The organism is Chryseobacterium sp. AG844, from assembly GCF_003182335.1.
GTDB lineage: Bacteria > Bacteroidota > Bacteroidia > Flavobacteriales > Weeksellaceae > Chryseobacterium > Chryseobacterium cupriresistens.
Window position 1 is genome coordinate 57,672 of the sequence record NZ_QGTV01000007.1, and the last position, 57,671, is coordinate 115,342.

55 protein-coding genes and 3 tRNA genes (1 of these 58 only partly in view) are annotated in these 57,671 nt (G+C 36.3%); 12 read left to right on the forward strand and 46 right to left on the reverse strand.

The features are described 5' to 3' along the window. Positions 1 to 1,432, forward strand: the 3' portion of a protein-coding gene (gene recG, locus DEU40_RS09035; RefSeq protein ID WP_110009544.1) for an ATP-dependent DNA helicase RecG. It extends 656 nt beyond the left edge of the window; only the last 1,432 of its 2,088 coding nucleotides appear in the window; its start codon lies off the left edge, out of view; its stop codon occupies positions 1,430 to 1,432. 612 nt (positions 1,433 to 2,044) lie between these two features. Here the strand turns inward: recG and DEU40_RS09040 are convergent. From DEU40_RS09040 to dapA, 4 genes are all read right to left on the reverse strand, one after another. Then, positions 2,045 to 2,491 carry a response regulator gene (locus DEU40_RS09040; protein WP_110009545.1) on the reverse strand — a complete coding sequence of 149 codons (447 nt, stop codon included), beginning with the start codon at positions 2,489 to 2,491 and terminating at the stop codon, positions 2,045 to 2,047. Then, positions 2,484 to 3,065, reverse strand: a complete 582-nt coding sequence (locus DEU40_RS09045) for a helix-turn-helix domain-containing protein (protein WP_110009546.1) — start codon at positions 3,063 to 3,065, stop codon at positions 2,484 to 2,486. Before DEU40_RS09045 ends, DEU40_RS09040 begins: the two co-directional genes overlap by 8 nt. Before the next feature lie 293 nt (positions 3,066 to 3,358). After that, a complete protein-coding gene (locus DEU40_RS09050; RefSeq protein WP_110009547.1) occupies positions 3,359 to 3,862 on the reverse strand; it encodes a GNAT family N-acetyltransferase in 504 nt (167 codons plus the stop codon). A gap of 119 nt (positions 3,863 to 3,981) precedes the next feature. After that, the gene (dapA, locus tag DEU40_RS09055; RefSeq protein WP_110009548.1) at positions 3,982 to 4,854 is read right to left on the reverse strand and encodes a 4-hydroxy-tetrahydrodipicolinate synthase; all 873 of its coding nucleotides are present in this window, start codon (positions 4,852 to 4,854) and stop codon (positions 3,982 to 3,984) included. 107 nt (positions 4,855 to 4,961) lie between these two features. On the opposite strand from dapA, the gene DEU40_RS09060 reads away from it, so the two are divergent. Genes DEU40_RS09060 through recO form a run of 4 tightly spaced genes read left to right on the forward strand, consistent with a single transcriptional unit; the run spans position 4,962 to position 9,622 of the window. Next, complete coding sequence (locus DEU40_RS09060; protein WP_110009549.1) at positions 4,962 to 5,717, forward strand: 5'-nucleotidase C-terminal domain-containing protein; 756 nt, start codon at positions 4,962 to 4,964, stop codon at positions 5,715 to 5,717. Between the two features lie 2 nt (positions 5,718 to 5,719). After that, positions 5,720 to 6,670: a bifunctional metallophosphatase/5'-nucleotidase gene (locus tag DEU40_RS09065; protein ID WP_110009550.1), complete on the forward strand. Its 951-nt coding sequence runs from the start codon at positions 5,720 to 5,722 to the stop codon at positions 6,668 to 6,670. A gap of 1 nt (position 6,671) precedes the next feature. After that, complete coding sequence (locus tag DEU40_RS09070) at positions 6,672 to 8,936, forward strand: T9SS type A sorting domain-containing protein (protein WP_110009551.1); 2,265 nt, start codon at positions 6,672 to 6,674, stop codon at positions 8,934 to 8,936. Beyond that, positions 8,936 to 9,622 carry a DNA repair protein RecO gene (gene recO / locus DEU40_RS09075; protein ID WP_110009552.1) on the forward strand — a complete coding sequence of 229 codons (687 nt, stop codon included), beginning with the start codon at positions 8,936 to 8,938 and terminating at the stop codon, positions 9,620 to 9,622. The genes DEU40_RS09070 and recO overlap by 1 nt, the downstream gene beginning before the upstream one ends. A 6-nt stretch (positions 9,623 to 9,628) precedes the next feature. Here recO and DEU40_RS09080 read toward each other — a convergent pair whose 3' ends face one another. From DEU40_RS09080 to DEU40_RS09110, 7 genes are all read right to left on the reverse strand, one after another. Beyond that, positions 9,629 to 12,289 carry an MGH1-like glycoside hydrolase domain-containing protein gene (locus DEU40_RS09080; protein WP_110009553.1) on the reverse strand — a complete coding sequence of 887 codons (2,661 nt, stop codon included), beginning with the start codon at positions 12,287 to 12,289 and terminating at the stop codon, positions 9,629 to 9,631. A gap of 107 nt (positions 12,290 to 12,396) precedes the next feature. After that, positions 12,397 to 13,206, reverse strand: a complete 810-nt coding sequence (locus tag DEU40_RS09085; protein ID WP_110009554.1) for a glucose 1-dehydrogenase — start codon at positions 13,204 to 13,206, stop codon at positions 12,397 to 12,399. Between the two features lie 73 nt (positions 13,207 to 13,279). Beyond that, the gene (locus DEU40_RS09090; RefSeq protein WP_228406477.1) at positions 13,280 to 13,753 is read right to left on the reverse strand and encodes a GNAT family N-acetyltransferase; all 474 of its coding nucleotides are present in this window, start codon (positions 13,751 to 13,753) and stop codon (positions 13,280 to 13,282) included. Positions 13,754 to 13,757: 4 nt separating this feature from the next. After that, a complete protein-coding gene (locus DEU40_RS09095; RefSeq protein WP_110009556.1) occupies positions 13,758 to 14,375 on the reverse strand; it encodes a DUF1684 domain-containing protein in 618 nt (205 codons plus the stop codon). Between the two features lie 58 nt (positions 14,376 to 14,433). Next, on the reverse strand, positions 14,434 to 14,835 hold the full coding sequence (locus DEU40_RS09100) for a hypothetical protein (RefSeq protein ID WP_110009557.1): 402 nt from the start codon (positions 14,833 to 14,835) through the stop codon (positions 14,434 to 14,436). Between the two features lie 67 nt (positions 14,836 to 14,902). Continuing rightward, positions 14,903 to 15,703 carry a GLPGLI family protein gene (locus tag DEU40_RS09105; protein ID WP_110009558.1) on the reverse strand — a complete coding sequence of 267 codons (801 nt, stop codon included), beginning with the start codon at positions 15,701 to 15,703 and terminating at the stop codon, positions 14,903 to 14,905. Positions 15,704 to 15,724: 21 nt separating this feature from the next. Further along, positions 15,725 to 15,925, reverse strand: coding sequence for a hypothetical protein (locus tag DEU40_RS09110; RefSeq protein WP_110009559.1), 201 nt, complete (start codon positions 15,923 to 15,925; stop codon positions 15,725 to 15,727). A gap of 447 nt (positions 15,926 to 16,372) precedes the next feature. Here DEU40_RS09110 and DEU40_RS09115 point away from each other — a divergent pair, with 447 nt between their 5' ends. Continuing rightward, on the forward strand, positions 16,373 to 17,953 hold the full coding sequence (locus DEU40_RS09115; protein WP_110009560.1) for a GMC family oxidoreductase N-terminal domain-containing protein: 1,581 nt from the start codon (positions 16,373 to 16,375) through the stop codon (positions 17,951 to 17,953). Between the two features lie 2 nt (positions 17,954 to 17,955). Here the strand turns inward: DEU40_RS09115 and DEU40_RS09120 are convergent, their stop codons facing one another. The 4 genes from DEU40_RS09120 to DEU40_RS09135 all read right to left on the reverse strand — a co-directional run bounded on the left by DEU40_RS09120 (position 17,956) and on the right by DEU40_RS09135 (position 22,098). Next, the gene (locus DEU40_RS09120) at positions 17,956 to 18,822 is read right to left on the reverse strand and encodes an AadS family aminoglycoside 6-adenylyltransferase (protein ID WP_110009561.1); all 867 of its coding nucleotides are present in this window, start codon (positions 18,820 to 18,822) and stop codon (positions 17,956 to 17,958) included. 8 nt (positions 18,823 to 18,830) lie between these two features. Beyond that, the gene (locus DEU40_RS09125) at positions 18,831 to 19,232 is read right to left on the reverse strand and encodes a hypothetical protein (protein ID WP_110009562.1); all 402 of its coding nucleotides are present in this window, start codon (positions 19,230 to 19,232) and stop codon (positions 18,831 to 18,833) included. 63 nt (positions 19,233 to 19,295) lie between these two features. Beyond that, on the reverse strand, positions 19,296 to 20,801 hold the full coding sequence (gene mqo, locus DEU40_RS09130; RefSeq protein WP_110009563.1) for a malate dehydrogenase (quinone): 1,506 nt from the start codon (positions 20,799 to 20,801) through the stop codon (positions 19,296 to 19,298). Positions 20,802 to 21,057: 256 nt separating this feature from the next. Further along, positions 21,058 to 22,098 carry an NAD(P)H-dependent glycerol-3-phosphate dehydrogenase gene (locus DEU40_RS09135; RefSeq protein ID WP_110009564.1) on the reverse strand — a complete coding sequence of 347 codons (1,041 nt, stop codon included), beginning with the start codon at positions 22,096 to 22,098 and terminating at the stop codon, positions 21,058 to 21,060. Between the two features lie 225 nt (positions 22,099 to 22,323). Between DEU40_RS09135 and DEU40_RS09140 the strand changes: the two genes are divergently transcribed. Further along, positions 22,324 to 23,355, forward strand: a complete 1,032-nt coding sequence (locus DEU40_RS09140) for a M23 family metallopeptidase (RefSeq protein ID WP_110009565.1) — start codon at positions 22,324 to 22,326, stop codon at positions 23,353 to 23,355. Between the two features lie 312 nt (positions 23,356 to 23,667). Here the strand turns inward: DEU40_RS09140 and DEU40_RS09145 are convergent, their stop codons facing one another. The 5 genes from DEU40_RS09145 to DEU40_RS09165 all read right to left on the reverse strand — a co-directional run bounded on the left by DEU40_RS09145 (position 23,668) and on the right by DEU40_RS09165 (position 27,566). After that, positions 23,668 to 24,840, reverse strand: a complete 1,173-nt coding sequence (locus DEU40_RS09145) for an MBL fold metallo-hydrolase (protein ID WP_110009566.1) — start codon at positions 24,838 to 24,840, stop codon at positions 23,668 to 23,670. Between the two features lie 17 nt (positions 24,841 to 24,857). Beyond that, positions 24,858 to 25,511, reverse strand: a complete 654-nt coding sequence (locus DEU40_RS09150; protein WP_110009567.1) for an NAD(P)-dependent oxidoreductase — start codon at positions 25,509 to 25,511, stop codon at positions 24,858 to 24,860. A 59-nt stretch (positions 25,512 to 25,570) separates the two neighbouring features. Further along, on the reverse strand, positions 25,571 to 25,981 hold the full coding sequence (locus DEU40_RS09155; protein ID WP_110009568.1) for an Rrf2 family transcriptional regulator: 411 nt from the start codon (positions 25,979 to 25,981) through the stop codon (positions 25,571 to 25,573). A gap of 65 nt (positions 25,982 to 26,046) precedes the next feature. Continuing rightward, a complete protein-coding gene (locus tag DEU40_RS09160; RefSeq protein ID WP_110009569.1) occupies positions 26,047 to 26,997 on the reverse strand; it encodes a hypothetical protein in 951 nt (316 codons plus the stop codon). A gap of 134 nt (positions 26,998 to 27,131) precedes the next feature. Beyond that, a complete protein-coding gene (locus DEU40_RS09165) occupies positions 27,132 to 27,566 on the reverse strand; it encodes an FKBP-type peptidyl-prolyl cis-trans isomerase (protein WP_052198510.1) in 435 nt (144 codons plus the stop codon). A gap of 296 nt (positions 27,567 to 27,862) precedes the next feature. On the opposite strand from DEU40_RS09165, the gene DEU40_RS09170 reads away from it, so the two are divergent. Continuing rightward, entirely contained in the window at positions 27,863 to 28,870 is a 1,008-nt protein-coding gene (locus DEU40_RS09170; RefSeq protein ID WP_110009570.1) for a catalase, read from the forward strand. A gap of 105 nt (positions 28,871 to 28,975) precedes the next feature. Here the strand turns inward: DEU40_RS09170 and DEU40_RS09175 are convergent, their stop codons facing one another. From DEU40_RS09175 to DEU40_RS09215, 9 genes are all read right to left on the reverse strand, one after another. Further along, complete coding sequence (locus DEU40_RS09175) at positions 28,976 to 29,389, reverse strand: DUF1348 family protein (RefSeq protein WP_110009571.1); 414 nt, start codon at positions 29,387 to 29,389, stop codon at positions 28,976 to 28,978. A gap of 3 nt (positions 29,390 to 29,392) precedes the next feature. Beyond that, the gene (locus DEU40_RS09180) at positions 29,393 to 29,920 is read right to left on the reverse strand and encodes a TetR/AcrR family transcriptional regulator (RefSeq protein ID WP_110009572.1); all 528 of its coding nucleotides are present in this window, start codon (positions 29,918 to 29,920) and stop codon (positions 29,393 to 29,395) included. 363 nt (positions 29,921 to 30,283) lie between these two features. Next, entirely contained in the window at positions 30,284 to 31,324 is a 1,041-nt protein-coding gene (locus DEU40_RS09185) for a TerC/Alx family metal homeostasis membrane protein (protein WP_110009573.1), read from the reverse strand. A gap of 85 nt (positions 31,325 to 31,409) precedes the next feature. Further along, on the reverse strand, positions 31,410 to 32,018 hold the full coding sequence (locus DEU40_RS09190; RefSeq protein ID WP_110009574.1) for a TerD family protein: 609 nt from the start codon (positions 32,016 to 32,018) through the stop codon (positions 31,410 to 31,412). Positions 32,019 to 32,087: 69 nt separating this feature from the next. Then, positions 32,088 to 33,035, reverse strand: coding sequence for a hypothetical protein (locus DEU40_RS09195; RefSeq protein ID WP_110009575.1), 948 nt, complete (start codon positions 33,033 to 33,035; stop codon positions 32,088 to 32,090). Between the two features lie 16 nt (positions 33,036 to 33,051). Continuing rightward, positions 33,052 to 34,227, reverse strand: coding sequence for a toxic anion resistance protein (locus tag DEU40_RS09200; RefSeq protein WP_171006279.1), 1,176 nt, complete (start codon positions 34,225 to 34,227; stop codon positions 33,052 to 33,054). Between the two features lie 2 nt (positions 34,228 to 34,229). Beyond that, entirely contained in the window at positions 34,230 to 34,787 is a 558-nt protein-coding gene (locus DEU40_RS09205; RefSeq protein ID WP_047428250.1) for a TerD family protein, read from the reverse strand. Continuing rightward, on the reverse strand, positions 34,777 to 35,601 hold the full coding sequence (locus tag DEU40_RS09210; RefSeq protein WP_110009576.1) for a phosphoribosyltransferase family protein: 825 nt from the start codon (positions 35,599 to 35,601) through the stop codon (positions 34,777 to 34,779). Before DEU40_RS09210 ends, DEU40_RS09205 begins: the two co-directional genes overlap by 11 nt. An 8-nt stretch (positions 35,602 to 35,609) precedes the next feature. Then, positions 35,610 to 36,278, reverse strand: coding sequence for an HAD family hydrolase (locus DEU40_RS09215; protein ID WP_110009577.1), 669 nt, complete (start codon positions 36,276 to 36,278; stop codon positions 35,610 to 35,612). 629 nt (positions 36,279 to 36,907) lie between these two features. Between DEU40_RS09215 and fusA the strand changes: the two genes are divergently transcribed. Further along, positions 36,908 to 38,968 (forward strand): elongation factor G, encoded by a 2,061-nt coding sequence (gene fusA / locus DEU40_RS09220; RefSeq protein ID WP_110009653.1) that lies wholly within the window; start codon positions 36,908 to 36,910, stop codon positions 38,966 to 38,968. 450 nt (positions 38,969 to 39,418) lie between these two features. On the opposite strand, the gene DEU40_RS09225 is transcribed toward fusA, so the two are convergent. Further along, positions 39,419 to 40,957 carry a SulP family inorganic anion transporter gene (locus tag DEU40_RS09225; protein ID WP_110009578.1) on the reverse strand — a complete coding sequence of 513 codons (1,539 nt, stop codon included), beginning with the start codon at positions 40,955 to 40,957 and terminating at the stop codon, positions 39,419 to 39,421. Positions 40,958 to 41,576: 619 nt separating this feature from the next. Between DEU40_RS09225 and DEU40_RS09230 the strand changes: the two genes are divergently transcribed. Then, entirely contained in the window at positions 41,577 to 42,002 is a 426-nt protein-coding gene (locus DEU40_RS09230) for a transposase (RefSeq protein WP_110009579.1), read from the forward strand. Between the two features lie 14 nt (positions 42,003 to 42,016). Next, entirely contained in the window at positions 42,017 to 42,355 is a 339-nt protein-coding gene (locus DEU40_RS09235; RefSeq protein WP_110009580.1) for a hypothetical protein, read from the forward strand. 428 nt (positions 42,356 to 42,783) lie between these two features. Here DEU40_RS09235 and DEU40_RS09240 read toward each other — a convergent pair whose 3' ends face one another. From DEU40_RS09240 to DEU40_RS09250, 3 genes are all read right to left on the reverse strand, one after another. Next, positions 42,784 to 43,623, reverse strand: coding sequence for a hypothetical protein (locus DEU40_RS09240; RefSeq protein ID WP_110009581.1), 840 nt, complete (start codon positions 43,621 to 43,623; stop codon positions 42,784 to 42,786). Between the two features lie 895 nt (positions 43,624 to 44,518). Further along, positions 44,519 to 44,707 carry a phosphate ABC transporter substrate-binding protein gene (locus DEU40_RS09245; protein WP_110009582.1) on the reverse strand — a complete coding sequence of 63 codons (189 nt, stop codon included), beginning with the start codon at positions 44,705 to 44,707 and terminating at the stop codon, positions 44,519 to 44,521. 592 nt (positions 44,708 to 45,299) lie between these two features. Then, positions 45,300 to 46,817 (reverse strand): TROVE domain-containing protein, encoded by a 1,518-nt coding sequence (locus tag DEU40_RS09250; protein WP_110009654.1) that lies wholly within the window; start codon positions 46,815 to 46,817, stop codon positions 45,300 to 45,302. Positions 46,818 to 47,231: 414 nt separating this feature from the next. Between DEU40_RS09250 and DEU40_RS09255 the strand changes: the two genes are divergently transcribed. After that, positions 47,232 to 47,684, forward strand: a complete 453-nt coding sequence (locus DEU40_RS09255) for a VOC family protein (RefSeq protein WP_110009583.1) — start codon at positions 47,232 to 47,234, stop codon at positions 47,682 to 47,684. 79 nt (positions 47,685 to 47,763) lie between these two features. On the opposite strand, the gene DEU40_RS09260 is transcribed toward DEU40_RS09255, so the two are convergent. From DEU40_RS09260 to DEU40_RS09320, 13 genes are all read right to left on the reverse strand, one after another. Further along, a complete protein-coding gene (locus DEU40_RS09260) occupies positions 47,764 to 49,107 on the reverse strand; it encodes an SWIM zinc finger family protein (RefSeq protein WP_110009584.1) in 1,344 nt (447 codons plus the stop codon). A gap of 3 nt (positions 49,108 to 49,110) precedes the next feature. Further along, on the reverse strand, positions 49,111 to 51,807 hold the full coding sequence (locus DEU40_RS09265) for a DUF6493 family protein (RefSeq protein ID WP_110009585.1): 2,697 nt from the start codon (positions 51,805 to 51,807) through the stop codon (positions 49,111 to 49,113). 5 nt (positions 51,808 to 51,812) lie between these two features. Then, complete coding sequence (locus DEU40_RS09270; protein WP_110009586.1) at positions 51,813 to 52,133, reverse strand: hypothetical protein; 321 nt, start codon at positions 52,131 to 52,133, stop codon at positions 51,813 to 51,815. A gap of 802 nt (positions 52,134 to 52,935) precedes the next feature. Continuing rightward, complete coding sequence (locus DEU40_RS09275) at positions 52,936 to 53,487, reverse strand: 3'-5' exonuclease (RefSeq protein ID WP_110009587.1); 552 nt, start codon at positions 53,485 to 53,487, stop codon at positions 52,936 to 52,938. A 112-nt stretch (positions 53,488 to 53,599) separates the two neighbouring features. Then, positions 53,600 to 53,824 (reverse strand): hypothetical protein, encoded by a 225-nt coding sequence (locus DEU40_RS09280; RefSeq protein WP_110009588.1) that lies wholly within the window; start codon positions 53,822 to 53,824, stop codon positions 53,600 to 53,602. Between the two features lie 29 nt (positions 53,825 to 53,853). Further along, positions 53,854 to 54,870 carry an RNA ligase, Rnl2 family gene (locus tag DEU40_RS09285; protein WP_110009589.1) on the reverse strand — a complete coding sequence of 339 codons (1,017 nt, stop codon included), beginning with the start codon at positions 54,868 to 54,870 and terminating at the stop codon, positions 53,854 to 53,856. 5 nt (positions 54,871 to 54,875) lie between these two features. Further along, complete coding sequence (locus DEU40_RS09290) at positions 54,876 to 55,439, reverse strand: DinB family protein (protein ID WP_110009590.1); 564 nt, start codon at positions 55,437 to 55,439, stop codon at positions 54,876 to 54,878. Continuing rightward, positions 55,439 to 55,810 carry a cyclic-phosphate processing receiver domain-containing protein gene (locus tag DEU40_RS09295; RefSeq protein ID WP_110009591.1) on the reverse strand — a complete coding sequence of 124 codons (372 nt, stop codon included), beginning with the start codon at positions 55,808 to 55,810 and terminating at the stop codon, positions 55,439 to 55,441. Before DEU40_RS09295 ends, DEU40_RS09290 begins: the two co-directional genes overlap by 1 nt. 11 nt (positions 55,811 to 55,821) lie before the next feature. Further along, complete coding sequence (locus tag DEU40_RS09300; protein ID WP_110009592.1) at positions 55,822 to 56,598, reverse strand: ATP-grasp domain-containing protein; 777 nt, start codon at positions 56,596 to 56,598, stop codon at positions 55,822 to 55,824. A 108-nt stretch (positions 56,599 to 56,706) separates the two neighbouring features. Continuing rightward, positions 56,707 to 57,192 carry a ribonuclease H-like YkuK family protein gene (locus tag DEU40_RS09305; RefSeq protein WP_110009655.1) on the reverse strand — a complete coding sequence of 162 codons (486 nt, stop codon included), beginning with the start codon at positions 57,190 to 57,192 and terminating at the stop codon, positions 56,707 to 56,709. A gap of 124 nt (positions 57,193 to 57,316) precedes the next feature. After that, a tRNA-Trp gene (locus tag DEU40_RS09310) sits at positions 57,317 to 57,387 on the reverse strand. Between the two features lie 7 nt (positions 57,388 to 57,394). Next, a tRNA-Gln gene (locus DEU40_RS09315) sits at positions 57,395 to 57,465 on the reverse strand. A gap of 97 nt (positions 57,466 to 57,562) precedes the next feature. After that, a tRNA-Phe gene (locus DEU40_RS09320) sits at positions 57,563 to 57,635 on the reverse strand. Between the last annotated feature and the right edge of the window lie 36 nt (positions 57,636 to 57,671).

The window sequence follows — 57,671 nt, forward strand, 5'->3', positions numbered from 1 at the left end:
GCTGAAATTTGAAGAATCGTTTTTCTTTCAGTTAGGATATGGTTTAAAGAAGCTTCATCATAAAACACAATCCCACGGTAATCCTTTCCCGATTATTGGAGACCATTTCAATGATTTTTATGAAAAACATCTTCCTTTTGAGCTTACCAATGCACAAAAAAGAGTTTTAAAGGAAATTCGTATGGATATGAAAAGGCCGATTCAGATGAACAGGCTTTTACAGGGAGATGTAGGATCAGGAAAAACAATGGTTGCTCTTCTTACCATGCTAATCGCCATGGACAATGGATTTCAGAGCTGCCTGATGGCTCCAACGGAGATTCTTGCCCAGCAGCATTACAATGGTATCAAAGAGCTCTTGGAAAAAACAGGGATCAATATCCGTCTCCTCACAGGTTCTACCAAAGCAGCAGAACGAAGAATTATCCATGAAGAACTGGAAAGTGGTACACTTTCTATTTTAGTGGGAACCCATGCTGTTTTGGAAGATAAAGTTAAATTTAAAAATCTGGGATTAGCCATTATTGACGAGCAGCATAGATTCGGAGTTGCTCAAAGGGCTAAACTCTGGGCTAAAAATAAGATTCCGCCTCATATTCTGGTGATGACAGCCACACCAATTCCAAGGACTCTGGCCATGAGTTTTTATTCTGATCTGGATGTTTCGGTGATTGATGAAATGCCGGTGGGAAGAAAGCCTATTATTACAGCCCACCGCCGGGAAAAAGACAGATTGTATGTCTATAACTTCTGTAAAGATGAAATTAAAAACGGAAGGCAGATTTATTTTGTATATCCTTTGATTGAAGAATCTGAAACCCTTGATTATAAAAACCTTATGGAAGGTTTGGAGCATGTGATGGATTATTTTTCAGAATATAATGTCACTATGCTTCACGGGAAAATGAAACCGGATGAAAAAGATGCTGCGATGGCTTATTTTGCATCGGGAAAGGCTGAAATAATGGTTGCAACAACGGTCATTGAAGTGGGAGTAAACGTTCCGAATGCTTCTGTTATGGTTATTGAGAGTTCTGAAAGGTTCGGGCTATCACAGCTTCACCAGCTCAGAGGACGTGTGGGAAGAGGAGCAGAACAGAGTTACTGTATCCTCATGACTTCCGATAAATTATCAAAAGAAAGCAGAACACGTATCAAAACAATGACTGAAACCAATGATGGTTTTAAAATTTCTGAGGTAGATATGCAGCTTCGCGGGCCCGGAGATATACTGGGTACCCAGCAAAGTGGTGTGGTAGATTTTAAAAGACTGGATCTTATTAATGACTCGGCGATCATCAAAACAACAAAAAATACGGTAGAAAGAATACTGGAAGCTGATCCCATGCTTTCAAGACCCGACAATCTGATCATCAAAAATTATTATATCAGATACTACAAAGGAAAAAACAAGTGGAGTAAAATATCATAAAAAAACCGCAGAAAAAATTTCCTGCGGCCCCCTTATAAAACTGTTATTTAGAAGAAATTACTTTTTGGTATGTCCAAAAAAATTTATTTTAATAGTTCAGGTTTAATATTTTGTGATGTGGTGTGAAAATATTTATATAACAATATAATAATGAGCTAAAACCATTACTATTAAAATAAATTATAAAAAAACAAAATGAATTATTTTTTCCAACTTGCTTATTATAAAAACTAACTGTGTTTCGATGGAGATGAGGGAATGAAACGAATAAAAATATCTCCAACTACTTATTGAGTTTTCATGATTGTACCGTTTTGTTTAAAGATCTTCTGTGCTTTATAATTGGAAAATTAGTATAATCCATTTTGTTTAACTAACATCGTGATTTATATAAATTTTGTTCTTTAGAAACAATTACTTCTCATTCATCTGTATCTTGTACTATATAATAAATTTGTGTCTGAGTTTACTTTTACAAATGTCCGTATATTAATTCAGATGCCTTTTATATTATTTTAATGATTAGTTATAAAATTTTCACCTATTTGTGAATAGTATGCAATAAATACGATTTTTAAATTATTAACATTAAATTAATAAATCCTTTATTCATCATACTTTCAGGATTAAATTATCTTTATTCAAACCCGACGTGTGATACTGCCAGTTGATGGTAATAACTTCTGTAAGAACCTTTCTGAGCTTCTCAAAACAGTCCGGTTTTTTCATAAAAATGTGAGCACCTTTCACAAAAATTTCTTCTACTTCATTTTCCGGAATCGGATCAGAAAAAATGGCTGTCACCATGTTGTTGAATTTTGCATTCGAACTGATATCTTCCAGACATTCCATGCTCTCTTTTCCGGGAATCATATAATTTATAAAAACAAGTTCCGGAACTACGGCATCATCATTATTCAGGTATTCCATCAGGCTGTTTCCGTTACTGAAACATTGAACTTTTATAGAGATTTTCAACTCTTTCAAAATTTTTTTAAAAAAAATCAAAATGTTTTCATCGTTATCTGCTACTATTACGTTCAGAAATTCTTTATTCATACTGCATTTTAGGGTTTATTACCGTGCTTTGTACTCTTCTTCGCCTGCCTATAATTTTTTGAAACTGGGATGGGGTAATTCCTGTTGTATTTTTAAATTGGGTACTTAAATGCGCCACACTGGAATAGTTCAGCTTATGGGCAATTTCTGTAAGGCTTTGTTTGTTTCTTATGATAAGAGCCTTCGCATGCTCTATCTTCTGCAGAATAATAAAATTCTCAATAGAGGTAAAAGCAACTTCTGAAAACAGATTGGAAAGGTATCCATAGCTGTGATTAAGTTTTTCAGAAATATAGATAGATGCTTTTACAGGTATAATTTCATCAGAAAAGACAAGCTCTACAATAGCATCTTTGATTTTCTGGACCAACGCGTTTTTTTGGCTTTCTATGATCTCGATACCATAATCTTCAAGATTTTTCTTAAAAAGATTGTGCTGTTCCTGCGTAAGGGGCTCATAGAATTCCACCTCACCGAAGTTCAGTAACCTGTACTTCAGCCCGTGTTCTTTAAGTTTCTCGTCCAATACCTTTTTACAAAGAGCATTGAAATCAAATTTAACATACATTTTCATCCTAGTATATATAAGCCAATTTATGGAGTAAATATAATAATTTATTTCAAGTAAATGTGAAATAGGTGTATATTTTTAATATTTTACTATAAATACGAAAAAACTCCTGTATTTTAGAATACAGGAATTTAAACACTAAGGATGAAAAAAATATACTGATAAAAAGCTTTTCAGCTCAAAACCAAGCATATGAATGTATTGTATAAGTGATTTGGTTCTGAAGCAAAGATGAATCAAAAAAAGAAATCACTTGTTATAGAATTACAGGATAAAGTTACAAAATTTTAAGTCATTTATCTGTGAATTAGATATTCCATAAGAAAATCATCCATCACAAAACCGTTACCAATATCAAAAACACCTTCGTCATACACTCTATATCCCTGGGATTCGTAGAAGTTTCTGGCTGAATTGTATTTATTGACATTCAGGATAATTCTGTTGTTTCCGTTTTCAGAAACTTTCTCATTCAGAAACTGAAGTGCTCCTTTCCCAAATCCTTTTCCTTTACTCTCAGGAACCAGATAAATCCTGTGTAACTTTGTGGTTTCCTCTTCATAGTTGTGCTCATATCCGATAAAGCCTTCACAAGTATTATTATTTTCATCCTGAATAAGATAATAATGATAATTCGGATTTTGGAAATGATGTAAAATTTCATTTTCAGAATACATTTCTGAGAGCATAAACTCCATTTGTTCTTTCGAAAGAATGTCTGCATAAGCATTTTCCCATGATCGTCTTGCAAGATCCTGAATCAACGGGATGTCTGCAGCTGTTGCCTGTTGTAATTTCATGATTGATTATATTATGATGATTAAAAAAAGTGAAAAGCCTAAACTTTTCACTCTTTTTATATTGTTCAATGATACTGATGAGTTTTAACATGATTAAAATTCATTTTGTCAGATCATTATTAAATCTTAGCCATTTCAGCTTTAATTTTTGCATGAAGACCTTCAGAAGCTTTTACCAAAGGAAGTCTGAGATAATTTTTGATGATTCCTTTTTCGGTCAGGATTACTTTAATACCACAAGGATTACCTTCAGCAAAAATCAAACGGGTAATATCTACCAGTTTGTTATGAATTTCATAAGCTTCTTTTACTTTACCTTCGAAAGCAAGCTGTACCATAGTAGAGAATTCTTTGGGATACGCCTGTCCGATTACGGAAATTACACCATCTCCACCGGCTAATGTTACAGGTAATGTATATTCATCATCTCCTGAAACTAAAGAAAATCCTTCAGGTTTCTTTCTCAGAATATCAAAATACTGAAGAATGTTAGGAGAAGCTTCTTTAATCAAAAACAAATTCGGGAATTCCTTTGCAAGACGAAGCGTAGTCTCTGCTTCTACATTTTGCCCTGTTCTTGACGGAACGTTATAAATAATAATATTTTTTCCTGTGGAAGCTAATGCCTTATAATGCTGATAAAGCCCTTCCTGGTTCGGTTTATTATAATATGGAGATACTGAAAGTACTGCTTCAAATGCAGAAAGATCAGCTTCTTCAATCTGTTTCTTGACTTCAAGAGTATTGTTGCCGCCAATTCCCAAAACCAATGGAAGACGTTTATTATTCACCTTAATGATATGCTCAATTACCTGTTTCTTCTCCTCTGCAGAAAGCGTTGCGGCTTCTGCCGTTGTTCCCAATACTACCAAATAATTGGTTCCGTTTTCGATATTGTACTCCACCAGTTTTGTTAAACTGTCGAAGTCTACGGATAAATCTTCATTAAAGGGCGTTACCAATGCAACACCTACTCCTTTTAAAATGCTCATCTGTTAGAATTATTTTTGCCAAATTTAATCATTTACGGTAAGAATTTGTAATAAATAATAATGTTTTATTATACATATAGTTATATTTGCATATACTAAAAGAGATTATGAAAAATAAATTCTTGTTATTAGGAATTGCTCTGGTGTCGCTTACTGCATGCAAAACGGCTTCTGTGCCGCAGCTTGTGAATGTAAAGACCCAGAAAAATATTTCTATTAATAATGAGCTAAAGAATGATGAGGAGTTTGTAAAATTGATCGAACCTTATAAGCAGAAACTGGATCAAGAAATGAACCAGAAGATTTCACATACCAACGTGGATCTTACCAAACAGGGCGATAACAGCAATCTGGGTAATCTTTTAGCTGACTATACGTTTGAAGGAGGTAATGAATGGATCAAAACTCATCTAAAGCAAAATGTAGACGCTGCACTGATCAATATCGGAGGGATCCGTACCACTATCGGAAAGGGAGATATTTTACTTAAAAATGTATTTGAAGTAATGCCTTTCGAAAATGAAGTGGTGATTGTGAAAATGAAGGGAGCAGATTTACAGGGTCTTTTTGAGTATTATGCAAAAACGCAGGTCAACAATCCTGTTTCACATTTATATATTGAAACAAAAAACGGACAGGTAACCAAATCCTTAATCAACGGCAACACAGTAGATCCGGCTAAAGATTATTATATTGCCACTTCAGACTATCTTGCCCTGGGCGGAGACAATATGAAATTCTTTGCTAAAGGAGAAACCATTGCAACAGGGATTAAAATGAGAGATATGTTTATCGATTATTTTAAAAAATCACCTGAAGTGGTGGTTAATTCGGATGTTCGTTTACATTTTATCGGGAAGTAATAATGGATAGAAAAAGTTTTTTAAAAGCAATAGGAGGCGGATCTTTAGCAATGGCTTTAGCTCCCAATATGATGATGGCGGAGGAATTAAAAATTCTTAATTTAAAATCTGCAAATAAACTGACTATTCTTCATACCAATGACCAACATAGCAGAATAGAGCCTTTTGACGCGAGCTATACCAAAAATCCTAATCAGGGAGGTTTTGCAAGAAGGGCAAGCTTAATTCAACAGATCAGAAGCCAGGAAAGCAATGTTCTTCTTCTTGATTCAGGGGATATTTTTCAGGGAACTCCTTATTTTAACTTCTTTGGAGGTGAGCTGGAATTCAAATTAATGTCTATGATGAAATATGACGCCTCTACCATGGGAAATCATGATTTCGACAATGGGCTTGATGGATTTTTAAAGGTGCTTCCTAATGCGAAGTTTCCATTTATCTGTTCCAATTATGATTTTAAAAATACTGTTCTTGACGGGAAAACTTCTCCCTACCAGATATTCAACAAAAATGGAATCAAAGTAGGGATTTTCGGGGTAGGAATCCAGCTGGATGGTCTTGTAGGTAAAAAACAGTACGGGGAAACTGTTTATTCTAACCCGATTGATGTAGCACAGCATTATTCAAATTTCCTGAAAAAAGATCAGAAATGTGATCTGGTGATTTGTCTTTCGCACATCGGATACGACTACAGAGACGAACCGGATAAAATAAGTGATAAAATTTTAGCGGCCAATACAGAAAATATTGATATTATCTTAGGAGGCCATACTCATACATTCTTACCGGAACCACAATCCTTTACCAACAGACAAGGCAAAAATGTTCTTGTCAATCAGGTGGGATGGGCTGGTCTTCTTTTAGGTAGGATAGATTTTTATTTTGATACAAACAAAAACGTACAGCATATTTCCTGGAACAATCAGGTGATAGATAGCAGCATAACCGCATAATATGAAAAAACTTTCTCTAATTTCCCTTGGTATTTTAGCATCCCTGCAGCTGACAAAAGCTCAGGTTATTTCATCCAAAAAGTGGGCAGATCTGTTTTCCTACAATAATGTCTTAGCCATGAAAGAAGACAATGGAAAAATCATTGCAGCCACCCAAAACGGAATATTCTATTATACAATATCGACCGGAGAAATTACGAAGTTATCTAAAGCCAACGGGCTGCATAATATCGGAATTACAGCTTTCGACTATAATCCACAGACTAAAACCGGACTTATCGGTTATGAAAACGGATCTATGGATGTTATTACACCTCAGGAAATCAAATATATTGTTGATATTCCCATTGCTACAGGATATAATGGAGACAAAAAGATCAACCACATTTCCATAACCGGAGATCAGGCTGTCATTTCTGTTGGATATGGAGTTTCCATCTTTAATCTTCAGAATAAAGAATTTGGTGATTCTGCATTTTTCCTGACCGGCGGGGTTTATCAGGCAAGTAATGAAGCCACCATATTCGATAATAAAGTATATTCTGTAACGGATACAGGTTTGAAAAGCCATCAAATGAATACTACATTTCCTGTATTTTCTACATGGACAACGGAAGCTCCCGGAGCTTTCAAACATATAGATTCAGAATCAGAACTGGTTTTCTCAACGGCTACAGCAGCTTATATTTATAATAACGGTACCCCGACACAACTTCCTACTACTTTTGAAAAAATCAGGGATGTTGTTATTACTTCAAATAGTATTGTGGTTACAGATAACAGAGTATACACCTATGGAATCAATGGAGTATCACAAAATGCGGTAAGTCTTGGTGAAGAATGCAATACTGCATTAACAGCTGGCGGAAAGATTTTAGGAGGAACGGTATTATCGGGAATTAAGGATGAAGGTAACAATACTTTTAAACCTTCCGGTCCTTATTTCAATTTTGCCTATAATATCAATCTTTTTGACAACGGTCAGCTCCTGGTTTCCTCTGGTGCCAGAGCCAATAACTACAACCATCCGTTTATTCAGCCACAAGAACCAGGATTTTATTATTTCAATGGTACGGAATGGATTTATCCTTCATTTTTCAATAAAAGTAATCCCAATCGTCCAACCTTTATCAACGTACTGGATGCTATTATAAGTCCTTATAACAATAATGAAGTACTCTTTACCAATTATACCATGTTGGATAATGGAGTTTACAAAATGAAGTACAATGCTACCAGTAAAGATTTTGAACTGGTAAAATATTATAATCTGGGAGCACAGCCTTACTACAGACGCCCAGTAGGTTTTGCTACAGACGCTCAGAGCAATCTTTTTGTATCATTTGGTTTTAATGATGGAAACCCATCTATGGGAATTTATGATAAAGCAGCTGATGATTTTGTTATCAAAAAATTAGTTCTGGCCAGTGATGGTACTCAAAAACCGGTTTTCCACGAAAATATGTTGTGGACTCCGCTGCCGAGATCCAATAACTTCTGGGTATATGATTATAAAAATGCTCTTAACCTTTCCGATGATTCAGATTATATCCTGGGAACATCTAATGGATTTAACAGTTCAGGAGGAATTTTATCTGTAGCCTTTGATAAGGCTGGTGATGCATGGATTGGTACGGACGGAGGTCTGAGGATCATGTCAAACGCAGCATCAGAAATTAAAAGTGCCCAGCCTAAAGTGGAACCTATAGTGATAGAGCAGAATGGTTTGGGTGAAGAGCTTTTCAGAGAATCAGCAATTCTTCAGATTGCAGTAGATGCAGGTGATTATAAATGGGTATCTGTTGACGGTGGAGGTGTTTACTACCTCTCTTCAGACGGTCAGAGAACCATAAAACATTTTACAAAGGAAAATTCACCACTACCTACCAATAGTGTTACCGATATAAAAGTTGATAAAAAAACAGGTAAAGTATATTTTGTAACATATAATGGTATTGTGACTTATCAGGGCGATGTTGCTGATGTGACATCCAATTTCGGTGATGTTGTAGTATATCCTAATCCTGTTGTGTATTCAAACTTCAAAGGAAAAGTAACGATAAAAGGTCTTGCAGAAAAAACCAATATAAGAATCGTGGATGCTGCAGGAAATGTAGTACACTCTGCCGTTGCACGAGGAGGTTATTATGAATGGGATCTCAATAATCAGAAAGGAACAAGAGTAGCTTCAGGGATTTATTTTGTCCTGATGACGAATGAAGACGGATCTGATAAAGCTACCGCCAAAATAGGAGTGGTTAATTAATGAATTCACAAAACGGTTTTTTACTTTCATTTATCAAATACGGGGAAAATGATGCTGTATTGCATTGTTTTACAGAAGAAGAGGGTTTTCAGAGCTATTTTCTGAAAGGAATTTATTCCAAAAAGAACAAAAAGAAAGCCCTGCTTCAGCCGCTGAGCCAGCTCAATTTTTCAGTTAATCCAGCACGGGGCAACGGAATTCCGACTGTTTCAAAGTTTGAACTGGTAAAAAATAATGACATCTATACAGATATAAAGGTCAATACTGTCATTTTCTTTATCTCGGATTTTCTGAGTCATATTCTTAAGCATGAGAATAAAAATATTCCCGTCTATTCCGGTATTGATCATCTTATCAGTGAGCTGACCAATAGAAATTATCAGGCACATCTTCTGTTTTTACTGGCTTTTTTAAAAATTCAGGGTGTAGCTCCATTATTGAGCGAAGGAAATTTCTTAGATCCGGAAACCGGCACTTTTTCTTCAGGAATAAGCCATCAGCTTTTCAATGAAGAAATTTCAATGGTATGGAAAGAAGCTCTTTGTGCAGAAGATTTTTATGCCACAAAAATCCGTTCTTCATTAAGAAAAGATTTCCTTGACAGTCTTTTGGTGTACTATCATTATCATATCACGGACTTCAAAACTCCGGCCTCACTTGAAATTATACAGCAGATATTTGAATAAACCAGCTTATTGTTTTTCTGCATTATCCGGCATTTCAGTTTCGGATTCTGCCATTTCTTTTTTGGAAAATCTGGGCTGAAGAATCTTAGCAATAAGTCCCGTCCAGCCTGTCTGATGGGAAGCTCCAACTCCACGGCCGTTGTCTCCATGGAAATATTCATAGAAAAGGATATAATCTCTAAAATCCGGATCGGTCTGAAACCTTTCATACTGCCCATGAACCGGGCGTTTACCATTTTCATCCTTTAAAAATATCTTCGCTAGTCTTTTATTTAAAGCATCTGCAATCTGATCAAGGTCTGAATAATTACCGCTGCCCGTAGGATATTCTACCAAAAAATCCGGACTGTAATAGAAGAAAAAACGCTGAAGACTGTCAATAATAAGAAAATTGATCGGAAACCACACGGGGCCGCGCCAGTTGCTGTTTCCGCCAAACAAACCGCTGTCACTTTCTGCAGGGGTATATTTAACAGTAAAATCCGTTTCATTCAGAGTTAAAGTATAAGGATTTCTTTCATACTCTTTGGATAAGGCTCTTACTCCATAATCACTTAGAAATTCATCCGGATTCAACATCCGGTTTAATAGTCTTTTCAGACGATGTCCCCGAAGCAGGGATAAAAGATGTTTTGAATCCTGTCCCTTCACTTCCCATCTTGAAACCAGAGAAGCGAGTTCAGGTTTATTATCCAGTACCCATTTCATTCTTTTTTTGAAATTGGGAAGGTTTTCAATCATTTCATCATCAATAACCTCAACAGCAAACATCGGGATCAGCCCAACGATGGTTCTTAATTTCAGATACATATGAGTTCCGTCACTGGAAGTAATTGCATCATAGAAAAATTCATCCTGCTCATCCCAAAGACTGAAATTCTCATCCCCCATATTATCCAATGAATGGGCAATCGACAGGAAATGTTCAAAGAATTTCATCGCCATCTCCTCATACACCTTATTGTAAAGAGCCAGTTCCAGGGCAATTCTCATCATATTGAGGGCAAACATAGCCATCCAGCTCGTTCCATCCGACTGTTCCAGCTGTTCTCCGTTGGGTAAAACAGAATTCCTGTCAAAAACACCGATATTATCAAGTCCCAGGAATCCTCCTTCAAAGATATTATTACCGTTAAGGTCTTTTTTGTTAACCCACCAGGTAAAATTCATGAGCAGTTTTTGGAAAGCACTTTCGAGAAATTCCAGGTCCGGTTTGTCTTTTAAATATTCATCAATTTTAAATACTCTGAAAACCGCCCAGGCATGTACAGGAGGATTCACATCACTCAGGTTCCATTCGTAGGCAGGAAGCTGTCCGTTGGGATGCATATACCATTCAAACAGGAAAAGTTTCAGCTGATGTTTTGCAAAGTCCGGATCTATCAAAGAGAAACTGATGGTATGAAATGCCAGATCCCATGTTGCATACCATGGATATTCCCATTTATCAGGCATTGAAATGATATGCTCATTGTTCAGATGCTTCCAGTCGTAATTTCTTATTGTTTCCCGGGATTTTGGCGGCGGCACTTCGGAAGGGTCACCTTTCAGCCATTTTTCTACATTGTAGTGATAAAACATTTTGTTCCAAAGCATTCCGGCAAAAGCCTGCCTTTGAACCAGTTTTTCATCTTCCGAAGCAATTCCTTTCTGGATTTCTGCATAAAACTCATCTGCCTCTTTCTGTCTTTGTTCAAAAAGGATATCAAAATCTTTAAAAGGCTCTCGAATATCCTTATCTGAAAGTCTGAATTCAAATATCTTCGCTTCTCCATCCTGAAAGTCCTCATCAATAAAGAAAGAAGCTTTAGTTCCTGCATTTTGCGGATTTACAGACTGGGAATTTCCCGTCATCACAAAATTATTGATCCCGTCTTTACAGTATTTTGAATCATTAGAACATTGATAAAGCTTTTCATTATTGGTTTCATTATTACAAAACAAGGTCTTTAAGGACTGTTTTGCATATACATTTTTAATCTCAATATCCTGATGATTGACTTTAATATGATCAGCATCTTCCGCAGACAATTGGGGTTTATAATCATCATATCCCCAGTTCCAGGTATTTCTGAACCAAACTGTCGGTAAGATGACCAGACATGCTTCTTTTTCAGATTTATTGATAATTGTTAATCTTACAAGAATATCATTCTGACTTTCTTTTGCATATTCTATAAAAATATCAAAATAGTCATTCTGATCAAAAATTCCTGTGTCAATCAGCTCATATTCCGGATCCTCTTTTCCTCTTTCAGCATTTATTTTTACAAGCTGCTCATAAGGAAATGCATTCTGAGGGTACTTGTACAGCATCTTCATATAAGAATGGGTAGGAGTAGAATCAAGATAATAGAAATATTCCTTTACATCTTCACCATGATTCCCTTGTCCGTTGGTGAGTCCAAAGAACCGCTCTTTCACCATTTTGTCCTTTTTATTCCAGAAACCTACAGAGAATACAAGTTTCTGAAGATCGTCACAGATTCCGCATATCCCTTCTTCACCCCAACGGTATGTTTTGGCTTCTGCGGTATCGTGGCCTGTGTAATTCCAGGCATCTCCGTCTTCACTGTAGTCTTCCCGAACGAGCCCCCATTCACGGTTGCTTACATAAGGGCCCCATTTTTTCCATGAAATATCTGAAATTCTCTGTTTTTCCAACATAAACGATAATTATGAGTAGTGAGTAATATTTAATTCCGTTTCAAGTTCTAAAAAACAACCTCAAAAACTTTAAACCTTGAACATTAAACTTTGAACTTCGAATTCCTTTATCCTCCGGTAGAAAAACTCTCAAACGTAGTCATTCCACCATCCACGAAAATGCTTGTTCCGGTAATATAATCTGCAAGGTCACTGGCAAGAAATGCAGCTAAATTTCCGATATCCTGCGGTTGTCCGATCCTGTTATAAGGAATAAGGTTGAAAAGAGAATTAAGAGCTTCCGGAGTATCCCATGCATTCCGGTTAATCGGCGTCTGAATCGCTCCCGGACAAATGGAATTGACACGGATTTTGTCCGCACCATATTCCTGAGCAAGCGTTTGCATCAACATTCTGATTGCCCCTTTACTGGAAGCGTAATTAGCATGACCCGCCCACGGAATAATTTCATGCACTGAACTGATATGAATAATTTTCCCACAGGCAACAGAGCGGGAAGTGTCGATTCCTCTTCGCAGAAATTCTTTAATGGCTTCTCTGGCGCATAGAAATTGTCCTGTCAGATTAACTCCTATGACAGCATTCCATTGATCAAGAGTCATTTCAGTGAATTTTGCGTCTTTCTGAATCCCTGCATTATTGATCAGAATATCTACAGTCTGGTACTCAGCAATGACATCCTGAAACATTCTGATGACCTGATCTTCTTTGGAAACATCACATTGGTAGGTCATTCCTTTCCCTCCGGCATCCGTTATTTCTTTTAAAACAGCTTTAGCTTCATCCGTAGATCTTTCTGAGGAATGGTTGACAATGACTGTTGCTCCTGCTGCCGCCAATGATTTTGCAATTCCTGAACCGATTCCACTGGAAGCTCCTGTGACTACTGCCACCTGATTCTGAAGTGATATTTCCATGTTTTGTAATTTGATGTTACTCAAAGTTATGGAAAGATATCAGCAGATAAAAAATTATGATTTTAAAATTTTATTAAAGTTTTTTGTACATCAGATATTGAGGTCCGCTTCTTCCGATTCTGGTCTTACCGTCATAAATGTATCCTGCCTTAAGGTAAATATGGTAAGCAGAATCGTTTTTCTGATTGACGGCCAATACAATTTCATCGCAGGTTTTAAAGTAGTTTCTGACAAAATCACTTACTTCAAGCATCGCCGCTTTTCCAATTCCTTTGCCCTGCATCCCGGGATTCACAGATAAGGATCGTAACAACGTTGAGTTTTCATTATTAGTAAGTTCCAGTTTATCTTTCCCGAAATCAAGGACAAAAAAGCCTGCAGGCTGATCGTTGTAAAATATAGTCACGGGAAATGCATCGTTATCATCCCTCTCACTGATGCTTTGCAAAGCCTGTTGAGCAGTCGCTGTAAATCTCATCTGATTTTCATCCAAAGCATAGCTGACCCCGGAAAGATCTTCTGGTTTAAAGAATTCTAAATGTATCATAATATTAGTGATGGTAAATATCTTCATACATTACCCCTGCACGGATTTCCACGGGAAGCTTATTTTCCTCCGGAACAATCGGGCAGTTGTAATCATAAGCATTATAAGCACAGAACGGATGGTAAGATTGATTAAAATCAAGCACAATGGTATTTCCTTTCGGGATTTTAAGATCCATATATTTCCCTCCTCCGTAGGTTTCTTTTTCATTGGTTGCATCACGGAACGGAAGGAAAAGATAGTCTTTGTATTTTTCCTGTTTGATCAGATCCAGGCTTTGGTATAACGTTACAGTATACGGCTTGCCATCTAATATAAAGGTTGCTTTTCCATATTCCTGATACGTTTTTGTTTTCCCTGAAGACGTAGGAAGATCAAAGGGTTTTGTATCTTCTGATTTTACAAATTGCGCAGTAACTCTGTATTTAGCATCAAAAGGGAAGAAAGGATGTCCTTTAAAATTTTTAAAATTATCACCTCTTAATGGAGTTTCCTTTGGGTTAAGATATTCTGCATTGAGTTCTTTCTGAAACTTCTGAACCTCTTTCTCTTCCTTTGACATCTTTTTCTGAGAAAAAACCCATAGAGGAAGCAGTAAAAAGAGTATGATATATTTTTTCATGAATTTAAAATTATAAGTAAAGCTATTGTTTATGAGATTATTTTAATAGTTCATTTTATTATAATGTAAAGTAAAAATCTTTTGATTCGCAATAAGCAACTTCTCCGTTAGATTTCATACGTTCCCAAACTTTGATCCGAGCTTCTTCCCAGTTATTATTTCCTCCTTCAGAAATAATACGTTTCATAAATAAATTTTTACAATGTAAAATCATCGCTCTTGAAATTCCTTTTCCTAAATAATATTTTTTTGAATCTGGAAACAAATCAACGACTTTCAAATCATTGCCATTTTCCATTTCTCGGAGGATAAAACTAAACTTGTCATGCTCTTCTTTCCCTTTCTCCCAAATTTCAAAAATTAATATATTAACATCATGGTCTTCTGAATATACTTGTTGAAAACTATATAAAAAAGAATAATTTATTTCATTTTTTGAAGTGTAGAGAATGCTTGTCATTTAATCGTAAATTAATATTTTTTCAACTCCTTTATCATAGTATGCTTTTCATTAATGTACTCACATATTATTTATAATTGATTTTGTGATTCAACTCTAAAGGATTATTTTCTTCAAGAATGGATTTTTGCGCTTCTCTGATCATTTCATTCATATCTTTTTCATTTCCCTGAGGATCTGTAAATATAACTTTTTTGGCGGTTTTGGTATTCCAGGGGTCATTATAATATGATTTTCCTAGCTGCTCATATTGTGTCCAGTCGATTTTAATTGTTTTTGTCCTTACATCAAACCAATTGCTGCCTTTTTTTACCTGTATTAAATTGAATGAGTAATCATGTTCTGTATCTTCAATGGAAATGATTAAACCAGGTAATCCATTGAAAATATAGGGACCATCATTAAAAGGCAATTCCGTCGTAAACCAAGCAATCCAGTTTCTACCACCATAACTAACTTCTGCTTTTTGCGATTTATATTTTCCAATAGTTTTTTGTTCCGGTATGATTTTCCAATTTAGCTGTTCATCAATCGGTAGAACATAATTTGCCTTTAAGTAAGTAATAATTTTCTCTATTTTTTTATTAAGGATATCTTTTTTAATATAAAATTGATTTTCAACCCCCATTATATAGCCTCCACTTTTATTAATAAGCTTTAGGGAATCAGCATTTCTGGACATGGAATCTCTAAAAATAGAAGTATTATTCTCCAAATCCAAAATCATATTTTCAGTATTAATATTTTCAGGTTTTTCCTTACTTGTTCTATATTTAGCCTCATAAATAAAGCTAAACTTTTGTGAAAAAATAGATGTTGATAGTAGTAAAAAAAATAAAATAAATTTCAATTTGTGTGGTATTTTCATAGAATCTATCGTTATTTGAGATTAATTAGATATTAATATTTTTTTTATTGAATTTATACTTTCAGAAAAAAATTCTAAATATCCTTTTTTTTCAAATGCTCTTCTCAATCCATCATTATAAAACCAAATTTCTGTAATAACATCATTTTTCTTTTCGATATGACTGCCGTCTAACTTGTTAGCAATTTTTGAAATTTCAAAAATTTTATTTTCTGAAAGCACATATTCTTTAGATATTATTTGATATGCTCTATCTATTAAATACCACTTATCATCAATATTTTTAACAGCATAAGGAAAAGTATCTCTAAGTGCTATAAACTTTTAAACTACTACTCATTTTATCGATTTTTAAGACTATTTATGTTTAAGATTCTGTATTCTTAACTTTAAGCAATTTAAGGAATCATGGTCATATTTAAGACTAAATTTCTTTTAAAAAGACAAAAATCCTAACTTTAAAGTTAGGCAATCTAATCTTTTTCTGAGAAAAAACCCATAGAGGAAGCAGTAAAAAGAGTATGATATATTTTTTCATGAATTTAAAATTATAAGTAAAGCTATGAATTTTCATTCCAACAAAAGTTAAAATTGTAATAAAAAATATAATCCTGTTTTAAATAAAATTAACCTCTGATAATCTAGCATACTTTTTGAAAAACAAAGCTCATGGACAGAAAAAGCTTCATAAAGACCAGTGTTCTGGCAATATCAGGATTTTATTTTCTTCAATCCGAATTATTTCATGCAGCGGAAAGAAGAAACAATCAGACCGTTGAAAACAACGATGTTCCGATTGTTATTATTGGCAGTGGATATGGCGGAGCGGTTTCAGCTCTGCGTCTTTGTGAAGCCGGAAAAAAAGTAGTGCTGCTGGAGATGGGTCTTAACTGGGAAAAAGCAGGAATTCCGTTTTCCAATCTGCTGAAACCCGGAAAAAGCTCTGCATGGCTGAAAAACAAAAGCATTGCTCCCTTTATGAATATTTTTTCTCTGACTCCTTTTACCGGAACTCTGGACCGTCTGGATTTTGATCATATTAAAATCTGGGTAGGAAGAGGGGTTGGCGGAGGTTCTCTGGTGAATGGCGGAATGGCTGTCACTCCCAAAGAAAGCTATTTCAGAGAGGTTTTCCCTGATCTTGATGCTGAAAAGTTTTATAATCATTATTTTCCTCTGGTACGGGAAGAACTCAGGGTAAATGTTATTGATGAACAGTTTCTGAAAGACTGTCCTTACTATAAATTCACCCGGGTAGGTGAAGCAGAAGCTCACAAAGCTGGCTTTAAAACCATTCGGGTTCCCAATGTGTATGATTTTAAATATATGGAAAAAGAGTTCAGAAATGAAGTTCCCCGCTCTGCTCTCAATACTGAAGTGATCTATGGAAATAACCACGGAAAAAACAGTTTAGATAAAACCTACCTCAGAAAAGCACTGGAAACAGGAAATTTAGAAATTCTTGACCTTCATCGGGTCCAGACCATTCAATTGAACGATGACAAAAGCTATACATTGAATGTCCAGCAGATTGATACTTCAGGTGCTTTGCTTACTAACAAAGTCTTTACCTGTAAAAAACTGATTCTTTCTGCAGGAACAATGGGCACTTTACAACTTCTGTTACAATCTCATGCAGAGAACGGATTTCCCATCCATGAAAAGATTGGTAAAAACTGGGGAAATAACGGAAATTTTATGACGGGGAGAAACTGGGTGAAGCCTTTGTCTGGTGGCACCGGAGCTAAGCAATCCACCATTCCGGTGGGAGGAATTGACAACTGGGATGATCCAGAACATCCGTTTTTCACAGAAATAGCTCCTCTGCCCATGGGAATGGATGTGGCTACTGCTTTGTATCTGCTCATCAACAGGGTTGATAAAAAGGGAGAAGTTGCTTATCATAAAGCCAGCCAATCCCTGACATTAAACTGGGATGAAAGCAATACCGCTAAAATGAGAGAAAATGCCCAATATTTTATCCGTAAAATGAATAAGGCTAATGGCGGTACAAGAAGCCATTTACTTTTTAATAATGGTTTTGGAGCAGATATCTGTTATCATCCGCTTGGAGGGTGTGTCCTTGGTGAAGCTACCAACGAATATGGAAAGCTAAAAGATCATGAGAATCTATATGTACTGGACGGATCTTTAATTCCGGGAACCATTGGTGTGAATCCGTTTGTAACTATTACGGCTATTGCAGAATATTGTATTGAAAACCTTATTAAACAGAATGAATTTGCCTGAAATTAAGACATTGTCTTCACATTCTTAAGATAGTTCCGAATATCATCCTCCAGCTTTGACGGATAGATAAAATGAAGCTTTTCAGCCAGTGAAGTTCCCAACTCATGAACCAGATCTGCATAGGCAAACAATGCATTCCAGTTTTCTTCAATATCGCTGCCGGAGAAAGTTTTTTCCACTTTATTCCATAAATCAGATGAGAGATATTTTTTGAAGAGTCTTCCATGTTTATTGGTTGTGATCATGTTCCAGTTATAATTTCCAGCAATATACCATTCAATTAAGGGAACAAGATAATCTGTACGAAGAATATTTTCGGACATAAATTTGGCGTAAAAAATATCTCCACGCTTCAGGCACTTTGCCACATAGGTTGTATCCCACCAAAAATCATTCATCAGCTGCTGAAATTCTTTTTCCGTCGGCTGCTGAATCATTATTGACTGATACGTTGGCAGTTTAAGATTTTCAGTCAGATCATCTTTATCTATTAAAACTTTATAGCCAACATCCCAATCTTCGGGAAGGTTTTCCTGATTGATTTCTTCAATAAATTCCGATACCTGATACAGCTTAAAATCCACTTTTACATGATCTTTATATAAGACCATTTTCATAGCATGCTTCCCGTCAAAAACACGATCATCTTCTTCAATCATGGAAATAGGCTCACCAAAAAGGCTGATCCATTCATTTCCCGATTCATAAGATGTTCTGTTTTCAAAAACAAGCTCTATATCAAGATCACTGAAATCATCTACCGGAGCATAAGGGTTTACCAATGAGCTGGTCAGGAGAACAGCCCGGATATCAGGATTGTTTTCAGCCCAATGAATAATCCGTTCCAGCTTTTCTTCCCTTACTTTCATATTAATAATTAATAAGACTCTGATATTTTGACACGATACACATCAGAAGAGTTTCTTTTAATTGATTCTACAAAAAAGCCACCTTCCTCAGGAATAACTTCTTTCAGATCAAAACTTTTGCAGTCTTTTGGCAGCCCGGAAAAGATCAGGGTAAACCAAAAGTCTTTCATAAAGGGAACCGGTGTCCAGTATGGGGAAATTGAAATGTTTTCCGCATGAATCATTTTGCTTCTATGCTCAGACTGATTGTCAAAAAGATAGGTTGAATGCCAGATTCTGATCAGGTTTCCTAAGAATGGAGATGCCGGAAAGCAACAGTGTACAATAACCTGGCTCTCCTCTTCTGTTTTCGCCTGAAGAGATTCAAGGAGTTCCTTGGCAATGACTGGTTTTACAATTACTTCTTCCACCTTTTTATAAGTAATAAGTAATGAGCAATAAATAATAGGATTACTTATTGCTCATTATGGATGTTAATATTCTAATTCTAATTTTTCTTTGGTGTAATTTCTTACTTGCTGAGTCAGTTCAGGGTTATCAGCCAGTTTTTGACCATAGGAAGGAACCATTTCAAGCAGCTTTGCTTTCCATTCTCCATGCAGTTTTTCAGGGAAGCATTTTTCCAGCACATTCAGCATGGCATATACGGCTGTGGATGCACCCGGTGAAGCTCCCAGCAGGGAAGCAATCGTTCCACTCTTGTTTACGACCACCTCAGTTCCGAATTCCAGTTTACCACCTTCTTTTTCATCTTTTTTGATGATCTGAACTCTCTGTCCTGCTACTTTCAGTTCCCAGTCTTCTTCTTTAGCATCTTTGATAAATTCTCTCAAATGCTGCATTCTCTGAGACTTTGTCATCGCAACCTGCTGAATCAGATATTTTGTAAGCGGAATATTATGCCACCATGCTCCAAAAAGTGACCTTAAATTCTTCGTATTTACACTTTCAGGAAGGTCAAGATAACTTCCTTCTCTTAAAAATTTGGTTGAGAATCCTGCAAAAGGTCCGAAAAGAAGCGCTTTTTTTCCATCAATAATCCTAAGATCAAGGTGTGGAACAGACATTGGCGGAGCATCTACCGTAGCCTGAGTATATACTTTAGCATGGTGCTTTTCAACCAGTTCCTGATTATGACTTACCAGCCACTGCCCTGAAACCGGGAAGCCTCCGTATCCTTCACTTTCTTTAATATCTGAGCTGTCCAGTAGGGGAAGCGCGTATCCTCCCGCACCGATAAATACAAAATCTGCTACCACTTCCTGTTTGTGGCTATGGATTCTGTCTTTCACTTTCATTTCCCATGTACCGTTTTCTCTAGGGCTGATATCTTTTACTTCGTGGTATAAGAAAACCTCAACATTAGAATCTTCCAGAAGATGTCTTCCCATTTTTCTCGTCAATGTTCCGAAGTTTACATCTGTTCCCATATCCATCTTCGTTGCTGCCATTACTTCAGACTGATTTCGTTTACTCATTACCAGAGGAATCCATTCTTTCAGTTTTTCGTGATCTGTAGAAAATTCCATTCCTGAAAAAAGAACAGACTCTGCCATTTTATCGTGGCGTTTTTTAAGGTATTCAGCATCTTTTTCTCCGAATACCAGACTCATATGAGCACAGGAATTGATAAATTCTTTAGGTTCACGGATATATCCTTTGGTAATCAGATAGGACCAGAATTGTTTTGAAATTTCAAACTGCTCTGCAATGCTTTCGGCTTTGGTAATATCAATAGATCCGTCCGGTTTTTCAGGGGTATAGTTGAGCTCACAAAAAGCGGAGTGGCCTGTTCCGGCGTTGTTCCATGCAGCTGTACTTTCTTTGGCAAACCTTCCGAGTCTTTCGAAGATAGCAATTTCAAGATTTGGATCAAATTCATGAAGCAGCGTTGCTAAAGTGGCGCTCATGATTCCGCCGCCTATCAGTACAACGTCGTATTTAGGTTTCGGTGTTCTGCTTGTAAGCGATTGTGACATAATTTTAAAATTTTACTTCAAATTTCGGGAAAAGTTTTAAAAATCAGCACGATTTAATCCGTTATTTTTTTGTTCAAAAGACTTCTTGAGTACACAACAAAAAACCATGGAAAATTTCAATAAAGTACCATTGAAATGATTGATAATATAAAATAGCAGTACGGGTCGCTGCCAGGATTAGTCAATAAAAAAACTTAAGCATTTACTGCCTAAGTTTTTCTATGTATGTTTAACGGGCTTTTATTCCAGCTCCATTTTAATTCAATTTTGCGGTCAGTTTTTTAAACTGCTTTTCAGCATTTTTACCTTCATACAAAATAGCATATACCGTATCAATAATCGGGAGTTTAAGGTTTTTCTGTTTCGCTGTCTTATAAATGGAATCTGCTGCGTAATATCCTTCTGCTACCATGTTCATGGACTGAATGGCAGACTTCACGGTATATCCTTTTCCGATCAGGTTTCCAAGGTTTCTGTTTCTTGAGAAAAGTGAATACGCCGTTACCAAAAGGTCACCCAGATAGGCACTTTCGTTCACATCTCTTGGTGCTTCATAAATCGCTTCTAGGAAAGTTTCCATTTCACGGATTGCGTTGGAAACAAATACGGCTGTAAAGTTATCTCCATATCCTAATCCACTGGCAATTCCTGCTCCGATGGCAAAAATGTTCTTAAGGATCGCACTGTATTCATTTCCTAAAATATCTTTGCTTGTATGCACTTTGATAAAATCTGAGCTGAATATTCCTTCAAGTTTTTCAGCAGTTTCATCTTCTACTGCCGCAATCGTAAGATAAGAAAGTCTTTCCATGGCTACCTCTTCGGCATGACAAGGTCCTGCAATAACAGCCTGGTTTCTGAAGCCAATTTTAAATTCATCACGCAGATAATGCGCCACCACATCATTTACTTTTGGGATAATTCCTTTAATCGCAGAGATAAAGATTTTATCTGAATAATCACATGTCATCTTATCCAGAGTATCGGACAGGTAAATAGATGGTGTTGCCAGCACAATAACATCACAGGCAGATACCAGCTCGTTAATATCTGTTGTCAGTTTTAAACTTTTAAGATTAAAATGTGCCGCCGTAAGATAGGTTGGGTTATGCCCGCGCAGCTCGATAGCTCCTTTTACAAATTCATTTCTTACGCACCAGTGTACAACTTTACAGTTTTCAACAAGCATTTTTACGATAGCGGTTGCAAAACTTCCGCTTCCTACAACTCCTACAGAAATATCCTTTTTATTCTTTTTTGGATTCGAAGATTCTGAAATAATTTTCTTTTTAGCCATAATTGGAATGTGAACTGCAAAGATATTAAAACAAAGACGTAACGCGGGCTTTGAAACTATGATAAAAGCCATTTTCTGAAAAAATTAACACTTCAACACAATTAAATAGTTAATTAGCCGTTAAATACAGAAAAAACTGAATTTTAAATAAAAATAACTTACAAAACTTATTTTTATTTAAATTTGCAGCTTCAAAACCGTTTTAAATTGACTAAGAGAAGAAATATGAAAAAATTTCTAAGCAGCAAGAAGAACGTAAACATTCTCCTGGGAGGACTTTTACTAGTAGTTTTTGCACAGGGTGTCTTCATTGCCAAGCTCTTTTCTGAAAGAGATGACAAAACCTACGAAGTGAACCTTGTAAAAATAAACACTGAAAAAGACAGTGTAGATTATCTAAAAATGAAAACTGATCTTACTCTTGTAGATCAGACAGTTGCCCAGCTCAACTCCTTCCTGAAGTCCAAAGACATTACCAACGAAAAGCTGATGATGCTCAGCCAGGACAGTATTTCCAATTCTATTTATCTTTCCAAGCAGGCTAACCGATACAGCCAGTATCTGATGGATCTTCAGAAAAAACTGATGCAGGTTCCTCTAGGAATGCCTACTGACGGCTATATTTCGTCCAATTTCGGGATAAGAAAAAATCCTATCCCGTTCAAAACTGTTTTTGCTTCGGTAAAATCTGGTGCAGCGACTGAGACAAAGCCAGCTGCCGTTGCAGCTGCAAAACCAGAAGTAAAAGCCGAACCCGTTGAGAAAATTGTAGAGCTTACTGACAGCTATGGAAATAAAAGAGAAGTAAAAGTGATGGTTACCCCAAAAGCGGCTCCTGTAGCTGCAACTTCTGCTCCTGCAACGACAACAAAAGCTGCTTCCGGAGCTCCTTCAACTAAAACTGCTGTTGCTGAAAAAAACAACCCACCAGCTGAGGCTGATCAGATGCAGTTTCATAAAGGACTGGATATTGCTGTTGCCTATGGTTCTGATGTAAGAGCTGCCGCTGCCGGAACAGTCATTTTCTCCGGACAAAAAGGAGGCTATGGAAACTGTGTGATTGTTTCTCACGGAAACGGACTGGCCACACTATACGGACATTTATCTGAACTTGTTGCTAAGGTGAACGATAAAGTAAAAGTAGGCCAGGTCATTGCAAAATCCGGAAACTCCGGACGTTCTACAGGACCTCATCTTCATTATGAAGTACACAAAAACAATACTCCGATTAACCCGAAATTGTTTATGAATCTATAAAAAGAAAACTGTCTCATGTGAGGCAGTTTTTTGGTTTTAAAAATTAAAGTATTCATTTAGAGGTCTTTTTTAAACACGAAGAACACGAATAGTTCCACGAATATAACGAATCACGAATATAATTCTCATGATCATCGATCTGCATAATCTGAAAAATCTGTGAGAGGTTATTTTAACGCAAAGTTTTTAATTTGCTTTCTTTTGAGTCTAAGGAGGCAAAGTTGGAATCAGCAAGCTGATTTAACTAAGCGTTGAGGATATTCATTGTTAATTCTTATGATATAAAAAACAGCTGCTAATGCAGCTGTTTTTTTACTTTAAGATTTTAAGCGTTCCTTTCGGATGGGTGAATGTACCGTCCGGACCTGCAATATTCGAGTAGATGATATTTTTATTATAATCCTGAATATGGGTTACATTGAAACCAAGGTGTGGCTCATGCCAGTAGACCATAAAAACATTTTTTGCTACTTCTACGGCAGTATATTCTACAGTATCTGTACTGTTTTTTGAACTTCCGGCTGTTCCTGTGAATGTCATGGTTTTATTATCTTTAAAATCAAGAACGAATTTAACTTCTCCAAAGTCCACTTCCACTTTATGTCCGATTGCCGGATAGGGTGATTTCAGATCCCAGTCCATTTCTTTAAGATAAACCTTTACTCCCATTTCCAATTCTTCTTTTCCAGGCAGATCAGGATATTTTTTTACCATGAAATCTACAATTGCAGCTGTAGTTTTGTTCTCTGTTACTGCCTGCTTGTAATTTTCCAGATAACCTTTCACAAAATCAAGAGACTGTGGTGATGTAGACAATTCTGCAAAATGAGAAGGAATAACTTTTTCCGGTTTCAAACCTTTCATAGCATCAATCTGTCCTATCCATTGATCAATGGCTTTTACATTCTGAGTGTCTGCCATCCAGAGATGTGAGCCAACAGAAACTGAAATCCCGCCTGCAATGGTTTTGATGGACGGAATCCAAAGAAAGCTATGTGCAGGATCTTCAGGATTTTGTCTGATTTCAATTTTATTTCCTTCAAGATCAGGAATTGAAGTAACTGCTTCTGGAATTATAATTTCCGATGGTGCATCTGCCTTCAGTTGTGGTTTCCAGACTCCCATTTTATCATCTTTTGAAGCTGATATAAGATAAGCAGTCTGTGCCGTTGAGATAATTTTAGCATTGGGAAAAGCTTTTTTAATCACATCCAATCCAAAATAAAAATCAGGATCACTGTGAGAAATAAAGACTGTTTTCAGGTTCTTTCCAGTTGCTTTTATTTCTTTTACCAGCTGTTCTGCATACTGTTTCTGAAACTGAGCATCTATCAATATGGCTTCTTTATCTCCATAAATAATGGTAGATGTAATAGGAAAAATAGCTTTGGTTCCCGGATTATAAACTTTCACTTTGAGATTCCCTGCAAATATGCTGATAAATCCCAATAGTGCTAATAACGACCATAATTTTTTTTGTATCATTTCTGTTCTTTTATTGATTAGTAAGCTGCTGTAAAACGTTCACGGATATGGTTGTTCTGCTCCAATTCATCTACCAGAACTACTGCTACATCTTCTACAGAAAGACGGCTTCTTCCGTTTTCATCAAATACCGGAGTTTCCAGTGATGTTCTGTATTTTCCTGTTCTTTCTCCTACATTAGCCTGATTCATTTCGATAGCAGGGCTGAAGAATGTCCAATCCAACGTATTATTCTCTTTGATCTTGTTTAAATAATCTCTTGCCGCTGTTGCCCCTGGTTTATAAGCTTCCGGGAAATCAGGAGTATCTACAATCTGTACGTTATCCGGTGTGTAAAGGCTTCCTGCTCCACCTACTACAATCAGTCTTTTTACTCCCGACTGTTCTACAGCTTTTTCAATGTTCTCGGAACCGTTTAAAAAATCGTTGTAAAGGTTAGGGTTGGTCCATCCTGCATTGAATGTACTGATTACCGCATCACTTCCTTTCAATGCCTCAGCCAGTTCGTTTACATTGTTTACATCAACACTTTTTGCAGTTACATTTTCCTGTGTTTTCACTTTTGATGCATCTCTTACCAATGCTTCTACCACATATCCTCTGTCTGCTAATTCTGATACTACGTGTGCTCCTACAAATCCTGTTGCACCGATTACTGCTACTTTTTTCATAATGTTTTATTTTTATTTAAATTGTAATAAATTTTGTTACATTTAAGGCTAAAAAATCTTTATTCAAACTGGTCAGTGAATTCCTGTAGTGACTTGTCTCCTAAAAAGTTTACAACCAATTGATGTGTTTCTTCAAATAGTGTCTTTAAATGATTGTTGATCTCTTTTCCAACACTGCATGCCGGATTGGGATTCTGATTTTTTTTACCTAATACTTCTGTATTTTTTACTGCTTTATAGATCTCAGAAATAGTGATCGTTTCAGCATTCTTTGCAAGCTGGCTTCCTCCTTCTTTTCCCTGTCTGCTGATAATCAGGCCTGCTTCTCTCAATACGCTGATCTCCTTTCGGATAATCACCGGATTCACATTGATACTACCGGCCATCCAGTCAGAAGTAAGCCACTCCTGAGGACTTTTCGCCAATAATGTCATAATATGTACTGCCGTAGCAAATCTTGTATTGTTCATTGTAATTACAGGGCAAAGATACACATTTTTTAAATGTAACAAAATTTATTACAGTTAAATTTTTCTTAAAGGATTAATTTATCCAGATCCAGTAACAGATAATTGATATTCTGATTAATGGTACGGGTTGCCGACTGCATCTGATTCAGCATGGCTGCACGGTTGTGAAGATCATCTGCTCTATAAAAACCTCCATCACTGAAAATCACAGATTTATCCGCCGCTTCCTTACTATCATCAAACTGGTAATGCAGCCACCTCTGTTTCATATTCCCGATAATGGAATGCTCTTCTTTATTGGAAAACTTTTTCTCTGTGTACATATACCAGATAAAGGGGGGAAAATTGGGCGACTCCAGTTTTTCTCTCCAGATATCTCTCAAAAGATTTCTCTGGTGGATAAATTCTACTTTTTTACCTTTAGGATTAAGGGTAGCTAAACCAAAACCTGCTCCCAGAACCCCTCCGCCTATATCGATGGCATTACTCCAGCCTTGATCATGTACAATTCCTCCTGCTATTGAAGCTGCTGCTCCTGCAACAATTGAATATAAAATAAGCTTATTATTTCTTGATGAATTTAAGTTATCCACATAATTTCCAATCTGGGCTACTCTTTCTCCTTCACAGTCAAACTCTGCGGCTACTGCATCCAGTTCCGTAAGAGCAATCGTTATTTTGCTGTTTATTTTTGTCTTCAATTGTAAAACCTTAACCTGGGAAGCAAGGGATGAATCTTTTTTAAGATCAATAATCTGATGAACTTCATCCAGATTATCCAGTGCGTTTAAGATAAGAATACTCTGGTCAGAAAAAACCTCTTTTAATTCTTTGTTGGCTGCTAAAATAGAATCTGAATTATAAGACGGAAGTTTGTTGCTGTAGTTATATTTGAACGGCGCTTTACAGTAGCTGTCTTTCAATGTGAGAATATTCTGTTGAATAGCCTGATTCTTCCTGGAAACACAGGAAGTAAGAAGCCCGAAAACAATCAATAGGTAAAAAAGTTTTTTCATTCAGTGATTTTTTGTGTTATCAGGTATATTGCAAAATAAATTTCTCCATTTTCACAATTCTCCTATACGAATATAATACAAATAAAAAAATTTACCTGAAATCAGGTAAATTTTTAATCTATTTTTAAGAAGGATTATTTAATATCCAGCAGTTCAACTTCAAAAACGAGCGTACTGTTAGGCCCGATTTCTTTGCTGATTTCCTGATCTCCATACGCTAAGTGCGGAGGAATAATCAGTCTCCATTTGCTGCCAACAGGCATTAGCTGAAGCGCTTCCGTCCATCCGGAAATAACTCTGTTTAAAGGGAAAGATGCAGGTGTACCTCTTTTTACAGAACTGTCGAATACTTTCCCTGAAATAGTAGTTCCATGGTAATGGCATTTTACAGTTGATTTGGGTCCTGGTTTCGGGCCGTCGCCTTCTGTAATGATTTCATACTGCAAGCCGCTTGGTAACTGCACAACGCTTTCTCTTTTACCATACTCTTCCATATATTCTTTACCGTCTTTCAGGTTCTTTTCTGCTAATTCCTTTTTGCGTTTAAATAACATATCTGCTACTCCCATATTATAATTTTTTACAAAGATAAGGCTTTTTGGGTTTGGAAGATGGGAGCAAGATAAGCGAAGTTTAAAAGCCGGAAGTATTTTCCTCTCAAAGAAAATGACTTTAATTCATTCTCATTAAAAATAAATAAACACTAATAATCAACAAGTTAAAAATATTATTTTTCAATATTCATTAATCATATAGTCTTACATTTTTGATTTTCAAAGAGCTTTTCCACAAAATTCAAACAATTGTAATACTTATTTAACACAGATTTCGAAACTTGGCGTTATAATTGGATTTTAAAAACTAAATGCCAAATCCACTAAAATATAATAAGAAGTTTGATGAACTGAATGAAGAGGAAAAAAAGCTTCTGGAAATCAATAAAAAAACAATAGCAGATTTTGTTGAACAATCCTCTTCCATCAGCGATGTCAACTATGCTACCAGAAATGCCCATGCCAAAACGTATGCGGCAGCAAAAGGTACATTCCACATAGAACCTGATATTCCGGAATCACTGCAGCCTTTTTTTGATAAGGAAAAATTTGATCTGACTATACGGTTTTCCAATGCTCAGCTGAAAATTAAGAATGCAAAAAAAGATATTCCGGCTTATGGCTTTGCCGTGCAGATCAAGGATGAAAGCGGTGGGCTTCTTGCCAATTATCCATTGGTGAATTTTCCCCTGTTTCCTATGAATTCTGTTTCAAATTTTTTGAAACTGTTTACTGCGGTCAACAGATTTTACACCAAAAAATGGAGCAGTTTGTTTACACTGCTGCTTCAGATGATTAAAATAACTCCTTCCCTGCTAACAGCTGATATGGTTCGTAATATGATTAAACTCCTTCGTAAAAGAAATGATTTTATTCTTTCATTCGACTATCATTCTATAGGAGCTTACCGGCTTGGAGATCATATCATCAAAATAAAACTGTCTCCTCAATCTGTGGATAAGAACATTGGAAAAAAACAAAAGGTCAAGGATTCTTTAAAAAATTATCTTCAAACCCATGACTTTACTGCAGATGTCCTGATACAGATATGTTATGACCTGAAAGACCAGCCTGTCAACAAACTGAATGTGGAGTGGAAAAATTCTCCTTTTATCAAAATCGGTGAGGTTACAATAAATAAAGGCTCTCTGCTGGATGAGCGGAACTGTACAAATGAGCTGTTATCATTCAATCCTTTTGAAAGTAAGATATTCTTTCAGCCTGTGGGAAAAATACAGAAACTGCGAGATGAAGCGTATAAAGTTTCTGTGCAGACCAGAAGGAAAATTAATAAGTTACTGCATGGGAAAAACAGTTAAAATAATGATGACTGACGAGTTATGAATGATGAATTTTTGCATGTGATGTGAAAAAGATTGATCCAACTGAAAATAAAAGACTGTTGGCATAACAGTCTTTACATTTTATTTAAACTTTCGGTCTTCTTCCCGGATAGCCAGATCATTGATGCTTGCGTATCTTTTCGCCATCAGTCCGTTCTCATCAAACTCCCAGTTTTCGTTTCCGTATGCCCTGAACCAGTTTCCCTCTTTGGTCTGATATTCATATTCAAAGCGAACGGCAATACGATTGTTGGTGTGTGCCCAATATTCTTTTTTAAGATGATAATGAAGTTCTTTTTCCCATTTTTTCTGAAGAAAAGCTACAATTTCTTCTCTTCCATTCACGAATGTATCTCTGTTTCTCCATTCGCTGTCAATGGTATATGCTTTGGAAACCTTTTCGGGATCCTGACTGTTCCAGGCATCTTCTGCCAGTTGAATTTTTTCCAGTGCCGTTTCAAGAGTGAAAGGCGGAAGCGGATGTTTCTGTTCCATAACTTATTGTATTAAATTGGTAACTATTTTTTTTGATTTTTCAATGAGTTCATTGGATTTAAAAAGCTGGCTTTCTATGATACTGCTCTCAAAAAGCATGTAGACATGATCGGAAAGCTCATCATTATTCAGCAATTCTGAAAAGAAGTTTCTGAGATCGGCTTTATGAGACTGAATAACACTCAGAATTTTAGTATTATCCATTGGTATTTCTGAAAGAATATTCAGGAAGCTGCATCCTCTGAAATTTTCCTTTTCGTTCATATACACAAGGAAATCGAAAGCATTGATGATCTTGGATTTTAAGCTTTTTTCTTTTGCTGTAAAGTGATTGAGCTCACCAAACCAATACTCATGTCTCACCTTCAGAAATTCTACACACAGATCTTCTTTGGATTTAAAATGCTGATAAAAGCTTGCTTTGGCAACTTCAGCTTCGGAAATAATCTGATTGATTCCGGTTGAGTTATAACCCTGTCTGGCAAACAATTGAAATGTAGTTTCTATGATTCTTTCTTTTGGAGATTTCATATGCTTTTCTTTTCTGGAACAAATGTATGAAAAAAAACAATATACAGACCAGTCTGTCTATTTTATTTTTAAAATTTTTTTTTGAGAATTTTGGAAAGCGCAAAGGCGCTAAATTTTTATAGGTTTCACATATTTAAGGCACAAAGATTTTATCTCCGATAAAACTTAATAATGCTAAGAAAGGCTTTGAATGAAACCGGTAATTGTCAAGTAATCTTGCTGAAAATCTTTGATTTTCTTGCGTCTTAAAAAGCAGCATAATTTTTATCTTCTTTGCGCCTTTGCGTTGTCCAACTAAGAATATGAATAGAAAAAGCCTCCAGAAATAGATTCCAGAGGCTTGATAGTATATTTTAAATAGGATTACTCTTCCAGTTCTTCTTTCTTCTCATCTTCTTTTTCAGGGAAGATAACGGATAAAAGAACAGAGATCACCAATACACCTCCTACGATTCCTAATGAAACCGGAGACGGAATATGAATCCATGGCGCAATAAGCATCTTAACTCCAATGAAGGAGAGGATAATCGCCAATCCGTATGGAAGTTTGCTGAACATATGAATAAAGTTCGCTAACAGGAAATATAATGATCTTAATCCTAAAATAGCAAAGATATTCGATGTATAAAGGATGAACGGGTCATTTGAGATTGCAAAGATCGCCGGGATGGAATCTACAGCGAAAAGAACGTCCGTAAATTCAATAACTCCTACTACCACTAAAAGAGGAGTTGCCATTTTAATTCCGTTCTGAATGGTAAAGAATTTATCTCCGTCGTAATTATCAGAAACTTTCCAGAAACTTTTGATCAGCTTTGCTCCTGCCGTATTGCTGTAATCTTCATCGTCATCATCGTCACCGTCACCCCAGGATTTGATTCCTGCATAGACAAGGAATAATCCGAATAAGGTCATGACTACGTTGATTTTCACTGCTTCACCGAAGATATTCATTTCAGGAAGATAGGTAAGATTGATCAGTCCTACTCCTGCAAAGATGAATATGGCTCTGAAGATCAGCGCTCCGATAATCCCCCAGAAAAGGACTTTGTGATGAAGATATTTAGGAACTTTAAAGAACCCGAAAACGAGGATAAATACAAATAAATTATCCACAGACAGGGCTTTTTCAATCCAATAAGCAGCCTGATACTGCGTAAATTTTTCTACAGCCAAAGCATGGCTTTCAGGACTTCCATCGGTATTGAATACCCAATATACCACCCCTGAAAAAACCATGGAAAGCGAAATCCATACGATAGACCAGATGGTAGCTTCTTTGGAAGAGACTTCGTGACTTTTTTTATTAAATACCCCTAAGTCCAGGAGCAGCATGATAACCACCGTTACTGCAAATCCCCACACCAGACCTGGGTGCAGTTCTAAAATACTTTGATGTTCCACTTGAGTTATGTTATTATATGATAAAAGCAATAGATGCACAGAGTACAAATATTGCTATTTTATTTATCTTTTGATTGACAATTGATTATAAGTAATTCATCTGCACTGTCTGAATCGTCTGCTCCAGTTTTTTATCCGCTGTAGGATCTCCGATCGCATTGAATTTCCATTCTCCGTTTCTCTTGTAGAAAACACCCATTACCATGGCAACGTGTCCGCTGAAAGAAGCATCATTCGCAATATCATATTTTGCAAAAATTTCTCTCACATTGGTAGGTGATCCTTCATAAATACGGATAGAAGCAAAAGGAATGGTTCCGAAATCCTGACCTCTGTAGCTGTTCAGTACCATTGCCACATGCTCCACATTCGGTTCCAGCTGGCTGAAATCTACCGTGATTACTTCATTATCCAATCCGTCATCTCCGTTTACGTCACCGGTAAGGTCGTCTCCGCTGTGTCTTACAGATCCGTTTCTTGATTTAAGATTTCCGAAATAGATTACTTCAGTAACGTTTTTGTTTGAATCATATAAAATACAGCTTCCGTCTAAGTCTACTGCTTCTTTCTTTGTTCCGAAAAATCCTTTCTTTTCGATTGCTCCCCAGTTGATTCCTACACAAGCCTGGGAAAGCTCAGCTCCATTTTCTTTTTTAAGGTTAATTCTCTGACCTTTTTGTAAGTTGATAGCCATCTTTCTATATTTAGTTGTTATTTACTTTTTGGCAAAAAAGGAAATCTTCTTTGCTTTTCAAATTTCGTTCTAATTATTATTCAAATTCAAATTAAGCATTGCCCGCAGAATATTCGTTTCTTCGTCGAAGTCAAATATCTTACTCATAATATCCATATTTTCCAGGTTTTTAATATAATCTTTCAGAACACCTTCCACTTCAGCTGGCAAAGTACGCTTTCTTTCGTTCATACTATGTTCCAGCTGCTCGTTTTTACTTCTCAGCTGATCAATAATGGAACTCTGATTAGACTGATTTTCGGAAATATCCAGCTTATCCAGTTCTTTGTCGAAAAGATACAATTTCTTTTCGTCTACACTGAAAATAAAATAATCATCAGACTGAAAGATTTTAAAAAGTTCATAATCGTGGGTTCCGATAAGGTAACCACATACGAAACGAACTTTAAATCCCTGTATATTAAGCCTTCCCAACAGTTTCCTTTCAATGGAATATTCTTTATACTGATAGGAAGGAAAAGGATCAGGTTTCAGCAGTGTTTCATCCGCCTCCGATCTGTAAAATTCCTGGGCATATTTTTTATGAAAGTACAGTACATTGTCCCAATTGGCCGTAAAACGATCTTCCGTCAGGTCTTTATACACTGTTTTCAAGTGCTGGGAAAAGACACCGCTGTACATTTTTCTGTCGGTCTCAAAACTATCTACCCTTCTTTCTTCAAAACCTGAAATATATTTACTGTTGATGTTAATTTCATTGATGACCGCCAGCATGTCATTTTCCTTCTGTTTTTTAATTTTAGTCAGAAGTTCTATAAGGCTGTCGGTATACTGCAGGTGAAAAAGTTCCAGTTTATTATAATCTAAAGCCGTATTTTCCTGGAACAGATTGTGAATAATATCCGTTTTGATGTAAATAGATATAATATCAATATGTTCAAAAAAATTAGCTAGAAGCTTAAGCTTTGTTAATCTTCTTTTGCTTTGCGACAATATGGTTGCTGCATCATCCCCCACCTTGGTATCCTATAAATTAACCTCTGACATTTGCTTTTAGTTCGTGCTCCAATGTCTGAAGATCCTGATCCAGTTTTCTTCTGTTGTCAGCTCCCTGTTTCTGGATTTGTTTCACTTCATTCAATGTATTGATCAGCATTGATGTTGTTTCTCTTAATGTTTCCACCGATACGATAGTCTGCTCGTTGGCTCTGGCAACATTCACTGAATTCTGGCCAAGACGTTCCGCATTCTTTCTTAAAATCTCTTCTGTAGTAGAAGATACTTTTTGCTGGATTTCAATATTCTGCTGCTGTCTGTACATCGCTACCGCAAGGGAAAGCTGGTTTTTCCAAACCGGAAGTGTAGTGGTAAGAATCGTCTGTGCTTTTTCAGCAATAGAAACGTTGTTGTTCTGTACCAGTCTGATCTGAGGAAGTGACTGCATCATAATCACACGCACCACTTTAAGATCAGCCATTCTCCTGTCCAGTCTTGCAATGAAATCTCTTTTATCTGCAATCTGATAATCCTGGTAAATCTGCGGATTCGCTTCCATCTGAGCAAGCTCGCCTGCCGCTCTTTCCATTCTGATATTACCTGCAATGACAAGCTCTTCAATCTGCTTGATAGAATTCACATTGCTTTCAAAAATAGTCTGAAGTACAGCGTTATCTTTTGTAGAGGTGATAATTCCCGCATTTACTTTATAAGAAATCTGCTCGATATTGTTGATGATCTTATCGTATTTTGCAAAAAGATTTTCCACCTGAGTCATTACCTTTTTCATGAATGGCAATTTGCTCAGGAAGCTTTTCACTTTATTTCCATTAAGCTCTTCTACATCTACATAGTTAAGCTCTACCAAAAGGTCGTTGATAAGCCCACCAACTTCTCCTGAGTTTGATCTTCTTACATTTCCTAAGAAGCTGTCACTCTGGTTGGTTAATGTTTTCTGAAGCTCTGCCCCGAAATTCACGATAGAACCAGGGTTGGTCTCGTCAATAGAGTTCGCAAGAACTTCATATTTCTGACGTTCTTCTGACTGCAGCTGCGTCAGATTTACATTTCCCTCTCTGTCCACAAGAACTGCCGGTGCCGCATTCTGAGCGGGCTGAGCCGGAGTTGGGGGAACCATTGGAGTAGGTTCAAAGGTTTTAAGGGGTTCTATTGATCCCAGCGGATCTATGGGTTGATTTTCCTGATTGTCCATGATTACTTCTGATAAATTGATACAAATTTCTCAAGGCCGTCTCTCTGTCCTGCACCTACAGCCTCAAATTTCCATTCTCCGTTTCTGTTGTAGATTCTTCCGAATTCTACAGCGGTTTCGATTGAGAAATCTTCGTCCAATTCGTATTTTAAGATCTCTTCATTCGTATCTGTATTGAAAATTCTGATGAAAGAATTTCTTACCTGTCCAAAGTTTTGCTTTCTCGAATCTGCTTCGTGAATTGTTACTACTACAGTAATTTCTTTAATTGCATCGTCAATTTTTGTCAGATCAATTTTGATCTGCTCATCGTCACCTGATCCTTCTCCTGTAAGGTTATCGCCTGTGTGGATTACAGATTTGTCCGGAGACTCAAGGTTGTTATAGAAAATAAAGTGATTATCTGAAACTAATTTTTTGTCGTCCCCAAGCAAAAACAAAGACGCATCAAGGTCGAAAGCTGTTCCTGTAGAAGTATTATTGATATCCCATCCTAAACCTACAGTAAATTTAGGTGCGTTAATGTTTTCTCTTTGTCCTTTTTGTAAGTTAATAGCCATAATATAATTCCGTTTGTGTTAAAGTATTGATGTTATTTTCGTATTCTTTTATTAAATGATAATTGTTACTGATCGCAAGCTCCAAAAGCAGATCCATCTGTTCCTTTTTTACTTGAGACGTAAGATAATCAAAATTACTTGATTCCAGGCCTAAAATATATTTTACAATCCTTGTATTGAACTGAAAACTTTCTTTATTCATCACTTCTGCAACATGATTTACATTTTTTACAGCATAGTAGTTGAAAAAGTTTTCAATTTTCGGGTCAAGGTCAAAATTCATCAGTTCCGCATAATACAGGAACATAAAGTCTGCCTCAACATTATATTCATTAAGGATTCTGTTGACTGTATATTCATGACTTCCCGTGATTTTGATATCGTCTATAAAAATACAAAGTTTTCCTCTCAAAAAATCCTTATCGATATAATAAGTATCATTGGCGATCAGATTTTTGCGGTCTTCAAAATTAAGATTCCCGTAATCTGTGATATATGTATGATTACGATTGATTTTCGACAGAATACTTGACTTTTTTCCTTTTTGAAACAGATAAAAATCAAGATGCTTCTTAAAGTAAAAACATAAGAAATTAGAGGCCGTAGGAATCGCCATATAAGGACTTGGAAGCACTACAATCTCTTTATCCGTCTCTAAAAGTGCTTCGTTGCCGGAAATAAATCCGTCGAATAATTCTCTTGCAAATTTTTCAGCATACGACTTATCGCCATACTTGAAATAACTGTATTCCGCAGGTGAGAACGTAAACTCGTCTGCCGAATGAATGTGGTGTAAGCTGTATCTTTTATTCATGTTTATTTTTAGTGTTTAAGTAAATGGGCACTGAAGCCAAAGTTTTTTGCTCCCTGAAAATCTGCCACCGGATTATCTCCGATATGCAGGATTTGATTCATCGCCAAATCCTGATCTTTAATATTATTCTTCACTTCCTGAAAAATAAGCGGATTCGGTTTGGAACAGTTGATTTCATCAGAATAAATATGGAAATCTATGTACTGATCCAGGTTTTCGTGAATCAGGAATTTCCTCATTGTTTTTCCTTTGATAAATCCAGTGTTGCTTAGAATATTTATGGTCTTTCCCTGATTTTTAATATCCTTAAAAAAATCGTGAATATTTTCAAAAATCACCACTGGCTTGTATTCCAGAAACAATTCTTCACTTTTGTTGTAAAATTCATTGAGTTTTTCTTTATTCAATTGTTTTACATCAATATCCAGCGAACCAAGAATCATCAGATAGATCTCAAAAGTATCGATATTACCACCTGTTACTTCATTGATGGTATTGCAAAGATCATCATAATACTTTACGGTTTTCGCAACCTGATCTATAGGCTTATCTACGTTAAAAAACGAGGAGAACAGCTCAACTCTTTTTGCTTTAAATTCAGGATGAGATTTGATTAAAGTGAGCCACAGGTCAAAGGAAAAATGACAGTGGTTATGGATGTCGATATCTGTTTTCAATAGGTTTTAAGTTAAAAGTTTTTATTTAGCTTCTTGAAAAAGATTTAAAATTTTCTAATCATCAAAAAGTGTTCACGATACTATTCTTCCCAAAGATAAAATATTTATCATAAAAGCATTACGTTCAAGATCTGTTTTAAGATATTTTTATGAAATTCTATGAATTTGAGAAACGCACAGAAAGCGGTTTACGAAGTGTTTAATATCCGTTCACAAAAAAATAATTTCAAAAATTCTTTGGAAATCAAAAAAAAATTATAATTTCGCAACCGATTAACAATCAACAATGTCAACAAAAATGATAAATATTATAACGTTAAGCAATCCTGTCAGAGCTGTGTTCTTTGGCAGCACTGAATATTTATCTGAATAGTTCTATAGATCTTTTATACCCAAAAATATATTGAAGACCTGTCTATTCGGATAGGTCTTTTTTGCTGCCCTATTTTCAGACTTTAACAAATCCAAAAACTTCTGTTGTTTGTTAAGATCTCTGAAAATTTTCCTTTGATACGAAATACGAAAAATGTTTTACCGGCTTTATAAGACCGGAGTGTATTTTGTGCTCATTTTTTTTCAGAATCTTTTCCAAACACAGATCTAAAAATCAACAATTAAAATCAAACAAAATGAAATACAACACACGAAATATAGGGATTATAGCACACGTAGATGCAGGAAAAACAACGTTATCAGAAAGGCTTTTGTATTACACAGGACTTATTCATAAAATCGGTAATGTAGATGATGGAAATACCACCATGGATAAAGACATCCAGGAAAGAAACAGAGGAATTACCATTTCATCGGCTGCAGTTTCCACACAATGGAAAAAAGATAACAATGTTTATAATATCAACATTATTGATACGCCGGGACACATTGATTTTGCAGTAGAAGTAGAACGCTCTCTAAGAGTTCTGGACAGTGTAATCGCAGTTTTCTGCGCTTCATCAGGAGTTCAGCCACAGACTGAAAATGTTTGGTTCCAGGCTGAAAAACACGGCACATCCAAAATCTGTTTCATCAATAAAATGGACAGAATCGGGGCGGATTTCTTTGCGGTTCTCAATGAGATAAAAACCAAACTGAATGCTGTTCCATTGACCATTCAGATTCCGATTGGAGCTGAAAACGATTTTGAAGGCGTTATTGATCTTATCAAAATGAAAGCCTTATACTGGACGGATGAAAATGGAGAAACCATTATGGAAAAGGAAATTCCTGCTGTTTCTATGACAGAAGCCCATGAATATAGAGTTAAATTAATGGAAACTCTTGCAGAGAATGACGAGATGTTCTTTGAAATTTTTATGGATACTGAACAGATTGTCACTGTTGAAATGATTTCAGAAGCTATACAAAGAGTCTGCAGATCCGTATCCGCCGTTCCTGTTTTATGTGGTTCAGCCTTTAAAAATAAGGGAATCCAGCCTCTTCTTGATGCTGTCGTAACTTATCTTCCGGCACCGGATCAGCTTGCTGACCTCCAGGGAAGAGATCCTCAAACGGAAGAAACGGTAACAATGGAAAGAAATGAGGAAGCTGCTTTTTCAGGACTTGTTTTCAAAGTGGTGATTGATAAACATATGGGAAGACTGGCTATGCTTCGTGTCTATTCCGGAAAAATCAAATCCGGAGATATGATACTGAATGTAAGAACGGGTGAAAGCTTCAGGATTTCGAGAATTTTACAGATGCAGTCGGATAAAACATTATCAATGGAAGAAGCTAAAGCAGGAGATATTGTTGCTTTGACAGGAATAAAAGATGCCAAGACCGGTGATTCTCTATCTTCTCTAGAAAAGCCGATATTACTGGAAGCCATTACCATTCCGACTCCTGTGATCAGAGTTGCTATCGAGCCGAAAACCAATGGTGATGAGAAGTCTTTCGGTTTGGTATTGGCCAAAATACAGGAAGAAGATCCTTCTTTGGTGGTTGAAAGAGATCCGCAGACCGGAGAGACTTTATTGAGTGGATTGGGAGAACTTCATCTCGAAGTTACCCTAGAGAAAATCCGTCTGAATCATGGTATTGAAATCAATCAGGGGAAACCTAAAGTTTCTTATCGTGAGATCTTAACGGAAACTAAAGTTCACCGAGAAAAGTTTTCCAAACAAAACGGAGGAAGCGGCCAGTTCGCTGATATCACGTTTGAGATTGGCCCGGGAAATGACAATGGATTGGAATTTATCAATATGATCAAAGGTGGAGTTATTCTGACTGAATTTATTCCTTCTGTTGAAAAAGGATTCAGAGAAGCTATGGAGTATGGACCTTTGAACGGATATCCTCTGGAAAACATGAAGATCACCCTTCTTGACGGTTCCTTCCACGCTCAGGATTCTGCAGCATTCGATTTTGAGATTGCAGCAAGAGAAGGATTCAAAACTGCAGCAAAAGGATGTAGCCCTAAGCTGATGGAGCCTGTCATGCAGATAGAAATTCAAAGTATTGAAGAATACACGGGTGCTGTCACAGCAGATATCAACAGAAGAAGAGGAATGATCACTTCTATTGATGAAAAATCCGGAAGAAAGATTTTTGCAGCGGAAGTTCCGTTAGCCTCAACGTTCGGGTACATTTCAGATCTGAGAACATTGACAAGCGGAAGAGCTTCCATCAGTATGAAATTATCACACTATGCTTTAGTGCCTGATTTTATCGCCAATACATTAATAACCTAAACAAGCAAGGACTGTAGATTTTTTCTTACAGTCCTTGTCTTGTTTGTGAATGGTCAATTGTCAATCCGCTGCGCTTGTCAATTTTTTTTTTACTATAAAAATTCACCATCCACTTGCGAAGCAAAATTCACTCATTGACTATGAAATTGTGAATGGTCAATTGTCAATCCGCTGCGCTTGTCAATTTTTTTTTACTATAAAAATTCACTTTTCACTTGCGAAGCAAAATTCACTCATTGACTATGAAATTGTGAATGGTCAATTGTCAATCCGCTGCGCTTGTCAATTTTTTTTTTACTATAAAAATTCACTTTTCACTTGCGAAGCAAAATTCACTCATTGACTATGAAATTGTGAATAGTCAATCGTCAATCCGCTGCGCTTGTCAATTTTTTTTTACTATAAAAATTCACCATTCACTTACGAGGCAAAATTCACTCATTGACCTTCCTATTTTTCCGGCATCACCTTATAAGTAGGATCTTCCTGAATATTAACTTCCACTACTGCTTCTGCATTTTTTAATACTTTTCTGCAATCTTCACTAAGATGACGCAGATATATCGTTTTATTTTGCTGCTTATAACGTTTGGACAATTTGTCCAAAGCATCTATGGCACTCATATCTACAATACGGCTTTCTTTAAAATCTATAACCACCTGATCCGGGTCATTCACAGGATCAAATTTATCTGTAAATGCTGTTACTGAACCGAAAAACAAAGGCCCATATATTTCATAGTATTTCACCCCGTTTTCATCCACATGTTTTCTCGCTCTGATTCTTTTAGCATTATCCCAGGCAAAAACCAATGCTGAAATGATCACTCCAACCAATACTGCTAAAGCAAGGTTGTGTAAAATAACAGTAATCAGTGCTACAGTAACGCCTACAAAAATGTCCGATTTCGGCATTTTATTCACAATCCTGATTGATACCCACTGGAAAGTGCTGATAGCAACCATCATCATCACTCCTACCAGAGCAGCCATAGGAATTCTCTCTATGACAGGTGCACCAACCAGAATAATTATCAAAATAAGCAGTGATGCTACAATTCCTGATAGTCTTGCTCTGGAGCCTGCATTAAGATTTACCAATGTCTGTGCTACCATTGCACAACCACCCATTCCACCAAAAAAGCCGTTGGTAATATTAGCCAATCCCTGAGCGACAGACTCTTTATTGGCACTTCCCTTGGTATTCGTGATTTCATCTACCATCGATAATGTCAGAAGAGATTCAATAAGACCGACTCCGGCCATAATTAAAGCATATGGAAAAATAATCTGTAAAGTTTCCAGAGAAAAAGGGACCTTCGGAATATGAAAATCCGGAAGATTTCCACTGATATGAGCAATATCTGCAACCGTTTTTGTTGGAATATTAAATCCGAGAACTACTGCAAATAAGATGATAATAGCTACCAGAGAGGCAGGAACCACTTTTGTTATTTTTGGAAAAAAATAAACTATGGCAATGGTCTGGGCAGTTAAGCCAGCCATAATGTATAAAGGCATTCCCTGCAGCCAACGTACTCCGCCATTACTGTCTGTGATTTTGAACTGTTCAACCTGTGCCATGAAAATAATAATAGCCAATCCGTTCAGAAATCCGTACATAACAGGTTGCGGAATCAGTCTCACAAATTTTCCAAGTTTAAAAATTCCTACCATCATCTGAAAGATTCCGGCAAGGGCTACAGTGGCAAACAGATATTCTGTTCCATGAGATTGTATCAAAGCAATCAGCACCACGATGGTTGCTCCTGCTCCACCGGAAACCATACCAGGACGTCCTCCTAAAACTGCGGTTACAAGTCCCATCATAAATGCAGCATACAGTCCAGTAAGCGGAGATAAGCCAGCCAGAATAGCAAATGAGAGAGATTCAGGAATCATAGTCATTGCTACCGTAAAGCCAGCCAGCAGTTCGTTCTTATAATTGATTTTCTTCGAAAAGTCGAATAAGCTTATAGTATTTTTCATTGATATGCAAATGTATGGACTGTGTAAATGGTATACAATTTTTTCTTTTTATGATTTTTTCATGATTACAGTTATCACTTTAAACAATTTACATATCGACTTTTATAATATGTTAATTTTACTTAAAATAAACAGATAAAGTATGATTTTTACATTTTTAACTGTTTTTACTTCTTATTTTTGTTTACATTTGAAAACGAATAAGCGATTATTTGGTACTAATTAAAAGATTCGATGCGCAAAAAGCTGTTTATCAACACATCAACAGCCCCAGCTCACAGAATTCTATAAAAACCTTAATAGGTTATATATTATTTTACACAAATGGCAGGAAGAGAGTTTGAAAGAGAAGAAGAAAAGACCCCATTGAAAATAAAGAATATATCCAAATTATATTAAGGTGATCCCTACCCGCCTGTTTTACAATATTTGGTAAGTTACAATGCGTTTCTAAGATAGAGTCTTACGAAAGGTGTTTTTTGATATTTTTCAATCATAATCCATTTTCTTCTTCTCTTTCAAGCTATCATCAGCTATTTAACACCACACGAAATAATACACATCACCTATTTTCGTTTTTTATATATAAGTTTAAACAAAAGAATAATATTCAGTAAAAATGTTATATAAAGAAATCCATATTGGGAAATTTATTAAGGAGAGAGTTGATGAAAACGAAATAACAGTAGAGAGAATATGCAAATTTTTAGGCAAAGATGAGGAAACTGTTGAGATGATGTACGACAGCAGCTCAATGGATACTGATCTTCTTTTAAGATGGAGCAAATTACTGGAATATGATTTTTTCAGACTCTACAGTTCACATTTAATTTTATACGCACCGCCTTCTGCAATTAACAAAAACAGCCAAAAGTCTGAAAAGACGCCTTATTTCAGGAAAAACATTTACACTCAGGAAATCAAAGATTTTATTATGAAAAGGATTATTTCCGGTGAAATGACCCAAAGCGAAGTTATCAAGGAATATTCAATTCCGAAAAGTACGCTTCACAGATGGCTTCAGAAGAGTGATAATGCCAACTGATAAAGAAATAAAACATGCGCCCAAATTACAAAAGAATTTATCAGGATATGCTAAAGATGGAATATCCTGAAAAGCTAAAAGATCCGAAAATCAAAGAACTTCTTGAAAAGCTTCACACCAGTGATGATGTACTTAAGTTCAATGAAAAGCTGTTCAAGCAGTCCAGAGAAAATCAGAAACTGAAAACCTATGACAGGCAGACGATGTTAAAACTGCTTCAGTATCAGAAAAAACATGGCCACTCAACAAGCTATATGTCAAGGAAATATAAAATAAGCCGGACTACGCTTTCAAAATGGAAAGGAATGTTTGAAAAAGAGCTTGAAGATACAATGAAAAGTGCCGGTACATAATCTACCGGCATTTTTTAAAGGTAATAATAAGGAAAAAACCGGGCTGTCGTTTGCCGGAGTCGAACCGGATAACCTTGCCGGAGTAACCGGCTTCGCTATTCCTCCCGTCATTATAGTGCGATGTATTTTTTCCTGACGACACTTCAGATGGTCATATAAAGAAGCTGGAAGTGGAAAGAAGAAAGATGGCAAGCCTGAGATTCCTCCGGCTTTATAGAAAATTACGATACAAAGATCTTTCAACGTCCCACTTCCGACTCCTCATATGATGAAATCAAGGCAATAAGCGAAAAATGCAGTCGTGCTCTAACCAGCTGAGCTACTCTTCCTATATAAACTGTGTTTTTTGTTGTGGAAGAGACGGGACTCGAACCCGTGACCCCGTCGTGATGAGCGAAGTAACATTTTTCTACGGCACTTGTTTGTTTTTATTTTTCTTCTTCAGCAATATATGTTTTGACAATAGGATGAATGCTGCCATTCTCTGAATAATAATTTAAACCGAAACTCCTCCATCCACAAGACCAATAGAGAATCCTTTCTTTCAGGTAAGGAATATCTTTGGTTTCATCATACTTAAAATTTTCATCAAATATATACTTTACCTCATCAATAAGTTGCGGATAAAACATTTGGTCTTCTTCATCAAAGACCTCAATATGGATATTAAGATGGTTACCTATTTCATTTAATAAATAAGTTCTAAAATCCCAACCCATAACAATAATATCGGAAGATCCCATAGAAATAATCGGTTTCCATTTAAGATTCTCATCACTTACAATATATCGGAGACCAGTTAATGGTAAAAGAGCTGGAACATGAGAAAACCATTCTTCAAAAACTTCTATTCTCTTTTCCAAAGATGCAGATTTTATTCCCCATGAATTAAGCCACACCTGGCTCTTCTCATTCACATCGTGCTTCATCCAATTATAAGAACCTTTTATTATTTCCTCAACTTCCTTTTCATCAGCAAGCCAATTATAAAAAAAATCACGTTCTTCAGTAATTAATTCTCCATCATATTCATATTCAACAATTTCTTTTTTATCAATCGCATGAAGAATCTTTAAAAATTCTTTATGCTCAGGAATAAAACTGATCTTATATTTTCTCTCAACCTGATCAATCTGTTCTTCAGAAAGCCCTTGCCATCTGGCTCCGTAAAATCCTTTAGGACAATTTTCATCATCCACAGACCACAGTTTTTCTGTGCGTTCTTTGACCCAGTATAAAAATTCAGTCAGATCACTTGGTATATGCATGGTTATTAAATTTTAAAATAAAAAGAGGCAGGATTCGAAAAGACTTGTACAAGATCACTTTCATGACCTTCTGGAGTCGAACCAAATCAAACCGAAGCAGGTCTTTTCTACGGCACTCTTTTACAAATCAAGGTAATATTTTTCAGAATCTTCCGTGCATTTGCTCTACCAGCTGAGCTACCTCTCCTTTTCGAGGGAGAAGGCAGGATTCGAACCTGCGACACAATGCTTACTCAATCTCGAAGTATGATTCTAAGACGACACTTGATTTTAATTATTCATAGTTATTAGTTTTCTTTCCACAAAATTATATTCTTATTGCGCATTCTATTTACGTAGTATAATTTTTATTTACATATTTGTTCGTTTTGCCTTGAAGCAAAAGAACCAAAAATTCAAGACCTGGAAACTACGGCTAAAAATAACCTACACTCTCTAAAAATTCTAAAACTTGCGCGAATCTAATGTTACTTTTTAGTTTCACTTTCTGTCTCGTGCTTCAAACAGTAGAATTTTCTTAACACCTCCATTTCCTATGTCATATTTCCATAGTTGTCATTGATGGAAATTTCCACTTTTATTGTTATTTTTTCATTGATGTGATTTAAATAAAAGAGGCTAGATTCGAAAAGACTTTTACAAGATCATTTTCATGATCTGTTATGGAGTCGAACCAATATTATACCGAAGTAAGCCTTCTCTACGGCACTCTTTATAGATCAGGGTAAAAGCGGCGGAATCTTTCTATACCATCTATTCTTTGTTTTGAACTACATTCCGTTTACAACAGGAATGGCAGGAATTGAACCTGCGTCTGACGGGGGACTCGAAGTATGATTCCTATACGACACCTGGTTTTAATTTTTCCATTGTTTCTTTCTGTATTGTATTTCTTTCAGTTTCGCTGGAACTTTATATACCTTGCATTTACCACTTCAAAACCGTGTGGGAAACAATATGAACAACCTAAATCATTTCCATACATCAATCTAGAGATCTGTACGCCTGAAATTTTCTTTGGAAAGTCGATTAATCCATATTCATTAAATCCGAATTTCTGTCTTAACGTTTTAGCTTTTTTCATAATTATTGAGTATTAACCTCAATACACTGCTTCTTTTAGATCGGGTTTATAATTATTCATGGTTATTAATTTTCTTTCTACGAAAGTATATTCTTACAGCGCATTCTATTTACGCAGTTATTTTTATTAAAAACCAAGCAATAAATCATAAGAGTAATTGATGTTCAATTGAAAGTTGACGATGAAACTCTTATTAACGGCATTGGTTAGCTACCGGGCAATCTGGTGAAAGACTCTGTCAGTTTGAAATCGAAGGAGGTCTTTCTAACGGCACCAGTATTATTAACACTGCAAAATTATATTGTGAGTACGCAATCTTTTTACGTAGTTTTATTTTTTATTTAAATATTTGTTCGTTTTGCCTTGAAGCAAAAGAACCAAAAGTTCAAGACCTGGAAACTCCGGCTAAAAATAACCTACACGCTCTAAAAATTCTAAAACCTGCTCGAATTTGCTATTACTTCTTCGTTTCGCTTTCTGTGTCGCGCTTCAAACAGTAGAATTTTCTTAACGTTTGTATAGCTTATTTTCTTAACGCCTCCATTTCCTATGTCGCATTTCCATAGGTTTTTATTTTTAAAAGCAGTGCCTGTTACAGCACTACTTTCTGAATCATTTTCACTGCAGACTTTTTGTCTTCCAACGCGTTCAGTACATCGAAAATTTTGTCTGACCAACCCGCAATAAGGTGTACATCATTTTTTCTGATATCAAGCGGCTGTGTACCATAACCTGCAAGGTCAAAAATATACAGTTTTGCATTGGGAGCGATCGCTTTGTATCTGTTCCACAGGTTTTCAAAAGAGTTTCTGTTTCCTGTGCTATCCCACAGCTGGGTATCGGTGAAAAGCATTACTTTATCTACCTGCTCTCTTCTTTTGATAAGGTCTTCGATCACCAGATAGCCGTTGGTGGAATATCCTACTTCACCTTCACGTTTATAGAATGCATCCACATTCCTTAAAATACCATTTTTTGGCATGGGAACTCTTAGCCAACGGTCACCAAAGATACCTGTCACCACATTTTTACATTGCGACTGCAGGATCATAGACATCAGCAAACCGATATCATACAGTAAAATCTTACTTTTACCGGAAACCGCTTTCTGCATGGAACCTGACACGTCGGCAGCGATCACCACTGATGTCTCAAAACCAAAACCTTTGATGTTTCTGGCACTCTCCACAATTGCATTTTCCAATGCTTCCAGTACTGATGAAAGATAAGGAGAATCTATATTTTTTAATTCTCTGTAAGCCGCCAGGAATCGGAATGGGAGCTGTTTTGAATTGGTTACAGCTCTTTCATCGGAAAGGTATCTGCACACTTTGTTCATCGCATCAGACGATACGTTAACTTCCAGAATATTCCTCAGGTTTCTCATGGTTGCCATATAGCCCAGTTTGTTGCTGAAAATTAATTCTTCCCATTTATTTTTGAAAGCCAGTTTTCTTTCTGCATCATTTGCAAATTTTGTCTGACCCAAAACTGAAAGCTCCACTTCCCACGTATAAGGAGTTTCCAGTGTATTGTTGGCAATTTTGTTGAAAACTGCTTGTTGGTTTTCATCCTTAGCTTTCGGGTGAACCAGAAATAATGCATCTTTCAGCGTTACTTCTGCTTTTCTGTTGTATTTGGCAAACTGATATTCATCAAATTTATTGAATGATTTTACCAGTCCTTTCTGAATCTGCTTGGATAGTTTGTTCAGCTTCTTTGTATCGGTTCTTTTATTGGCAAGCTGGTAGTACGCCAGCAATTCTGTGATTTCATCCGCTCTCTGCACGACTCCATCTACTGTTTTGCTTACAAGGTCTGTACCGGAAATCTGCTTTGCCAGTTCAGTTGTCAAAACCAATGGAATAGACCTTAAGTACATATCTTTTCTTGCATATACGGCCAGCTTTGCCACAAATTCAGGATCATTTTTTTTGATCAGAGACTGTATTCTTTCCAATCTGTCATTTCCCTTCTCATAGTTGGCATCTGACAGTCCTGTTGTAACAACAGCACTATACAATTCTTCTGCAGGTGTCATCGCATAGGCTCTGGCACCTTCGTAGTTTGGTACTACTTTAGTTTCTTTTTTTAAAAAATTAAATTTCATGGTTACTGTTTTTATTGTTAACATGGAAAGGATTGATACTTCCTCTCTGATTTCTGATGCAAAGTAAAAACAGTGTTACGCAATCTTTTTGCGCAGAAAATTTTTATTTGATTTTTTTTAATTTTAAAATGATTCTCGCAGATTATGATGCACGATTACGCAGATTTAAGTTTTGGCTAAAGCCGGATGAATAAGGCTATTTATAAGGCGGGCTAAAGCCCACCTCTATTGAATAATGCTAAATAGATTTTTTTCCGCAAATCCCACAGATTTATACAGATGTTTGAGAAATACAACTGCATTCATCATTTATCATTATAAAATCCTTCTATTATTCGTTTTCATTAAAGAAATCATCTGTATTCCATTTTTCACTAAGGCTTTTCTAGCTTTGCTATGATTAAAAATTAAGCTATGATTAAAGGAATATATGAAACCCATGTTCAGGTGAGTAATCTAGAAAATGCAATACAATTTTATACAAAAGTGCTGGGATTGAAACTTGCTCACAGGGATGAAACCAGGCCCATTGCTTTTTTATGGGTTGGAGAAGGGAAAGAATTTATGCTCGGATTATGGGAGCAGAAGGAGAATCTTCAGACCAGACATTTTGCTTTTTCCTGCAGTAAGGAAGATATTTTGGATTATTCTGTAGAGTTTCTTGAAAAAAAGAATTTAAAACCTTACAACTTCCTGAAAAACGGAAGTGCAGAGCCTATGGTATTTGCATGGATGCCTGCACTGGCTGTTTATTTTAATGATCCCGATGGAAACCAGCTTGAGTTTATTTCTGTTCTGGACGGAGAAGGGAGACCGGAATTAGGTGTACTCAGCTATGAAGAATGGATACAGCAGACTGGCCAATAATACAATTTTACAATACAGAGACGTAGGATTTTTATGCTCTGTATTATCAGCAAAATAATCAAATAAACATCAGCAGCATTTAAGCATTGACCAGTTTTTTCACTGCCAGGACATGTTTACAGGGACCTCTCTCACCCTGATATTTACTGAACCATTCGCAGGTACAGCGCGCACGCTCATTTTCAATGATAACTGTGTGATGCACACCGGTTCCTTTTACTCTGGCCTCTGTTCTTGTTTTATGATGATTTAAAATTTCTACTTTTCCGTCTTCAATCAATCTTTCAGCATTTTTTATCCGGGGATTGAGTCCGATAATACGGCTTAATTTAAAAGGAAGCCTGCGATAGAAAAATTCCCTGTCATCAAGATCGTAACCGAGTAATCCCATTGCAGCAAGCCTGCCGGTGCTGTTTTTAACTTTGTCAAAACTGATATTCTCTTCCAGAGCAAGTGTGGCAGGATTAAAGGACTGGTTGGCATAGGCATATTTATCCAAGGCATCAATCCATTCGTCGGGAACATCCGAAATCAGGCTATCTAACACTGCGCCTTCCCCTGAGAAACCTCTCCAGCATTCTCTAGATAAAGAAAAACTGAAACGGATATTCCCCATACTCAGCTGCCATGTTACGGACTGCATATTGGCATGTGCAAATACCTGCATAGAATCAATATAAGGAAGAAGAGGCTCTAAAAGACGAAGCCTGTGAATTCCTCCTATGCAAACAGAATCTGTAGATTGTACCGGAGAAAAGATGGGTTTATTTCCGCGTACAATTAAGTAATAATCTGACTTTACCACTCCTTTCGGCATTCCTCTAAACAATTGCTGCGTCTGGATTCTATTGAAGGTGTAGCGTTTCACTGATTCTGATAAATAGACCTGAACAGTCCCCAATCCTTTGATCCATTTTACAGGCAATGGAACTTTTCTTTCTATTATTTTATTATCTTCCTGATAAAGCCCAACTTCTTTTTGCCCTACAGAAAGCATAATTTTTCCATTCGGACGGATACTTCCCAAAGCATTTATCATAGGCTGATTGAAATCCACATTTGTTGTTCCGTTTTCAAGAAACTCTCCATCCAATCCATCAGGCAGTACATCTACTCTTGCATATACTCCTGCACAATGAGAAAAGCCTTCAAATCGTATTCTCCCATTTCCTGCTGTCACTATAGGATCTTTAAGGTGTGCCATCTGAAGCGGCGACAGATTAAAACTGGATTTCACAATGTTGGAAAGTGTGATCAGACATCGGGCCAAAATAAAGGGCTGCCCTACATTTCCCCAAAAGAAACAGGGGGCATCAGTATTTTTATATACCTCATTGTATTTGGCAAGGAACAGCTCTTCAAGCGCACCTGTCCTAACTAAAGAGGATGCTCCTGAATAGTTGTAAATAAGCGCATCTTCCATGATCTATTTTTTCAGGAGTAGATTACAGATTTTTTTAAGGCTGGAGTTTTCTTTCCAGTGGTTTAATTTTTCAAGTACTTCTTTAGGAACCAATGAATGATTCAATGCCAATACTTCATGGTAAATTTCCAGAATTCTTTTCAGATTGGTAACCGGTTCTTCCATTTGAAGTACAATATTGGTAATCAATTCCTCGAGAGCAGTATTATGATTTTTACTTACATTCAGCATGTGATGCTGCATAAGATCTGTCAATCTTTTCACCGGTGCCCACTCCAGTTTTTCGTGCAGACCAATCACTCTTCCCAGCCTTGCGTTATCCATCATCTGACAGGAAACATGTTCAAGCCAGATTTCAGCAGCAGTTCCTCGGATGGTTTTATCACCATCCAGGAAAATAGTCCCAAGAAACAGATAACCAATTTCATCCAGAGGTTTCTTAATCTGATACAGTGTATTGGCAGTATTCAAAACAAGGTTTCTTTCAAAAACTTCTGCAATTCCTGAATAGAAAAGACAGTACTTGATTACTTTCGCCAGAGCATTGGCAGGCGTATTGGGAAAGCACAGCATCAGTGCAGGAATTTCATTAAGTTCTTTCTGCTCTGCTACAAAATATTCCAGAAACAAAGGTTCTTTTCTTTTTTCAAGATGATATTTTGGAATCGTAATATTCAGCTCTACCGGATAGTATGAGTTTTTCTTATTGTCAATGGTCTTCCATTGGTAAGTCCCTGAAAAGAATTCCACAGGAATATTTTCATATCCGAAACTTCTGAATTCTTCAAAAACAGTGTCAGGTGAACGTGTAATTCCGGCTGTCATCCACCATGAAGGGTGTATAAACTTTCCTTCCGGTTTTTCATTTTTACCAAAGAAGAAAAGCAGTAATTCTCTATATTCCCCTTTTAGTCTTTTCTCTGTTTCTGCAATAGCTTCTGAAGTATTATCCAAAGCACAGCGCTGCAGGGCCAGCTGGATATCCAGATGATGAGGATCTGTATTACTATTCTGATAATTCTCCAATCTCTCAACAAGAGTCACAGGGGAAATCCAGCATGGTGCGTGGGTGATAGGAAATAACAAAGGCAGTTTATCCCCGGATTTTATTTTTTCAACAGCATATACAGCAATCTCTTTAAAAGCCTGTCTTGCAGGACAATCTGCTCCAACATCTTCTATCGGACCTAATTTCTTCTGATAATTGGAGTAAGACTCTCTTGTCATTTCTTCCTCCCTTGTTTTCTGGTATATTTTTTCCAGATTCTTTAACTGAACCGGATATTTTTCCATTAAAGCCAGCCCATAATTGATAATAGCATTGCACAGCAAAACATTCAGATAAGGAACTTCCCATTTTGCAATGGTTTTACAGGCCTTTAAAAATACAGGCTCCATCAGTTTCACAGAATCTTCATCCACATCTCCGGCAAACCTGATAAATCCCGTCAAAGCAATATCACAATGATAGCTATACGGATCGTCCATTGCCAAAGGCAGATAGAACATCAGATCTTCAAAATTCTGAAGTACCTGCACTGCATTTTCATCTGCAGCCAGTAATCGTTTTTCCGAAGCTATAGCTTCCAGTTCCGGTTGTTTTTCTTCAATATATTTTACTAAAAGCGGACGTACATTCGTCAATATATTATCTGAATAGTGAGAAAGTGCCTCAATCATATTTTCTGAAGCCGGTATGTATTTAATAATGATCTTTGCTGCTTTTGACTGTATGCCATCATCTTTACTGACAAACGCTGTACTTAAAGCCACTCCGAGCATATCCGGATCCACCTTCTTTCTCTGAAATATTTTTTCAGTAAGTCCCAGACTGGAAACCACCACTGTTTTTACCTCTGAGCTCAGCAAATTCGGAAGGTAATGCGAAAATTCTTCATTTTTAAATTCAGCAGCCCCAACAATTTTTTTCAGGTGGGATAATATCGTATTCACGGCTTTTGACTGTGAAGAAACAAGGCCTGCAAGCAGTTCATCCTGCAGATCAGATAATTCTTCTTCCGTTGGTTTTAATGATGTAAAAGCATCCATAAACCAGCCCGTGACATTTTTATTAAAGTTTCTGTTGGAAGCCAGAAGGCATTCTTTCAGAAATCTTTTCCTTTCAATTTTCTTCTCAGCAATGAGCTTTTGAACAATGGGAAACCATTCTTTACGGAAGGGTAAAGATTTGGAAGGAAATTCACATAAATACCAGAAATGTGTATTCAGTGTTTCAGGATAACGGTCAAGATCAGCTGGATAATTACTCAGGTGATGTCCCAATAATTCAGGTTTGGGCTGTACATATCCTTTCTCTGACCATCCTAAAATATCTTTATAATTGAAGGCTGTAAATTCTGCTTCAACGGATTCATTGATAAAGTCTGAAAACCAGTCCGGGCATCCCCATTCCAATATCTGCTCGGTCTGTTCTGCATTGCGGAAAAGGCTCCAGTAATTTTTACCAAAATTCTTTTTGTCCATACATACAAAAGAAGCTATATCTATAATGGAATGCTGGTTCACAGATCCTGCCGTGTGGTAGGAGTTTTTAGTCATTACAATTTTACTGATCTCACGGTCCATTTTCTTGATAGAGGGTATCAGTGTTTTCCTTTCTTCAATGCTAAGCTCTTTTAGAAAGGGAATAATCTCATGTACTTTTTCCTCATTAAGGATCTCATAAAGTCTTTCTTTCATGGGCTTTAATTTGATGTATAAATTTGTTTCAGGTTATTCATTTTTTTCCATTCTTCAGGCAGTTTGATAATAGCTTTCTCTGGTTCAAACCCATTATACTTTAACAGTTCATGATAGAGCCCGTATTTTTTGTTATTAAAAACCGTTTTCCCAGCTGCTGAAAGAATGGATGTCAGCAGTTTTCCTTTATATTTATTAAAATGATTTGAAGACCGTTTGTTAAAAAGGGTCTCAAAAGCCGTAACACAGGGAGTTTCATATTTATTAAACAGTCCCGGAGACAGAAATAAATAAGGCCTCTCCATGAAAAGTAAATTCATCTTCATTTCAACATTTAAAACTTTTTCAAATCCTTCACTACAACATTAATACACAGTATTTTATAACAGCAGTTTTTTCCTGTGAAAACAAAGTCTTTAAAACAGGAAGTCCTATATAAAATTGTCATCAGTCCATCATCTTAAAGATCCGGACAAAAATTGAATAAATTATTTATAAAAAATGTTTTCAGGGACGTAACTTTTAAAGAATCCGATGGCAAAATCAAATGATATCTTGTCTATCCGGATTTTTTTTGTACTGATGACCTGCTTTGCAGCCAACAACAGTTTAAATATTTTACCTCAAAACTTTCATTACCAAACATCCATTTATTCTCATTGGCTAAAATAAAAAAAAATGACTGACAGACAGTAAATTATCCCATAAAAGTGATTTTTTTAACAAATATTAAGTTAATAAAACAATAGTTGGTAAAGCTCTCAGCAGAATAAAAATAATTCCCTGTTTAAAGATATAAACTTAAAAAAATTAGCTAAAAGCTCTATATTGTGATGTTTACACAACATTTGGTGTCTTATTTTTAGTATTGATGATGGCTTACAACAAAATTATCTTACCGAACCGATACGTTAATTTTATTTAAAATAATAATTACAGCAGCATTCCACTCCGTTACATTGTACAACAGAAGATTCAAGGTTTTTGCCATTATAAGAAAGAAATGAGCGATATAAGTTTATAGTTGATTTCCAACAAAATCACATTTTAAAACAAAAAAAAGGTGCCTCAAGCCAAATGATTCGACTTTTGAGACAACCTACCCCTTTTATCTGTTTATTTCAGTATTTAATAATTCTTAAGGCACCAATGCAGAATCTTTGCAATGTTTTTGGCGTCGTCTACACCTCTGTGGTGGGTACCTTCTAAAGTCATACCCAATTCGCCCAAAGCTCTGTTCATTCCGACACTTTTCCTGATCGTAGGATGAATTTCACCAAATAATGTCTTCACATTGATGTGGTCATCACTCATGGGATAATCTGTGTAGAATCTTCTTGCCTGGTTTTGAAGCATGTTCAGGTCATAGTTTCCGTAACTTGCCCATGTCAGTTCTTCGGAATCATACTCTGCCCTCAGGATATCGAAAGCATCATCCAGCATAATGCCTTCATGATCCAGCATATTTTGGGTAATTGTAGTCAATTCCGTACAGAACGGACTTACTTTTGAATGCTGGGGTTTTACTAAAATTCCTTCATTTTTAGAGATCTTACCCGTTTTTGCATTCATGATGCATACCCCTATTTCGATGATCTCACTTTCCTGACCTCTTGGCGGCCGGTTTTCCCAACATGTTGCTTCAAGGTCTACTATTAATATATTGTCTGTTGTTTTCACTTGTTTAAAATTTAATTGTTAAAGATTGGAAGAGGGATTCGGGAAGAGGGAAATTTGAACAGTGTCTTATTTACTTCCAGCCTCCGGCATCAGTCTTCCAGCCTATTATCATTTACAGAATCTTACTTAAAATTCTGGCTGTATTATATGCATCGTCTGCTCCGCTGTGATGGGTGCCTTCAAAACTCATATTCAAATAACTTAAAGCTCTTTTAAGCCCTATTTGTTTATGTAATTTGAAATGTCTTTTAAATTCATGCATCACATTCATATAATTTTCTGAAAAAGGATTGGTTATCCCGAGCCAGTCACATTGTTCTATGATCTTATTATACATAAAAAAGTTTCGGCAAAAAATTACCGAAACTATACTTTAAGAGTCATCAACTCTTCTTTTATAAAATCAATGACTAAAGAATTCAACTTTTTGTTGATTCTTTTCTGCTCTTTTTTTTCAATAGCTGTAAAAGCTACCGGGAAGTCTTTATCGAAGTCTTCTAAAATATCCTGCGCAAAAAGGCCAATCACTTTACCTATCATTTTAGGCTCGAATTCACCGATTTTGCTCACCACATTATTCAGTCTGTTGGCTGTAGCATATTTTTGGATTTCCTCCCAGATCTCCTGAGCTTTTTCACTGAAATGAACCTGTTTCTGAACAGTTTTCGCTTGTTTTTTAACCATTTTCGCTTTTTCGACCCATTTTTCATTCTTGTTTTTCAGAATGATTCTGGCTCCGTTTCCAAAATATCTGGTTTTCAAGGTCTTTATGATGGTACCTTCACACCTATTGTTCTCTAATTCAGGTAGTCCAAGCCATGCCGGAATTTTTGAATTGAAAACATTAGGGAATTTCAAAGCTTCCTCAAGACTTCCCTGAAACAAAATTTTTGCATAGAAAAATCCTGTCTCTTCAAAAATCTGATTGACCACTTCTGTATCCAAATAGGTAACTCCATTCAGTTTAATATCGAAAGCGTAAAATTCGTTGTGAGGGGCATATTCAATACCTTTCTGTACTTTCACAGCATCTTTTACGGATTCTACTTCTTTATGTTGGTAACCGCCACCGAACAATTCACCGTAGATCACTACAGTTTCAACCTCCGGGTGGATGGTCTTTACTTTCTGAAACACTTCTATCACATTATTTCTGTAGCGTTCCAACATCTGATGGGCATTGAAAAATTTTTCATCTTTTTCGATGAAAGCAGTTCTCTTCGCGATTTTAATTTCCTTTCCGTCGGTAAAGAAAGAGAAATTAGCGCCGTGAACTTTTTCCTGTACGATGAAAACCTCATCCCCAAAACCCTGCATTCTGATCTGGTCGATCACGCGGGTCTGGTAAGCATTTTCTATAGCGTTATATGTTTTAAAAATCATTCTGTTTAGTTTTTAATCATTTCTGATTCGTTTTTCTGCATCTGGGTAATATGCCTTTGAGCATGGAGTGACAGAAAATAAATATATTCATATACATTAATTTTCCCTAGGTCATTTACTGTCATTGTCGTTTTATACAAGAGTCCTTCGCCATTTTTCATTACCTCAAGATAGTGTACGCATTGAAGATATTGTTGGCTTATTAAGCTTCGGATTTCATCTAAGCGCAATTCTCCTCTCGGTTCCATGTGATTGGGTCTTATCCATTCAAAAGCACCATATTCTCCTACTTTGTCAAAATTTTCTTTATTGAAACTGTAGTTTTTTATTTCAGATTCCAGATCAAGATCTAAAGAATTCTTCATTGCTTTTTTGGACCCTTTTTCAATAAGGATGAGCAGATAAAAATTCGTAAGATAAATGTGCTCTAAAATCTGCTGAATCGTCCAGCCTCCGTTTGAAGGCTGATGATTCAACTTTTTTTTATCTTTTTGAAACCATCCGTCTACATTATCAAACGTGAGCTTCAGATGTGCTTTTATATCTTCAATAAATCTAAAAATGTCCATTACAATTCTTTAAAGTTTTGCAGCAGGTTTAGGATATTTTCCTTTCCTACCGGATTCATGGAGTGGCAATAGAATTTCGGAAGGTCCAGATAATGATCCATACAATATTCTACCAGCCATTTGGCGCAGTCGTATCCTGTTTTCTCAACAAATTCCTGAGAATTCTGTTTCAAATAGTGTTCGTCTGCAAGATCATGGTCAAAAGATATCATTTCCGAGAGTCCTTTTTCCAAGATCCTGTTGACAAACTGTTCGTAATTCCGAACAATGTGCCAGTCACTTCTGAGGAAAATATCCTGTTGGGTATAATGATAAGCCTCGATCGGGTATCTTATATCATCCAGAAATAATAATCTTTTTGTTTTTTCCATTGTTTAATTTTTTAATTTGAAAAATAAATGTTTAATGCTTTAATTACACTTTTCACATTCGTGTTCGGATAAAATCCGGAACTATTGATACAATTTATTTCCACTATTCTCCAACCTTCTTCCGTTAAACAGATATCCATTACAAAAGCTTCTTCAAGATTAAAAAGCCTGATCATTTCATTAGCGAAGCTTAATCCATCTTCTGAAACTTTTTCTTCGAAAGGAACACTATCATTAAATTTATAATACCCGGCATCAATAATTTGTCCGCCAACGATCCAAAGTCTTGCTTCTTTTATTGTTCGTTTTACTTCGGAAACCTGTATCAATGAATGTTCATTAATTCTATTATTTTGAGATTCCAGAGCTTCAAACACAAAATCCTTCCATTCGTTTTCTGAAAATACTTTTCCTGTAAAGATCTTTGCTTCACTATAAGGTTTAATGAATTTAACCTCACCTTTCTTCCAGTTCAGCTGCTCAGAGATTCTATGAACAGAAACATGATGATTAAGGAGATTTTCACCATAATATTTTGAATATACTTCATACAGATGATTTCCTCCGTAAAAAGAACCCGGAAACCAGTCTGTATTCTGTTTTGCCAATCTTGCAATTGTCACCGAACCGTATACAAAAACATCTTTTCTATCTGTTTTGAACTCTATTTTTTCTGCCGCTGGAGGAATATTAATTACATCATAATCAATATTCAGTTCTTCCAATGCATCAAAAATTTTATAGTGATCCGGATCTAAATAGACATTAGCCTGAATTAAGAAATGCATGGTTATTGGTTTTAAGGTTCTTTTATTTATTTTTTTGGATGAAAACTAAAAGCCTGATAAGAGAGGTTATATTCATACTGTTTAAAACTTCTATTCCTTCCATCTTTCTTACACCATCATATCAGCACAATTGGAACTAGCGAAGGCAAAAGGCTTTGCTTTAAACACATATCCCATTCCCAAAATATATCCCATAGCATCTTTCAGTGCTACATTGGATTTAAAATCCGGGTCGGTATTAATATCTGCGTGTACCTCCATTTCCACACCATAAGCATCCAGCACAGAACAGATCGCGTATGCAATTTCAACGGATTTGTTGACTTCATTCAGCATTCGCTCCTTGATACTGATACTCTGTATTTCTCTTTCTTTTCTGATAAAGGTAAACGCTCCTTTTCCCTCACGAATAAACACTACTGCCGTAGCATAACTGATGGCATCTCCGTATACGTGGGAGTCTGATCCCACACATACTTTCAGACGGTGTCCGTTGGCCTGTTCGCGAATGATGGCTTCTTCTACCAGCTGTGTGATAGAGTGCTGGAAAATTTTTCCACTCATATTCTGCCATGTTTGTTGTTGCGTTTCCATTTTTTCTACATGTTTTAAATTTTGTTTTAAATTAATTTCTGAATTGTGAATCGTCAATTAGTTTTCACTGTCAATATTTTTAAATTCATTTGCAAAGCAAAATTCATATTGACTATTCACTTTGCACTCCGAACCGGACTTGAACCGATACCATCAGTTTTGGAGACTGAGATGCTATCATTACACCATCAGAGTAAAATTGTTGATTCATTAGGACTCGAACCTAAACTCCAAGAATCAAAATCTTGTGTGCTGCCATTACACTATGAATCAATTTCATGAGTAATAAGTAATTGGTAATGAGTAATATTAGAAATCAGTCAGGTATCAATGATTGTTCATTGCTTATTACTTATCATTCATGTTTTTGCGGAACAGACAGGAATTGAACCTGTACCTTTAGTTTTTCAGACTAACGTGCAGACCTTCTACACCACTCTTCCGGATTTTATAAGTAATGAGTAATTGGTAATATGAAA

What these genes read in the sequence shown, in the direction of transcription:
- DEU40_RS09070 (WP_110009551.1), top strand. Translation starts at nt 6,672, where the DNA reads ATGAAAAAACTTTCTCTAATTTCCCTTGGTATTTTAGCATCCCTGCAG.
- fusA (WP_110009653.1), top strand. Translation starts at nt 36,908, where the DNA reads ATGAAATACAACACACGAAATATAGGGATTATAGCACACGTAGATGCA.
- DEU40_RS09145 (WP_110009566.1), bottom strand. Translation starts at nt 24,840, where the DNA reads ATGATACAAAAAAAATTATGGTCGTTATTAGCACTATTGGGATTTATC.
- DEU40_RS09290 (WP_110009590.1), bottom strand. Translation starts at nt 55,439, where the DNA reads ATGGACATTTTTAGATTTATTGAAGATATAAAAGCACATCTGAAGCTC.
- DEU40_RS09150 (WP_110009567.1), bottom strand. Translation starts at nt 25,511, where the DNA reads ATGAAAAAAGTAGCAGTAATCGGTGCAACAGGATTTGTAGGAGCACAC.
- DEU40_RS09265 (WP_110009585.1), bottom strand. Translation starts at nt 51,807, where the DNA reads ATGAAAGAAAGACTTTATGAGATCCTTAATGAGGAAAAAGTACATGAG.
- DEU40_RS09085 (WP_110009554.1), bottom strand. Translation starts at nt 13,206, where the DNA reads ATGGAAATATCACTTCAGAATCAGGTGGCAGTAGTCACAGGAGCTTCC.
- DEU40_RS09280 (WP_110009588.1), bottom strand. Translation starts at nt 53,824, where the DNA reads ATGTATAATAAGATCATAGAACAATGTGACTGGCTCGGGATAACCAAT.
- DEU40_RS09170 (WP_110009570.1), top strand. Translation starts at nt 27,863, where the DNA reads ATGCCAAATCCACTAAAATATAATAAGAAGTTTGATGAACTGAATGAA.
- DEU40_RS09095 (WP_110009556.1), bottom strand. Translation starts at nt 14,375, where the DNA reads ATGAAAAAATATATCATACTCTTTTTACTGCTTCCTCTATGGGTTTTT.
- DEU40_RS09120 (WP_110009561.1), bottom strand. Translation starts at nt 18,822, where the DNA reads ATGAAAGTAAGGGAAGAAAAGCTGGAACGGATTATTCATTGGGCTGAA.
- DEU40_RS09160 (WP_110009569.1), bottom strand. Translation starts at nt 26,997, where the DNA reads ATGAAAAAACTTTTTTACCTATTGATTGTTTTCGGGCTTCTTACTTCC.
- DEU40_RS09165 (WP_052198510.1), bottom strand. Translation starts at nt 27,566, where the DNA reads ATGGGAGTAGCAGATATGTTATTTAAACGCAAAAAGGAATTAGCAGAA.
- DEU40_RS09240 (WP_110009581.1), bottom strand. Translation starts at nt 43,623, where the DNA reads ATGCATATACCAAGTGATCTGACTGAATTTTTATACTGGGTCAAAGAA.
- DEU40_RS09200 (WP_171006279.1), bottom strand. Translation starts at nt 34,227, where the DNA reads ATGGACAATCAGGAAAATCAACCCATAGATCCGCTGGGATCAATAGAA.
- mqo (WP_110009563.1), bottom strand. Translation starts at nt 20,801, where the DNA reads ATGTCACAATCGCTTACAAGCAGAACACCGAAACCTAAATACGACGTT.
- DEU40_RS09105 (WP_110009558.1), bottom strand. Translation starts at nt 15,703, where the DNA reads ATGAAAATACCACACAAATTGAAATTTATTTTATTTTTTTTACTACTA.
- DEU40_RS09045 (WP_110009546.1), bottom strand. Translation starts at nt 3,065, where the DNA reads ATGAAAATGTATGTTAAATTTGATTTCAATGCTCTTTGTAAAAAGGTA.
- DEU40_RS09300 (WP_110009592.1), bottom strand. Translation starts at nt 56,598, where the DNA reads ATGCATTTCTTAATTCAGGCTAATGTCTATTTAGATCCGGATCACTAT.
- DEU40_RS09155 (WP_110009568.1), bottom strand. Translation starts at nt 25,981, where the DNA reads ATGAACAATACAAGATTTGCTACGGCAGTACATATTATGACATTATTG.
- DEU40_RS09245 (WP_110009582.1), bottom strand. Translation starts at nt 44,707, where the DNA reads ATGAAAAAAGCTAAAACGTTAAGACAGAAATTCGGATTTAATGAATAT.
- DEU40_RS09135 (WP_110009564.1), bottom strand. Translation starts at nt 22,098, where the DNA reads ATGGCTAAAAAGAAAATTATTTCAGAATCTTCGAATCCAAAAAAGAAT.
- DEU40_RS09100 (WP_110009557.1), bottom strand. Translation starts at nt 14,835, where the DNA reads ATGACAAGCATTCTCTACACTTCAAAAAATGAAATAAATTATTCTTTT.
- DEU40_RS09210 (WP_110009576.1), bottom strand. Translation starts at nt 35,601, where the DNA reads ATGAATAAAAGATACAGCTTACACCACATTCATTCGGCAGACGAGTTT.
- DEU40_RS09060 (WP_110009549.1), top strand. Translation starts at nt 4,962, where the DNA reads ATGAAAAATAAATTCTTGTTATTAGGAATTGCTCTGGTGTCGCTTACT.
- DEU40_RS09250 (WP_110009654.1), bottom strand. Translation starts at nt 46,817, where the DNA reads ATGAAATTTAATTTTTTAAAAAAAGAAACTAAAGTAGTACCAAACTAC.
- DEU40_RS09090 (WP_228406477.1), bottom strand. Translation starts at nt 13,753, where the DNA reads ATGATACATTTAGAATTCTTTAAACCAGAAGATCTTTCCGGGGTCAGC.
- DEU40_RS09230 (WP_110009579.1), top strand. Translation starts at nt 41,577, where the DNA reads ATGTTATATAAAGAAATCCATATTGGGAAATTTATTAAGGAGAGAGTT.
- DEU40_RS09305 (WP_110009655.1), bottom strand. Translation starts at nt 57,192, where the DNA reads ATGGAAACGCAACAACAAACATGGCAGAATATGAGTGGAAAAATTTTC.
- DEU40_RS09140 (WP_110009565.1), top strand. Translation starts at nt 22,324, where the DNA reads ATGAAAAAATTTCTAAGCAGCAAGAAGAACGTAAACATTCTCCTGGGA.
- dapA (WP_110009548.1), bottom strand. Translation starts at nt 4,854, where the DNA reads ATGAGCATTTTAAAAGGAGTAGGTGTTGCATTGGTAACGCCCTTTAAT.
- DEU40_RS09050 (WP_110009547.1), bottom strand. Translation starts at nt 3,862, where the DNA reads ATGAAATTACAACAGGCAACAGCTGCAGACATCCCGTTGATTCAGGAT.
- DEU40_RS09080 (WP_110009553.1), bottom strand. Translation starts at nt 12,289, where the DNA reads ATGTTGGAAAAACAGAGAATTTCAGATATTTCATGGAAAAAATGGGGC.
- DEU40_RS09065 (WP_110009550.1), top strand. Translation starts at nt 5,720, where the DNA reads ATGGATAGAAAAAGTTTTTTAAAAGCAATAGGAGGCGGATCTTTAGCA.
- DEU40_RS09190 (WP_110009574.1), bottom strand. Translation starts at nt 32,018, where the DNA reads ATGGCTATCAACTTACAAAAAGGTCAGAGAATTAACCTTAAAAAAGAA.
- DEU40_RS09225 (WP_110009578.1), bottom strand. Translation starts at nt 40,957, where the DNA reads ATGAAAAATACTATAAGCTTATTCGACTTTTCGAAGAAAATCAATTAT.
- DEU40_RS09285 (WP_110009589.1), bottom strand. Translation starts at nt 54,870, where the DNA reads ATGATTTTTAAAACATATAACGCTATAGAAAATGCTTACCAGACCCGC.
- DEU40_RS09205 (WP_047428250.1), bottom strand. Translation starts at nt 34,787, where the DNA reads ATGGCTATTAACTTACAAAAAGGACAAAGAGAAAACATTAACGCACCT.
- DEU40_RS09295 (WP_110009591.1), bottom strand. Translation starts at nt 55,810, where the DNA reads ATGGAAAAAACAAAAAGATTATTATTTCTGGATGATATAAGATACCCG.
- DEU40_RS09180 (WP_110009572.1), bottom strand. Translation starts at nt 29,920, where the DNA reads ATGAAATCTCCAAAAGAAAGAATCATAGAAACTACATTTCAATTGTTT.
- DEU40_RS09260 (WP_110009584.1), bottom strand. Translation starts at nt 49,107, where the DNA reads ATGGAAGATGCGCTTATTTACAACTATTCAGGAGCATCCTCTTTAGTT.
- DEU40_RS09235 (WP_110009580.1), top strand. Translation starts at nt 42,017, where the DNA reads ATGCGCCCAAATTACAAAAGAATTTATCAGGATATGCTAAAGATGGAA.
- recO (WP_110009552.1), top strand. Translation starts at nt 8,936, where the DNA reads ATGAATTCACAAAACGGTTTTTTACTTTCATTTATCAAATACGGGGAA.
- DEU40_RS09115 (WP_110009560.1), top strand. Translation starts at nt 16,373, where the DNA reads ATGGACAGAAAAAGCTTCATAAAGACCAGTGTTCTGGCAATATCAGGA.
- DEU40_RS09270 (WP_110009586.1), bottom strand. Translation starts at nt 52,133, where the DNA reads ATGAAGATGAATTTACTTTTCATGGAGAGGCCTTATTTATTTCTGTCT.
- DEU40_RS09175 (WP_110009571.1), bottom strand. Translation starts at nt 29,389, where the DNA reads ATGGAACAGAAACATCCGCTTCCGCCTTTCACTCTTGAAACGGCACTG.
- DEU40_RS09040 (WP_110009545.1), bottom strand. Translation starts at nt 2,491, where the DNA reads ATGAATAAAGAATTTCTGAACGTAATAGTAGCAGATAACGATGAAAAC.
- DEU40_RS09255 (WP_110009583.1), top strand. Translation starts at nt 47,232, where the DNA reads ATGATTAAAGGAATATATGAAACCCATGTTCAGGTGAGTAATCTAGAA.